The organism is Lelliottia sp. F153, from assembly GCF_002870005.1.
In the GTDB taxonomy this organism is placed as follows: Bacteria; Pseudomonadota; Gammaproteobacteria; order Enterobacterales; family Enterobacteriaceae; genus Enterobacter; species Enterobacter nimipressuralis.
In genome coordinates, this window is the sequence record NZ_PKFT01000012.1 from 1 (window position 1) to 57,671 (window position 57,671).

The 57,671-nt window shown below is 55.6% G+C and carries 49 protein-coding genes and 1 rRNA gene (1 of these 50 running past the window's edge); 34 read left to right on the forward strand and 16 right to left on the reverse strand.

Features of this window, described 5'->3' with window-relative positions:
- From rrf to aceK, 5 genes are all read left to right on the forward strand, one after another.
- Positions 1-113: ribosomal RNA gene (rrf, locus tag F153LOC_RS19480) — 5S ribosomal RNA — on the forward strand; the annotation flags it as partial.
- A 192-nt stretch (positions 114-305) separates the two neighbouring features.
- Positions 306-1,235 carry a homoserine O-succinyltransferase gene (gene metA, locus F153LOC_RS19485; RefSeq protein WP_100778090.1) on the forward strand — a complete coding sequence of 310 codons (930 nt, stop codon included), beginning with the start codon at positions 306-308 and terminating at the stop codon, positions 1,233-1,235.
- 271 nt (positions 1,236-1,506) lie between these two features.
- Positions 1,507-3,108, forward strand: a complete 1,602-nt coding sequence (gene aceB, locus F153LOC_RS19490; RefSeq protein ID WP_102105630.1) for a malate synthase A — start codon at positions 1,507-1,509, stop codon at positions 3,106-3,108.
- A gap of 135 nt (positions 3,109-3,243) precedes the next feature.
- Entirely contained in the window at positions 3,244-4,548 is a 1,305-nt protein-coding gene (aceA, locus tag F153LOC_RS19495; protein WP_100780782.1) for an isocitrate lyase, read from the forward strand.
- Between the two features lie 49 nt (positions 4,549-4,597).
- Positions 4,598-6,325 (forward strand): bifunctional isocitrate dehydrogenase kinase/phosphatase, encoded by a 1,728-nt coding sequence (gene aceK, locus F153LOC_RS19500; RefSeq protein ID WP_102105629.1) that lies wholly within the window; start codon positions 4,598-4,600, stop codon positions 6,323-6,325.
- 46 nt (positions 6,326-6,371) lie between these two features.
- On the opposite strand, the gene iclR is transcribed toward aceK, so the two are convergent.
- A complete protein-coding gene (gene iclR / locus F153LOC_RS19505; protein WP_123429852.1) occupies positions 6,372-7,196 on the reverse strand; it encodes a glyoxylate bypass operon transcriptional repressor IclR in 825 nt (274 codons plus the stop codon).
- Between the two features lie 194 nt (positions 7,197-7,390).
- Here iclR and metH point away from each other — a divergent pair, with 194 nt between their 5' ends.
- Together metH and F153LOC_RS19515 are read left to right on the forward strand one after the other, a co-directional pair.
- Positions 7,391-11,074, forward strand: a complete 3,684-nt coding sequence (metH, locus tag F153LOC_RS19510; protein WP_102105628.1) for a methionine synthase — start codon at positions 7,391-7,393, stop codon at positions 11,072-11,074.
- 175 nt (positions 11,075-11,249) lie between these two features.
- Positions 11,250-12,881, forward strand: coding sequence for a Na/Pi cotransporter family protein (locus F153LOC_RS19515; RefSeq protein ID WP_100778085.1), 1,632 nt, complete (start codon positions 11,250-11,252; stop codon positions 12,879-12,881).
- Here the strand turns inward: F153LOC_RS19515 and F153LOC_RS19520 are convergent.
- Both F153LOC_RS19520 and F153LOC_RS19525 read right to left on the reverse strand, forming a co-directional pair.
- Positions 12,878-13,165: an addiction module antidote protein gene (locus F153LOC_RS19520; protein ID WP_100778084.1), complete on the reverse strand. Its 288-nt coding sequence runs from the start codon at positions 13,163-13,165 to the stop codon at positions 12,878-12,880. The two genes, F153LOC_RS19515 and F153LOC_RS19520, sit on opposite strands and share 4 nt — an antisense overlap.
- On the reverse strand, positions 13,158-13,475 hold the full coding sequence (locus tag F153LOC_RS19525) for a type II toxin-antitoxin system RelE/ParE family toxin (RefSeq protein ID WP_102105627.1): 318 nt from the start codon (positions 13,473-13,475) through the stop codon (positions 13,158-13,160). The genes F153LOC_RS19520 and F153LOC_RS19525 overlap by 8 nt, the downstream gene beginning before the upstream one ends.
- 197 nt (positions 13,476-13,672) lie before the next feature.
- On the opposite strand from F153LOC_RS19525, the gene rluF reads away from it, so the two are divergent.
- Entirely contained in the window at positions 13,673-14,542 is an 870-nt protein-coding gene (gene rluF / locus F153LOC_RS19530; RefSeq protein WP_100778082.1) for a 23S rRNA pseudouridine(2604) synthase RluF, read from the forward strand.
- 1 nt (position 14,543) lies between these two features.
- Here rluF and F153LOC_RS19535 read toward each other — a convergent pair whose 3' ends face one another.
- From F153LOC_RS19535 to lysC, 3 genes are all read right to left on the reverse strand, one after another.
- Positions 14,544-14,816, reverse strand: coding sequence for a DUF3811 domain-containing protein (locus tag F153LOC_RS19535; protein ID WP_100778081.1), 273 nt, complete (start codon positions 14,814-14,816; stop codon positions 14,544-14,546).
- Positions 14,817-14,879: 63 nt separating this feature from the next.
- On the reverse strand, positions 14,880-15,824 hold the full coding sequence (gene panS, locus F153LOC_RS19540) for a ketopantoate/pantoate/pantothenate transporter PanS (protein WP_100778080.1): 945 nt from the start codon (positions 15,822-15,824) through the stop codon (positions 14,880-14,882).
- Between the two features lie 92 nt (positions 15,825-15,916).
- Positions 15,917-17,266: a lysine-sensitive aspartokinase 3 gene (gene lysC / locus F153LOC_RS19545; protein ID WP_100778079.1), complete on the reverse strand. Its 1,350-nt coding sequence runs from the start codon at positions 17,264-17,266 to the stop codon at positions 15,917-15,919.
- A gap of 372 nt (positions 17,267-17,638) precedes the next feature.
- Here lysC and pgi point away from each other — a divergent pair, with 372 nt between their 5' ends.
- The 6 genes from pgi to psiE all read left to right on the forward strand — a co-directional run bounded on the left by pgi (position 17,639) and on the right by psiE (position 24,010).
- Positions 17,639-19,288, forward strand: a complete 1,650-nt coding sequence (gene pgi / locus F153LOC_RS19550) for a glucose-6-phosphate isomerase (RefSeq protein ID WP_100778078.1) — start codon at positions 17,639-17,641, stop codon at positions 19,286-19,288.
- A gap of 365 nt (positions 19,289-19,653) precedes the next feature.
- Positions 19,654-19,896 carry an exopolysaccharide production protein YjbE gene (yjbE, locus tag F153LOC_RS19555; protein ID WP_100778077.1) on the forward strand — a complete coding sequence of 81 codons (243 nt, stop codon included), beginning with the start codon at positions 19,654-19,656 and terminating at the stop codon, positions 19,894-19,896.
- Positions 19,897-19,958: 62 nt separating this feature from the next.
- Positions 19,959-20,597, forward strand: coding sequence for a YjbF family lipoprotein (locus F153LOC_RS19560; RefSeq protein WP_102105626.1), 639 nt, complete (start codon positions 19,959-19,961; stop codon positions 20,595-20,597).
- Complete coding sequence (locus F153LOC_RS19565) at positions 20,594-21,331, forward strand: capsule biosynthesis GfcC D2 domain-containing protein (protein ID WP_102105625.1); 738 nt, start codon at positions 20,594-20,596, stop codon at positions 21,329-21,331. Before F153LOC_RS19560 ends, F153LOC_RS19565 begins: the two co-directional genes overlap by 4 nt.
- Entirely contained in the window at positions 21,331-23,427 is a 2,097-nt protein-coding gene (locus tag F153LOC_RS19570; RefSeq protein WP_102105624.1) for a YjbH domain-containing protein, read from the forward strand. Before F153LOC_RS19565 ends, F153LOC_RS19570 begins: the two co-directional genes overlap by 1 nt.
- A 172-nt stretch (positions 23,428-23,599) precedes the next feature.
- Positions 23,600-24,010, forward strand: a complete 411-nt coding sequence (psiE, locus tag F153LOC_RS19575; protein ID WP_095280319.1) for a phosphate-starvation-inducible protein PsiE — start codon at positions 23,600-23,602, stop codon at positions 24,008-24,010.
- Positions 24,011-24,231: 221 nt separating this feature from the next.
- Here the strand turns inward: psiE and malG are convergent, their stop codons facing one another.
- The 3 genes from malG to malE all read right to left on the reverse strand — a co-directional run bounded on the left by malG (position 24,232) and on the right by malE (position 27,988).
- Positions 24,232-25,122: a maltose ABC transporter permease MalG gene (gene malG / locus F153LOC_RS19585; protein WP_100778072.1), complete on the reverse strand. Its 891-nt coding sequence runs from the start codon at positions 25,120-25,122 to the stop codon at positions 24,232-24,234.
- A 14-nt stretch (positions 25,123-25,136) separates the two neighbouring features.
- Positions 25,137-26,681 carry a maltose ABC transporter permease MalF gene (gene malF, locus F153LOC_RS19590; protein ID WP_100778071.1) on the reverse strand — a complete coding sequence of 515 codons (1,545 nt, stop codon included), beginning with the start codon at positions 26,679-26,681 and terminating at the stop codon, positions 25,137-25,139.
- Between the two features lie 116 nt (positions 26,682-26,797).
- Positions 26,798-27,988, reverse strand: a complete 1,191-nt coding sequence (gene malE / locus F153LOC_RS19595) for a maltose/maltodextrin ABC transporter substrate-binding protein MalE (RefSeq protein WP_100778070.1) — start codon at positions 27,986-27,988, stop codon at positions 26,798-26,800.
- A gap of 371 nt (positions 27,989-28,359) precedes the next feature.
- Here malE and malK point away from each other — a divergent pair, with 371 nt between their 5' ends.
- From malK to ubiA, 5 genes are all read left to right on the forward strand, one after another.
- Complete coding sequence (gene malK, locus F153LOC_RS19605; protein ID WP_100778069.1) at positions 28,360-29,469, forward strand: maltose/maltodextrin ABC transporter ATP-binding protein MalK; 1,110 nt, start codon at positions 28,360-28,362, stop codon at positions 29,467-29,469.
- A gap of 102 nt (positions 29,470-29,571) precedes the next feature.
- Positions 29,572-30,924: a maltoporin gene (locus tag F153LOC_RS19610; RefSeq protein WP_100780781.1), complete on the forward strand. Its 1,353-nt coding sequence runs from the start codon at positions 29,572-29,574 to the stop codon at positions 30,922-30,924.
- 114 nt (positions 30,925-31,038) lie between these two features.
- Positions 31,039-31,992, forward strand: coding sequence for a maltose operon protein MalM (gene malM / locus F153LOC_RS19615; protein WP_102105622.1), 954 nt, complete (start codon positions 31,039-31,041; stop codon positions 31,990-31,992).
- Positions 31,993-32,173: 181 nt separating this feature from the next.
- Entirely contained in the window at positions 32,174-32,671 is a 498-nt protein-coding gene (gene ubiC, locus F153LOC_RS19620; protein ID WP_100778067.1) for a chorismate lyase, read from the forward strand.
- Positions 32,672-32,683: 12 nt separating this feature from the next.
- A complete protein-coding gene (gene ubiA, locus F153LOC_RS19625; protein ID WP_100778066.1) occupies positions 32,684-33,553 on the forward strand; it encodes a 4-hydroxybenzoate octaprenyltransferase in 870 nt (289 codons plus the stop codon).
- A 94-nt stretch (positions 33,554-33,647) separates the two neighbouring features.
- Here the strand turns inward: ubiA and plsB are convergent, their stop codons facing one another.
- Positions 33,648-36,068: a glycerol-3-phosphate 1-O-acyltransferase PlsB gene (gene plsB / locus F153LOC_RS19630; protein ID WP_100778065.1), complete on the reverse strand. Its 2,421-nt coding sequence runs from the start codon at positions 36,066-36,068 to the stop codon at positions 33,648-33,650.
- A 154-nt stretch (positions 36,069-36,222) separates the two neighbouring features.
- Between plsB and F153LOC_RS19635 the strand changes: the two genes are divergently transcribed.
- From F153LOC_RS19635 to F153LOC_RS19650, 4 genes are all read left to right on the forward strand, one after another.
- On the forward strand, positions 36,223-36,591 hold the full coding sequence (locus F153LOC_RS19635) for a diacylglycerol kinase (protein ID WP_100778064.1): 369 nt from the start codon (positions 36,223-36,225) through the stop codon (positions 36,589-36,591).
- Positions 36,592-36,700: 109 nt separating this feature from the next.
- Positions 36,701-37,309 carry a transcriptional repressor LexA gene (gene lexA, locus F153LOC_RS19640; protein WP_100778063.1) on the forward strand — a complete coding sequence of 203 codons (609 nt, stop codon included), beginning with the start codon at positions 36,701-36,703 and terminating at the stop codon, positions 37,307-37,309.
- A gap of 67 nt (positions 37,310-37,376) precedes the next feature.
- A complete protein-coding gene (gene dinF / locus F153LOC_RS19645; RefSeq protein ID WP_102105621.1) occupies positions 37,377-38,699 on the forward strand; it encodes an MATE family efflux transporter DinF in 1,323 nt (440 codons plus the stop codon).
- Positions 38,700-38,840: 141 nt separating this feature from the next.
- On the forward strand, positions 38,841-39,050 hold the full coding sequence (locus F153LOC_RS19650; protein WP_095280331.1) for a CsbD family protein: 210 nt from the start codon (positions 38,841-38,843) through the stop codon (positions 39,048-39,050).
- 68 nt (positions 39,051-39,118) lie between these two features.
- Here F153LOC_RS19650 and zur read toward each other — a convergent pair whose 3' ends face one another.
- Positions 39,119-39,634, reverse strand: a complete 516-nt coding sequence (zur, locus tag F153LOC_RS19655) for a zinc uptake transcriptional repressor Zur (RefSeq protein WP_100778061.1) — start codon at positions 39,632-39,634, stop codon at positions 39,119-39,121.
- 116 nt (positions 39,635-39,750) lie between these two features.
- On the opposite strand from zur, the gene F153LOC_RS19660 reads away from it, so the two are divergent.
- From F153LOC_RS19660 to pspG, 4 genes are all read left to right on the forward strand, one after another.
- A complete protein-coding gene (locus F153LOC_RS19660) occupies positions 39,751-40,239 on the forward strand; it encodes a cupin domain-containing protein (RefSeq protein ID WP_100778060.1) in 489 nt (162 codons plus the stop codon).
- Between the two features lie 222 nt (positions 40,240-40,461).
- Positions 40,462-41,721 carry a conjugal transfer protein TraF gene (traF, locus tag F153LOC_RS19665; RefSeq protein ID WP_228483554.1) on the forward strand — a complete coding sequence of 420 codons (1,260 nt, stop codon included), beginning with the start codon at positions 40,462-40,464 and terminating at the stop codon, positions 41,719-41,721.
- An 81-nt stretch (positions 41,722-41,802) separates the two neighbouring features.
- Positions 41,803-42,798, forward strand: a complete 996-nt coding sequence (gene dusA / locus F153LOC_RS19670; protein ID WP_102105619.1) for a tRNA dihydrouridine(20/20a) synthase DusA — start codon at positions 41,803-41,805, stop codon at positions 42,796-42,798.
- 138 nt (positions 42,799-42,936) lie between these two features.
- Positions 42,937-43,179 carry an envelope stress response protein PspG gene (gene pspG, locus F153LOC_RS19675; protein ID WP_100778057.1) on the forward strand — a complete coding sequence of 81 codons (243 nt, stop codon included), beginning with the start codon at positions 42,937-42,939 and terminating at the stop codon, positions 43,177-43,179.
- A 177-nt stretch (positions 43,180-43,356) separates the two neighbouring features.
- Here pspG and F153LOC_RS19680 read toward each other — a convergent pair whose 3' ends face one another.
- Positions 43,357-44,340 carry a quinone oxidoreductase gene (locus F153LOC_RS19680; protein WP_102105618.1) on the reverse strand — a complete coding sequence of 328 codons (984 nt, stop codon included), beginning with the start codon at positions 44,338-44,340 and terminating at the stop codon, positions 43,357-43,359.
- A 74-nt stretch (positions 44,341-44,414) separates the two neighbouring features.
- On the opposite strand from F153LOC_RS19680, the gene dnaB reads away from it, so the two are divergent.
- From dnaB to F153LOC_RS19705, 5 genes are all read left to right on the forward strand, one after another.
- Positions 44,415-45,827, forward strand: a complete 1,413-nt coding sequence (gene dnaB / locus F153LOC_RS19685; protein WP_100778055.1) for a replicative DNA helicase — start codon at positions 44,415-44,417, stop codon at positions 45,825-45,827.
- Positions 45,828-45,917: 90 nt separating this feature from the next.
- Complete coding sequence (gene alr / locus F153LOC_RS19690; RefSeq protein ID WP_102105617.1) at positions 45,918-46,997, forward strand: alanine racemase; 1,080 nt, start codon at positions 45,918-45,920, stop codon at positions 46,995-46,997.
- Between the two features lie 131 nt (positions 46,998-47,128).
- A complete protein-coding gene (gene tyrB, locus F153LOC_RS19695) occupies positions 47,129-48,322 on the forward strand; it encodes an aromatic amino acid transaminase (protein ID WP_102105616.1) in 1,194 nt (397 codons plus the stop codon).
- A 275-nt stretch (positions 48,323-48,597) separates the two neighbouring features.
- Positions 48,598-49,311, forward strand: a complete 714-nt coding sequence (gene aphA / locus F153LOC_RS19700; protein WP_102105615.1) for an acid phosphatase AphA — start codon at positions 48,598-48,600, stop codon at positions 49,309-49,311.
- A 117-nt stretch (positions 49,312-49,428) separates the two neighbouring features.
- Positions 49,429-49,782 carry an MmcQ/YjbR family DNA-binding protein gene (locus tag F153LOC_RS19705; RefSeq protein ID WP_100778051.1) on the forward strand — a complete coding sequence of 118 codons (354 nt, stop codon included), beginning with the start codon at positions 49,429-49,431 and terminating at the stop codon, positions 49,780-49,782.
- Positions 49,783-49,785: 3 nt separating this feature from the next.
- On the opposite strand, the gene uvrA is transcribed toward F153LOC_RS19705, so the two are convergent.
- Entirely contained in the window at positions 49,786-52,608 is a 2,823-nt protein-coding gene (gene uvrA / locus F153LOC_RS19710) for an excinuclease ABC subunit UvrA (RefSeq protein ID WP_100778050.1), read from the reverse strand.
- A 246-nt stretch (positions 52,609-52,854) separates the two neighbouring features.
- Between uvrA and ssb1 the strand changes: the two genes are divergently transcribed.
- Positions 52,855-53,382 (forward strand): single-stranded DNA-binding protein SSB1, encoded by a 528-nt coding sequence (ssb1, locus tag F153LOC_RS19720; protein ID WP_100778048.1) that lies wholly within the window; start codon positions 52,855-52,857, stop codon positions 53,380-53,382.
- A 149-nt stretch (positions 53,383-53,531) separates the two neighbouring features.
- Here ssb1 and F153LOC_RS19725 read toward each other — a convergent pair whose 3' ends face one another.
- Positions 53,532-54,293, reverse strand: a complete 762-nt coding sequence (locus F153LOC_RS19725; protein ID WP_102105614.1) for an EAL domain-containing protein — start codon at positions 54,291-54,293, stop codon at positions 53,532-53,534.
- 227 nt (positions 54,294-54,520) lie between these two features.
- The gene (locus F153LOC_RS19730) at positions 54,521-54,769 is read right to left on the reverse strand and encodes a hypothetical protein (protein ID WP_100778046.1); all 249 of its coding nucleotides are present in this window, start codon (positions 54,767-54,769) and stop codon (positions 54,521-54,523) included.
- Positions 54,770-54,997: 228 nt separating this feature from the next.
- Here F153LOC_RS19730 and F153LOC_RS19735 point away from each other — a divergent pair, with 228 nt between their 5' ends.
- On the forward strand, positions 54,998-55,930 hold the full coding sequence (locus F153LOC_RS19735) for a lysozyme inhibitor LprI family protein (RefSeq protein ID WP_232730997.1): 933 nt from the start codon (positions 54,998-55,000) through the stop codon (positions 55,928-55,930).
- A gap of 81 nt (positions 55,931-56,011) precedes the next feature.
- Here the strand turns inward: F153LOC_RS19735 and F153LOC_RS19740 are convergent, their stop codons facing one another.
- Positions 56,012-57,671, reverse strand: partial view of a flagellar biosynthesis protein FlhA gene (locus F153LOC_RS19740; RefSeq protein WP_100778044.1) — the 3' portion only. Its footprint extends 437 nt past the window's final position; the window shows 1,660 of its 2,097 coding nt (coding positions 438-2,097); its start codon lies beyond the right edge, outside the window — the gene reads right to left on this strand; it ends in the stop codon at positions 56,012-56,014.

The window sequence follows — 57,671 nt, forward strand, 5'->3', positions numbered from 1 at the left end:
GGCGGCTTTAGCGCGGTGGTCCCACCTGACCCCATGCCGAACTCAGAAGTGAAACGCCGTAGCGCCGATGGTAGTGTGGGGTCTCCCCATGTGAGAGTAGGGAACTGCCAGGCATCAATTAAGTGAAAAGGCCATCCGCAAGGATGGCCTTTTTGCGTTTTTGTCCTTTCTTATTTGTTCCTCTGCTTCCCTCCGTGAAACTTTCTCACCTTCCTCTTACAGACTCGACATTCGCACGATTCCTGGGTATTGTCAGCTATCTGGATGTCTAAACGTTTATACGTATGCTGTGAGGATATAAGGTTATGCCGATTAGGGTGCAGGACGAGCTGCCAGCCGTTAATTTCTTGCGTGAAGAGAATGTCTTCGTGATGAAGGCCTCGCGCGCGACAGGTCAGGAAATTCGTCCACTTAAGGTTCTCATCCTGAACCTGATGCCCAAAAAGATTGAGACGGAAAACCAGTTCCTGCGCCTGCTCTCCAACTCCCCGCTGCAGGTGGACATCCAGCTGCTGCGCGTCGATGCCCGTGAATCGCGCAACACACCGTCCGAGCATCTGAATAACTTCTACTGCAACTTCGAAGATATCCGTAACGACAACTTCGATGGTCTGATCGTCACGGGTGCACCGCTGGGCCTGGTTGAGTTCAACGACGTGGCCTACTGGCCGCAGATCAAACAGGTACTTGAGTGGGCCAAAGATCACGTCACTTCAACGCTCTTTGTCTGTTGGGCGGTACAAGCGGCACTGAATATTCTCTACGGCATCCCGAAGCAAACCCGCACGGAAAAGCTGTCTGGCGTTTACGAACACCACATTCTCCATCCTCATGCGTTGCTGACGCGTGGTTTTGACGACTCTTTCCTCGCACCTCACTCGCGCTACGCAGATTTCCCGGCCGCGCTGATTCGTGATTACACGGATCTCGAGATCCTGGCCGAAACGGAAGATGGCGACGCCTATCTGTTCGCCAGTAAAGACAAACGTATCGCCTTTGTGACGGGACATCCGGAATACGATGCGCATACCCTGGCCAGCGAGTTTTTCCGCGATGTGGAAGCGGGGTTAACCCCGGAAGTGCCGTACAACTATTTCCCGAAAAACGATCCGCAAAACACGCCAAGAGCAACCTGGCGCAGCCATGGCAATTTGCTGTTTACTAACTGGCTCAACTATTACGTCTATCAGATCACGCCATACGATCTGCGCCACATGAATCCGACGTTAGATTAATCCTCTGCGCAGAACGATCCTAAAGCGTTTCAGCATTCCAGATCAGGCACCTTCGGGTGCCTTTTTTATTTCCGAAAAACCCTTCATCCGTTAAATAATTTTTAATCTCTTCATAATCAACAAGATAAGAACAATGTTTAATTAAAATGGAAATTGTTTTTGATTTTAGAAAAATAATGGATAGTCTTAAATCTGCTGAGCGAAAACCACACAACGATCTTTCGCTCGCAGTGGGGGACGTTTTTTTGGATCTTTGATGAGGAGCAGAGAAATGAATCAACAGGCAACGACTACCGATGAACTGACGTTTAACCAGCCCTATGGTGAGCTGGAACAGCAGGTTCTGACGCCAGACGCCGTCGAGTTTCTGACTGAGCTGGTGACGCGCTTTGCACCGAAGCGCAATAAACTGCTGGCGGCTCGTATTCAGCAACAGCAGGACATCGATAACGGTAAGCTTCCAGACTTCATTTCGGAAACTGCTTCCATTCGTAACTCAGCCTGGAAAATCCGTGGTATTCCGCAGGATTTACAGGATCGTCGCGTCGAAATCACCGGCCCGGTTGAGCGTAAAATGGTGATTAACGCTATGAATGCTAATGTAAAAGTGTTCATGGCAGACTTCGAAGATTCACTGGCGCCAGACTGGCGTAAAGTGATCGAGGGGCAAATCAACCTGCGCGATGCGGTCAATGGCACTATCAGCTACACCAATGAAGCCGGAAAAATCTATCAGCTGAAACCCAATCCGGCCGTGCTGATTTGCCGTGTGCGCGGCCTGCATTTGCCTGAAAAGCACGTCACGTGGCGCAACGAAGCCATTCCCGGCAGCCTGTTTGATTTTGCGCTCTACTTCTTCCACAACCATAAAAGCCTGCTGGCAAAAGGGAGTGGCCCTTATTTTTACCTGCCAAAAACGCAGTCATGGCAGGAAGCGGCCTGGTGGAGCGAGGTATTTAGCTACGCGGAAGATCGCTTCAATCTGCCGCGCGGCACCATCAAAGCCACCCTGCTGATCGAAACGCTGCCGGCAGTGTTCCAGATGGATGAAATCCTGCACGCCCTGCGCGACCACATCGTCGGCCTGAATTGTGGGCGCTGGGATTACATCTTCAGCTACATCAAAACCCTGAAAAATTATCCAGACCGTGTGCTACCCGATCGCCAGGCGGTCACTATGGACAAGCCTTTCCTGAGTGCCTACTCACGCCTGCTGATCAAGACCTGCCATAAACGCGGTGCGTTCGCGATGGGGGGGATGGCGGCCTTTATTCCGAGTAAAGATGCCGAGCGCAATAATCAGGTGCTGACCAAAGTGAAGGCGGATAAAGAGCTTGAAGCCCGCAACGGCCACGATGGCACCTGGGTTGCCCATCCGGGCCTGGCGGATACGGCGATGGAGGTTTTCAACAGCGTACTGGGTGAGAACAAAAATCAGCTTTTCGTTACCCGCGAAGACGACGCACCTGTCTCAGCTGAAGAACTGCTGATGCCGTGCGAGGGCGAGCGAACTGAAGCAGGCATGCGCGCCAATATTCGCGTTGCGGTCCAGTACATCGAAGCATGGATCTCGGGCAATGGCTGCGTCCCGATTTACGGCCTGATGGAAGATGCCGCCACGGCGGAGATCTCCCGTACCTCCATCTGGCAGTGGATCCACCACCAGAAAACGCTCAATAACGGCACACCGGTCACTAAATCCCTGTTCCGCCAGATGCTTGCCGAGGAGATGCGGGTGATTCAGGACGAGCTGGGCGAACACCGCTTCAGCAGTGGCCGTTTTGACGATGCCGCGCGTCTGATGGAGCAAATCACGACGTCTGAAGAATTAATCGACTTCCTTACTTTGCCCGGCTATCGCCTGCTGGCCTAACTACCCAGGCTATTTTGTTCGCCATTTTGGCCCAGGCAGTGCTCAGAATCCCTTTGGTTCTAGCGCTGGCCGTGACCAAACTGCCTTCACCAATAACGCCTGGGAAGCCAGGACGATAATATGGAGCATCTGCACATGAAAACCCGTACCCAACAAATCGAAGAATTACAAAAAGAGTGGACTCAACCGCGCTGGGAAGGCATCAACCGCCCGTACAGCGCAGAGGAAGTGGTGAAACTGCGCGGTTCGGTCAACCCGGAATGCACGCTGGCGCAGCTCGGTGCCGCAAAAATGTGGCGTCTGCTGCACGGCGAATCGAAAAAAGGGTATATCAACAGCCTCGGTGCGTTGACCGGTGGCCAGGCGTTGCAGCAGGCGAAAGCGGGGATTGAAGCGGTCTATCTCTCCGGCTGGCAGGTGGCGGCCGACGCCAACCTGGCCTCCAGTATGTATCCGGATCAGTCGCTCTATCCGGCCAACTCCGTACCCTCGGTGGTCGATCGGATCAACAACACTTTTCGTCGTGCGGATCAGATCCAGTGGGCATCCGGCATTGAGCCAAACGATCCGCGTTTCGTGGACTACTTCCTGCCTATCGTGGCGGATGCCGAAGCAGGTTTTGGCGGCGTACTGAATGCGTTTGAGCTGATGAAATCAATGATTGAAGCCGGTGCAGCGGCGGTTCACTTTGAAGATCAGCTCGCGTCCGTGAAGAAGTGCGGCCATATGGGCGGCAAAGTGCTGGTGCCGACGCAAGAAGCGATCCAGAAACTGGTCGCCGCGCGTCTGGCGGCGGATGTTCTGGGCGTGCCGACCCTGGTTATCGCCCGTACCGATGCGGATGCGGCGGATCTGATTACCTCTGACTGCGACCCTTACGACAGCGAATTCATTACCGGTGAGCGCACCAGCGAAGGGTTCTACCGTACGCATGCGGGTATCGAGCAGGCTATCAGCCGCGGTCTGGCCTACGCCCCGTATGCCGACCTGGTGTGGTGCGAAACCTCCACGCCGGACCTGGCGCTGGCAAAACGCTTTGCCGATGCGATCCATGCTAAATATCCAGGCAAACTGCTGGCGTACAACTGCTCGCCGTCATTCAACTGGCAGAAGAATCTGGATGATAAAACCATTGCCAGCTTCCAGCAGCAACTCTCTGAGATGGGCTACAAATACCAGTTCATCACCCTCGCGGGTATCCACAGCATGTGGTTCAACATGTTCGATTTGGCCCACGCCTACGCGCAGGGTGAGGGCATGAAGCACTACGTGGAAAAAGTGCAGCAGCCAGAGTTTGCAGCCAGCAAAGAGGGCTACACCTTTGCCTCTCACCAGCAGGAAGTGGGCACAGGCTATTTCGACAACGTCACGACGATCATTCAGGGTGGCGCCTCATCGGTTACGGCGTTGACCGGTTCGACTGAAGAATCACAGTTCTGATGTTTTCCCCCTCTCCCCGCTGGGGAGAGGGCCGGGATGAGGGGAGCCTATGTCGCGTGGCCTGGAGTTACTGATTGCACAAACCATCCTGCAGGGCTTCGACGCGCAGTATGGCCGTTTTCTGGAAGTGACTTCAGGCGCGCAGCAGCGCTTCGAACACGCCGACTGGCACGCCGTACAGCAGGCGATGAAACAGCGTATCCATCTTTACGATCATCACGTGGGTCTGGTGGTCGAGCAGTTGCGCTGCATCACCGATGGCAAAAGCCCCGACGCCGATTTTCTGCTCCGCGTAAAAGAGCACTACACCCATCTGTTGCCGGATTACCCGCGCTTCGAGATTGCGGAGAGCTTTTTCAACTCCGTCTATTGCCGGTTATTTGACCACCGCTCGTTATCTCCTGAGCGGTTATTTATTTTCAGCTCTCAGCCTGAGCGTCGCTTTCGCACCATCCCGCGCCCGCTGGCGAAGGATTTCTTCCCCGAACACGGCTGGGAAAGTCTGTTGAGCAAAATGCTCTCGGATTTACCGCTGCGTTTGCCATGGCAAAACAAAACGCGCGACGTGGGCTATATCATCGCGCATCTGACGGACGCTTTCGGCACCGACGTTTTACAACGCAGCCATTTACAGGTGGCTAACGAACTGTTTTTCCGCAATAAAGCCGCCTGGCTGGTCGGGAAGTTGCTCACCCCCACGGCCACCATTCCCTTTCTGTTGCCGATCCATCGTACGGATGACGGCGAGCTTTTTGTCGATACCTGTCTGACAACCAGCGCCGAGGCGAGCATTGTCTTCGGCTTCGCCCGCTCCTATTTCATGGTTTATGCGCCACACCCCGCCGCGTTGGTGGAGTGGCTGCGCGAGCTGCTGCCGGTCAAAACCACCGCTGAGCTGTATATGGCGATTGGCTGCCAGAAGCACGCGAAAACTGAGAGCTATCGCGAATACCTGCACTACATCAGCAGTAGCGACGAGCAGTTCATCGAAGCGCCCGGAATCCGCGGGATGGTGATGCTGGTCTTCACGCTGCCGGGTTTTGATCGTGTGTTTAAGGTCATCAAAGATAAATTCGCGCCGCAGAAAGAGATGACGGCGGCGCACGTTCGCGCCTGCTATCAGCTGGTCAAAGAGCACGACCGCGTGGGGCGCATGGCCGACACTCAGGAGTTCGAAAACTTTGTGCTGGATAAACGGCAGATCGCGCCTGCGCTAATGACCCTGCTGATGCAGGAAGCGCCGGGCAAAATCACCGATCTGGGCGATAAGATTGCCATCAGCCATCTTTACATCGAACGCCGAATGGTTCCGCTTAATATCTGGCTGGAGCAGGTGGACGGCCAGGCGCTGCGTGATGCGATTGAAGAGTACGGCAACGCGATCCGCCAGCTCGCAGCGGCCAATATTTTTCCCGGCGATATGCTGTTTAAAAACTTTGGCGTGACGCGCCACGGGCGGGTGGTGTTCTACGATTACGATGAAATCTGCTACATGACCGAGGTGAATTTCCGCGATATCCCGGCTGCGCGCTATCCGGAAGATGAGCTGGCCAGCGAGCCGTGGTACAGCGTCTCGCCGGGCGATGTCTTCCCGGAGGAGTTTCGCCACTGGCTCTGTGCCGACCCGCGCATCGGGCCGTTATTTGCAGAGATGCACGAAGATCTGTTCCACGCCGACTACTGGCGCGGTCTGCAAACGCGCATCAAAAATGGTTACGTTGAAGATGTATACGCCTACCGCAGGCGGCAGCGTTTTAGCGTGCGGTGGTCAATGTAGTGTTTCCCCTCTCTGTTTAGGAGAGGGTATCAGGCCGCATTCAACCTTAGCGAATCCCACCATACGCCAGCGTCACTTCCTTCGCCGCTTTGATGACCAGCGCGCCCAGCTCGGTGACGCGGTCATCGGTCACGCGCGAGATCGGCCCAGAAATGGAGATCGCGGCGAAGGGTTCGCGGTGCTCATCAAAAATACACGCCGCGATACAGCGCAGACCCAGCGCATGTTCTTCATCATCAAACGAATAGCCGCGCTTGCGCGTCTGGGCCAAATCATCTTTCAGATGCAGCGGGGAAACCAGCGTGGCATGCGTATAGGCATGCAGCCCTTTGCGGTGCAGCAGGCCAGTGACTTGCTCCTCGCTGAGCTGCGACAGAAAGGCTTTCCCCGCCCCCGACGCATGCATCGGCAGCTTACCGCCAATGGGTGCGGACATCCGCATCAGCTGCGTACACTGCACCTGGTCAATAATAATCGCCTGATGGTCGCTCTGATCGAGCACCGCCAGGTTGACCGTCTCGCCAGAATCTTCCATCAGTTTGCGCAGGATCGGATGCACAATCGCCAGCAGATTACGGCTTTGCAAAAAGCTGCTGCCGACGATAAACGCATGGGCACCGACGGACCAGTGGCCCAGTTCACCCACCTGACGGACAAAGCCCAACTGCTGCATGGTGCTTAACAGACGGTGCGTGGTGGAGTTCGGCAGGCCTGCCTGCTGCGCCAGCTCGGTCAGGGCCACGCTGCTGTGGGATTCCGCGATCCATTCCAGCAGCTTTAATCCGCGTGTGAGCGACTGAACTTGTCCGCCTGGCGGCGCGGTGGTGGCAGCAGGTTTTCTGCCGCGTTTTGCGGGAACGGTAGCGACCATGACGGAATCCTTTTTCTGTATCGTGGAAATCATTTTCGTTTTATTTGGTGAATTTGCAACCGTTATCCTGACTGATCGGAGGAGTGATAGTGAACATGTCTCATGTTAACGCTACGTGACTTCTCCACCCTGCGAGATTATGCCAGTATGGACTGCTGGCCTTTTGGCCTTGTTGAGCGTTGTCGGGAGCGAGTGTGAGCAGCAAAGTAGATCAACTGCGTGCGCAGTTAAATGAACGAATTCTGGTGCTGGACGGCGGCATGGGCACCATGATCCAGAGCTATCGTCTGAGTGAGGACGATTTTCGCGGCGAGCGTTTCGCCGACTGGCCTTGCGACCTGAAAGGGAATAATGACCTGCTGGTGCTGAGTAAACCGGATGTCATCGCGGCCATTCATAACGCCTATTTTGAGGCGGGCGCGGACATCGTCGAAACCAATACCTTCAACTCGACAACCATCGCCATGGCGGATTACCAGATGGAATCCCTGTCGGCAGAAATCAATTTTGAGGCCGCCAGGCTGGCGCGCGCCTGCGCCGATGCATGGACGGCCCGCACGCCCGACAAACCGCGCTACGTCGCCGGGGTGCTTGGCCCCACCAACCGTACCGCCTCTATTTCACCGGACGTGAACGATCCGGCCTTCCGTAACGTGACCTTTGATCAGCTGGTCGAGGCCTATCGTGAATCCACCAAGGCGCTGGTGGAAGGGGGCTGCGATCTGATCATGATCGAAACGGTGTTCGACACCCTCAACGCGAAAGCTGCGATCTTTGCGGTGAAGGAAGAGATGGAAGCGCTGGGCGTCGATCTGCCGATTATGGTCTCGGGCACCATTACGGATGCCTCCGGGCGCACCCTTTCCGGTCAGACGACGGAAGCGTTTTACAACTCCCTGCGCCACGCGGATGCCCTCACATTTGGCCTCAACTGCGCCCTCGGCCCGGATGAACTGCGCCAGTACGTGCAGGAACTCTCCCGCATCGCCGAGTGCTACGTCACGGCGCACCCGAACGCCGGCCTGCCAAACGCCTTTGGCGAATACGATCTCGATGCAACGACGATGGCCGCGCAAATTCGGGAGTGGGCAGAATCGGGTTTCCTGAACATCGTCGGCGGCTGCTGCGGCACCACGCCGGAACATATCGCAGCCATGAGCAATGCCGTCGCAGGCTTGCCGCCGCGCCCGTTACCGACGCTGCCGGTGGCTTGTCGTCTGGCGGGCCTTGAGCCGCTGACCATCGCCGATGACAGCCTGTTTGTGAACGTCGGTGAACGAACTAACGTCACTGGTTCCGCTAAGTTCAAGCGGTTAATCAAAGAAGAAAAATACAGCGAAGCGCTGGACGTTGCCCGCCAGCAGGTGGAAAGCGGTGCGCAGATCATCGATATCAACATGGATGAAGGGATGCTCGACGCCGAAGCGGCGATGGTGCGTTTCCTGAATCTGATTGCCGGTGAGCCGGACATCGCCCGCGTGCCGATCATGATTGACTCCTCAAAGTGGGACGTCATCGAAAAAGGGCTGAAGTGCATTCAGGGCAAAGGCATCGTCAATTCTATCTCGATGAAAGAGGGGGTGGAGCCGTTCATTCATCACGCAAAACGGGTGCGCCGCTATGGCGCGGCCGTGGTGGTGATGGCGTTTGACGAAGTCGGCCAGGCCGATACCCGCGAACGCAAGATTGAGATATGCCGCCGCGCGTACAAGATCCTGACGGAAGAGGTCGGTTTCCCGCCAGAAGACATCATTTTCGACCCCAATATCTTTGCCGTCGCGACGGGTATCGAAGAGCACAACAACTACGCGCAGGACTTTATCGGCGCCTGCGAGGATATCAAACGCGAGCTGCCGCATGCGCTGATCTCCGGCGGTGTCTCCAACGTTTCATTCTCGTTCCGCGGTAACGATCCGGTTCGTGAAGCCATTCACGCCGTGTTCCTCTACTACGCTATCCGTAACGGCATGGATATGGGGATCGTCAACGCCGGACAGCTGGCGATTTATGACGACCTGCCCGCCGAGCTGCGCGACGCCGTGGAAGACGTGATCCTCAACCGCCGCGACGACTCCACTGAACGGATGCTGGAGCTGGCGGAGAAATATCGCGGCAGTAAAAGCGACGAAAGCGCCCAGGTTCAGCAGGCCGAGTGGCGCTCGTGGGACGTGAAAAAGCGTCTGGAATACTCGCTGGTCAAAGGCATTACCGAATTTATCGAACTCGATACCGAAGAGGCCCGCCAGCTCTCCGCTCGCCCGATTGAGGTGATCGAAGGGCCGCTGATGGACGGAATGAACGTGGTCGGCGACCTGTTTGGCGAGGGCAAAATGTTCCTGCCACAGGTGGTCAAATCCGCGCGCGTCATGAAACAGGCGGTGGCCTATCTCGAACCCTACATTGAAGCCAGCAAAGAAAAAGGGCAGACCAACGGCAAGATGGTAATCGCCACCGTCAAAGGCGACGTCCACGATATCGGCAAAAATATCGTCGGCGTGGTGCTGCAGTGCAATAACTACGAAATCATCGACCTCGGCGTGATGGTTCCGGCAGACAAAATTCTCAAAACCGCGCGCGAAGTGAATGCGGATTTGATCGGCCTTTCCGGGCTTATCACGCCGTCGCTGGACGAAATGGTCAACGTGGCGAAGGAGATGGAGCGCCAGGGCTTTACCATTCCGCTGCTGATTGGTGGTGCGACGACTTCAAAAGCGCACACTGCGGTGAAAATCGAGCAGAACTACAGCGGGCCGACGGTCTACGTACAGAACGCCTCACGCACCGTGGGGGTGGTGTCGGCCTTGCTCTCTGCGACCCAGCGCGATGAATTTGTCGCGAAAACCCGCAAAGAGTACGACACCGTTCGTATCCAGCATGGCCGTAAAAAACCGCGCACTCCGCCAGTGACACTGGCCGCCGCGCGGGAAAACGATCTGGCCTTCGACTGGGCAAGTTACACGCCGCCGGTGGCGCATCGCCTGGGCGTACAGGCGGTCACGGCGAACATCGAAACCCTGCGTAATTACATCGACTGGACGCCGTTCTTCATGACCTGGTCGCTGGCGGGAAAATACCCGCGCATTCTTGAAGATGAGGTGGTCGGTGAAGAGGCGCAGCGCCTGTTTAAAGACGCCAACGATCTGCTCGACCAGCTCAGCGCTGAAAAGAGCCTCAATCCGCGCGGCGTCGTGGGGCTGTTCCCGGCGAACCGCGTCGGGGATGACATCGAAATTTATCGCGATGAAACCCGCACTAACGTGCTGGCGGTGAGCCGTCATCTGCGCCAGCAAACCGAGAAAGTCGGGTTTGCCAACTACTGCCTGGCCGATTTCGTTGCACCAAAACTCAGCGGCAAAGCGGACTACATCGGCGCGTTCGCCGTTACCGGCGGGCTGGAAGAGGATGCTCTCGCCGAGGCTTACGAAGCACAGCACGATGACTACAACAAAATCATGGTGAAAGCGATTGCTGACCGCCTGGCAGAAGCCTTCGCTGAATACCTGCATGAGCGGGTGCGTAAAGTCCATTGGGGTTACGCGGCAAATGAAAACCTCAGCAACGAGGAGCTGATTCGCGAGAACTACCAGGGGATTCGCCCGGCACCGGGCTATCCGGCCTGTCCGGAGCACACGGAAAAGGGCACCATCTGGCAGTTGCTGGATGTGGAAACCCATACGGGCATGAAGCTTACCGAATCCTACGCCATGTGGCCGGGCGCGTCCGTCTCGGGCTGGTATTTCAGCCATCCTGACAGCAAATACTACGCGGTGGCGCAAATCCAGCGCGATCAGGTGGAAGACTATGCCCTGCGCAAAGGGATGAGTGTCTCAGAAGTAGAGCGCTGGCTGGCCCCGAATCTGGGCTACGACGCTGATTAACGTCACTTTTCCTTACAACTAACAGGGCGCTCATCGGGCGCCCTGTCTCTTTATTGCGTTTAAACCCTTATACTTAAGCAAGCTCAGGCTCATCGTAGGCTGGATAAGCTACGCGCTATCCGGCGTTTCAGGCATGGGCTTCAGGAATCGATAACAATAAGGAGAACCCACTTCCGTGCTGACGTTGTTACACCTGCTATCGGCCGTCGCCCTGTTGGTCTGGGGCACGCACATTGTTCGTACCGGCGTGATGCGCGTCTTTGGCGCACGCTTACGTACCGTCCTCAGCCGCAGCGTTGAGAAGAAGCCGCTCGCCTTCTGCGCGGGGATCGGCGTCACCGCCCTCGTGCAAAGCAGTAACGCCACCACCATGCTCGTCACATCGTTTGTGGCGCAAGATCTGGTGGCGCTGACGCCGGCGCTGGTGATTGTACTGGGTGCCGACGTCGGGACCGCGCTGATGGCGCGTATCCTGACCTTCGATCTCTCCTGGCTGTCACCGCTGCTGATTTTCATCGGCGTCATCTTCTTCCTTGGCCGCAAACAGACCCGCGAAGGACAGCTCGGGCGCGTGGGGATTGGTCTCGGGCTGATTCTACTGGCGCTGGAGCTGATCGTGCAGGCGGTTACGCCGATCACCCAGGCCAACGGTGTGCAGGTGATTTTCGCCTCGCTGACGGGCGACATCATGCTCGACGCGCTGATTGGCGCGGTGTTTGCCATCATCAGTTACTCCAGTCTGGCGGCCGTGCTGTTGACCGCCACCCTGACCACCGCAGGGGCGATCTCCTTCCCGGTGGCGCTGTGCCTGGTGATCGGCGCGAACCTTGGCTCGGGTCTGCTGGCGATGCTCAACAACAGCGGCGCAAATGCTGCGGCCCGTCGCGTGGCGCTGGGGAGTTTGCTCTTTAAGCTGGTGGGCAGCCTGATAATCCTGCCGTTTGTTCACCCGCTGGCGAATCTGATGGATAACCTGCCGCTGCCGAAAGCTGAGCTGGTGATCTACTTCCACGTCTTCTACAACCTGGTGCGCTGTCTGGCGATGGTGCCGTTCGCCGGGCCAATGGCGCGGTTTTGCAAGCGCATGATCCGCGATGAGCCCGAGCTGGACGCCCGACTGAAGCCGAAGCATCTCGACACCTCAGCGCTGGATACCCCGGCGCTGGCGCTGGCCAATGCCGCCCGCGAAACCCTGCGTATGGGCGACGCGATGGAAACCATGCTGGATGGACTGAAGAAAGTGATGCACGGCGAGCCTCGCGAGGAGAAAGAGCTGCGCAAACTGGCCGATGATATCAACGTGCTCTACACCGCGATCAAACTCTATCTCGCGCGTATGCCGCAAGACGAGCTGGCGGAAGAGGAATCCCGCCGCTGGGCCGAGATCATCGAGATGTCCCTCAACCTTGAGCAGGCATCCGATATCGTCGAGCGTATGGGCAGTGAGATCGCCGACAAATCGCTGGCCGCCCGTCGGGCGTTTTCGCTGGAAGGGGTTGCTGAACTGGATGCGCTGCACGATCAATTACTCAGTAACCTGCAGCTGGCCATGTCGGTCTTCTTCTCTGGCGACGTGCCCAGCGCCCGCCGTTTGCGCCGCAACAAGCATCGCTTCCGCATCCTCAACCGCCGATACTCCCACGCGCACGTTGACCGTCTGCATCAGCAAAACGTGCAAAGTATCGAAACCAGCTCCCTGCACCTGGGGCTGCTTGGCGACATGAAACGTCTCAACTCCCTGTTCTGCTCGGTGGCCTACAGCGTGATGGAACAGCCGGATGAAGATGATGAAAGGGATGAGTATTAATCGTGCGCACTTTTAATCGTTAAAGAGAGACCCAGCGCTTGCATGACCGTTAACGTGGTTTTAAGCGTTGGGTTACCTTTCTCGCTGAATGAACGATAGAGTTGTTCACGAGATAAACCCGTCTGAGCGGCTATTTGGCTCATCCCCTTTGCCCGGGCAATGACACCCAACGCTTTTGCTATATAAGCGGCGTCACCGGTTTCAAATGCATCAGCCATAAACACAGCGATTTCATCATCATCGACAAGCGCACTGGCGGGATCGTACAGCGTAAATTTATTCATAGCTTATAAACTCATTGGGTTCAAGCGATCTGGCAAACGTCTTAGCCAGTTGTATGTCTCTGTCCTGACTGCTTTTGTTTCCGCCGCTCAGCAATACGAGCAAAATCTCGTCATAGTGTTTGAAATAGATGCGGTAACCAGGACCATAGTGAATTCGCAACTCGCTGACCCCTTCCCCGACAGGCTTCACATCCCCTGGCAAACCGTTGGCTAAACGAAAAAGGCGTGCGGCAATGAGCGTCTTGAGCCTTTTATCTTTTAGGTTTTGCTCCCAGCAGCGGAAAGAGGGTGTCTGAACGATTTCCTTCATACTACTCCATGTATTTTTTAAACTACATCCCGAATGAACTCATGGCGTGAAATTAGAAGAAAATCGTCATCCGATAAATGGGCGAAACGCAGATCCTGAAGCCGCCTCGCAAGGCGGAAAAGGGAAAGTCAGTTTTTACCGGCTAATCTTTTTACCAGCCCAAACCTAAGGTATATTTCGCCCATTAAGGAGAAATTATGCTGCCCACCCAATCAACCCGATTAAACAAATACATTAGCGAGAGCGGAATCTGCTCGCGTCGCGAGGCTGATCGTTACATCGAGCAAGGTAACGTTTTCCTGAACGGTAAACGCGCCACCATTGGCGATCAGGTGGTGCCTGGCGACGTGGTAAAAGTGAATGGTCAGCTGATCGAACCAAGAGACGAAGAAGATCTGGTCTTTATCGCGTTGAACAAACCGGTGGGTATTGTCAGCACCACGGAAGACGGTGAGCGGGATAATATTGTTGATTTCGTCAACCACAGCAGCCGCATCTTCCCGATTGGGCGTCTGGACAAAGACTCGCAGGGGCTGATTTTTCTCACCAACCATGGCGATCTGGTGAACAAAATCCTGCGCGCCGGTAACGATCATGAGAAAGAGTATCTGGTCACGGTCAACAAGCCGGTTACGGATGATTTTATTCGCGGTATGGGCGCGGGCGTGCCGATTCTCGGTACCGTCACGAAGAAGTGCAAAGTCAAAAAAGAGGCACCGTTCACCTTCCGCATTACCCTGGTGCAGGGGCTAAACCGTCAAATCCGTCGTATGTGTGAGCACTTTGGTTTTGAGGTCACGAAACTGGAGCGAACGCGCATCATGAACGTCAGCCTCTCCGGAATTCCGCAGGGCGAATGGCGCGATCTGACAGGCGATGAGCTGATTGAGCTGTTTAAGCTGATAGAAGGGTCGTCGTCCGAGGCGAAGCCGAAAGCCAAAGCCAAACCGAAAACGCAGGGGATTAAACGGCCTGTCGTCAGTGCGCCAAAATCAGCAGAAAAAGAGCGCAACAAGCCTGCCGGGAAGCGTTTCGTGCAGCCGGGCCGTAAAAAGAAAGGGCGCTAAATTAGCGCCTTCCACGGGGTGAGGTGTTTGCAGACCACGAGAACGTGGATTCCGTATCCGGTTTATAAGCCTGCGCTTTTTTAAGTTTGCGGGCTTTTTTTGCTTCAACTTCACGCTGGGCCATCAGTTTATCGATGTACTCTTTTTTCACCTGATTGGTTTCAGCGTTTGTCAGAGTACGACCATGTGCAATCCGTGCGCGATCGAGCAGGGTTTTCAGCTCGCGCTGCTCGCTTTCCGTCATGTCTTTCTGGGTCAATCTCGGTGTGGACATACCTGAAGCCTCTTGAGAGTAGAGGCTTCAGTGTAAAGCAAGCCGGGGTTTGCGCGAAGTGAATTAGTTTTCTTTTACCACTTCTTTTTTCGCTGGCTCTGCAATCGGTTTTCCTGACCAGTAGCCCGCCAGCAGCGAGCCGGACAGGTTGTGCCATACGGAGAACAGTGCGCCAGGCAGGGCCGCGAGCGGAGAGAAGTAGATCTTACCGAGCGCTGCCGCGAGGCCTGAGTTCTGCATCCCCACTTCAATCGCCAGCGTGCGGCAGGTCGATTCATCAAAGCCAAACAGTTTCCCGCCCCAGTATCCGCCCAGCAGACCAATGGTGTTATGCAGGATCACCGCGATAATCACCACAAAACCAACCGAGGCGATATGCGAGGCAGAACCTGCGACCACAGCGCTGATGATCGCCAGGATGCAGACCATCGAAAAAGCAGGCAGGTAAGGTTCTACGGCTTTGACGACGCGTGGGAACAGGTGGTGAATGACAAGACCGAGCGCAATCGGAATCACCACGATTTGCAGGATGGAGAGCAGCATCCCCATCACATCCACCTGAATATGCGCATCCACGTACAGACGCGTCAGCAGCGGTGTGGCGATAACGCCCACCAGCGTTGAGACGGATGAGATGGTCACCGACAGCGCCACGTCGCCTTTGGCCAGATAGATCATCACATTCGAAGCCGTACCGCTGGCGACACTTCCCACCAGCACCATACCGGCGGACAAATCCGGTGGCATCTTGAAAGCCAGCGCCAGCAGCCAGGCGGCCAGCGGCATCACCAGATAGTGCAGGAAAATCCCCGCTGCGACCGGTGCCGGGCGCGACAGCACGCGCTTAAAGTCGTCGATTTTCAGATGCACACCCATGCCGAGCATGATCAGCATCAGCAGCGTGGTGACCCACGGGCCGACAGGCGTAAAAGTCGATGGCGTGTAATAGGCGAGAACAGAGAGCAGCAGTGCCCATAACGGGAACAGCCGCGTGATAGCGGATAACATAGTGAATTCCTTGCGATGACGTTGTGTTATTTAGTTATAAAAAAGCCGGGTTCGAGCCCGGCTATAGGTAATGTTTATCGTGCTAAGGAATTTTATTCAAACAAATTATGATGAAGTTTCTGCACGACCTGCTCGGCTTCATGACCTGGTACCAGGAAGCACAGGTTATAGCTCGATGCGCCGTAGCAAATCATGCGGATATTGAATGGATCCAGCACGCCAAAGACCTCTTTGCCCACGCCGCAGGCGCGTGACAGCTGGTTGCCGATAATCGCGACCAGCGCCAGATCTTCTTCGACTTCAACGCGGCACAGGGCGGAAAGCTCCATCAGCAGCGATTGCGTCAGCAGAGTATCGCCCGTCGACGTCGAGCCGGTCGTGTCCAGCGTCAGCGCAATGCTCACTTCGGAAGTGGTGATCAGATCCACCGAGATATTGTGGCGCGCCAGAATCCCAAACACTTCCGCCAGGAAACCGCGAGAGTGCAGCATATTGAGGCTATGCAGCGTTACCAGCGTTTGCTTGCGGCGCAGCGCCAGGGCGCGGAACAGCGGTGGATTCTCTGTGCTTTTACACACCAGCGTCCCGCCAGCTTTAGGATCTTTGCTCGACCCGACAAACACCGGAATATCGCTGCGTACGGCAGGCAGCAGGGTGGCCGGGTGCAGCACTTTCGCGCCGAAGGTCGCCATTTCGGCAGCCTCTTCAAAGGCGATAACATCAATACGCTTTGCGGCAGGCACCACGCGCGGGTCGGTGGTATAGATGCCTGGGACGTCGGTCCAGATATCCACGCGGGAAGCGTACAGCGCTTCGCCGAGCAGCGCAGCCGTGTAGTCGCTGCCGCCACGGCCCAGAGTGGTGGTGCGGCCTTTGGCTTCGCTCCCGATAAAGCCCTGGGTAATGACAATTCCTTCGGCCAGTCGCGGTGCCAGCTGCTGTTTAGACAGCTCGGAAAGGGTCGCGACGTCCGGTTCGGCACGACCGAAGCGGTCACTGGTACGCATCACTTTGCGCACGTCAAACCACTGCGCCAGCACATCGCGCTCACGCAAGATCTCAACGAACAGCAGGGTGGACATCAGCTCGCCGTGGCTCACCAGTTCGTCGGTCAGCGCCGTCGACGTTGCCAGGGAAGCGGCTTCCGCCAGAGTGGTGATATTTTCGAGCAGGCGTTCGACTTCCTCGCGAATCACCTGAGGGTTCTTCATACGTTCGAGAATATCGAACTGAATTTTGCGCAGCGCATCGAGCTTCACAAAGCGCTCGGTTGCTTCCAGTCCTTCTGACAGGGCCACCAGCAGATTCGTCACGCCAGCCGATGCAGAAAGCACCACCAGGCGGGTCGTCGGATCGGCCAGCACCACGTCGGCGCTGCGGTTCATGGCGTCGTAATCGGCCACACTGGTACCGCCAAATTTGGCGACAACAAAACTCGTCATAACATCCTCGTGTCAGGGAAAGAATAAAGCGACCATGGCACAAGAACGAAACGATGACAGGTGCAGGCGCAAATACCGCCCTATAAATAAAATGTGGGGAGAGTCCTGTCAACGCTGGGATTATGCGGATTTTTCATGGGGGGGTACCCCTCAGTAACAGGACTAATAACAAGCCATTATTTTATCCCTCGTTTTACGGCGATCCGAAGGACATTCCACCGCGATAGGGCTGGCTATAGCGACTATACTTTTGGGACTTTTCACGCCCGTTTGATGCAGACCAGGGCAATGGCATAAAAACCATCACAATTTCCGCGCGCAGGCGCTACAATCGACCGCAGTCACAATTCTCAAATCACAAGAGTATTGCTAATGAAAAATATCAATCCAACGCAGACAACTGCCTGGCAGGCACTACAAAAACACTTCGACGAAATGAAAGACGTCACCATCGCGGACCTGTTCGCGAAAGACGGCGACCGTTTCAGCAAATTCTCCGCAACCTTCGACGATCTGATGCTGGTGGACTTCTCCAAAAACCGCATCACCGAAGAGACGCTGGCAAAACTGCAGGATCTGGCGAAAGAGACCGATCTGGCAGGGGCGATCAAGTCCATGTTCTCCGGCGAGAAGATTAACCGCACCGAAGACCGTGCTGTTCTGCATGTTGCCCTGCGCAACCGTAGCAATACTCCGATTATCGTTGACGGCAAAGATGTGATGCCGGAAGTGAACGCCGTGCTTGAGAAGATGAAAACCTTCTCTGAAGCCATTATCTCTGGCAGCTGGAAAGGCTATACCGGCAAAGCGATCACCGACGTGGTCAACATCGGTATCGGCGGCTCTGACCTCGGCCCCTTCATGGTGACCGAAGCGCTGCGCCCGTACAAAAACCATCTGAACATGCACTTCGTCTCCAACGTCGATGGTACCCACATCGCCGAAGTGCTGAAAAAAGTGAATCCAGAAACCACCCTGTTCCTGGTTGCGTCTAAAACCTTCACCACGCAAGAAACCATGACCAACGCCCACAGCGCGCGCGACTGGTTCCTGGCAACGGCTGGCGATAACAAACACGTGGCGAAACACTTCGCGGCGCTCTCTACCAACGGCAAAGCCGTGGGCGAGTTCGGCATCGATACCGCGAACATGTTTGAATTCTGGGACTGGGTCGGCGGCCGTTACTCCCTGTGGTCAGCGATTGGTCTGTCGATCATCCTGTCCGTGGGCTACGACAACTTTGTTGAGCTGCTCTCCGGCGCCCACGCGATGGACAAGCACTTCTCCACCACCCCGGCTGAGAAAAACCTGCCGGTGTTGCTGGCGCTGATCGGCATCTGGTACAACAACTTCTTCGGCGCTGAAACCGAAGCGATCCTGCCGTACGACCAGTACATGCACCGCTTCGCGGCGTACTTCCAGCAGGGCAACATGGAATCCAACGGCAAATACGTTGACCGTAACGGCAACGCCGTGGATTACCAGACTGGCCCAATCATCTGGGGTGAGCCGGGCACTAACGGTCAGCATGCGTTCTACCAGCTGATTCACCAGGGCACCAAAATGGTCCCATGTGATTTCATCGCGCCAGCGGTGACCCACAACGCGCTGTCCGACCATCATCAGAAGCTGCTGTCTAACTTCTTCGCCCAGACCGAAGCGCTGGCGTTTGGTAAAGCGCGCGACGTGGTTGAGCAGGAATATCGCGATCAGGGTAAAGATCCGGCGACGCTGGACCACGTGGTGCCGTTCAAAGTCTTCGAAGGCAACCGCCCAACCAACTCCATCCTGCTGCGCGAAATCACTCCGTTCAGCCTGGGTGCGTTGATTGCGCTGTATGAGCACAAAATCTTCACGCAGGGCGCGATCCTGAATATCTTCACCTTCGATCAGTGGGGCGTAGAGCTGGGCAAACAGCTGGCTAACCGCATTCTGCCAGAGCTGGGTGATGACAAAGATATTAACAGCCATGATAGTTCAACGAATGGTCTGATTAATCGCTATAAATCCTGGCGCGGATAATTAATATTCCCATATCAATGCCGGCGGAATGCCGGCATTTTTTTATCGGATAATTCCGGTTGTCCGTTACCTGGCGCAAATTTCTATTCTGAGTTTAATCCGAAAAGGTCGATTACCCTGCTAATCACTGGGTGTTATTTTAGGAATATACGGAGCCTTTGCGTTTTCGTGTATATTATAAATTGTTGATTTAATATGGTTTTATAAATGGTAAATAGCCGATGCTATTTACTTTCATCCATTTATCCTAAAACCATCCCCCTATTTCCCCGTTCGGCAATCCCTCTGCTTTAGTTGTGTATACTCGAATCCGCCTGAATTTCTTTTTGGGCAAATCTCCATTCATTCATTGAAGGGAAATTGTTATGAAGAAAGTACTGTATGGCATTTTTGCCATATCTGCGCTTGCGGCGACGTCTGCCTATGCAGCTCCGGTTCAGGTCGGGGAAGCAGCAGGTTCGGCGGCAACGTCTGCGTCTGCGGGGAGTTCTACCGCAACCGCGACCAGCACCGTAGGCTCGGCCGTGGGTGTCGCTCTGGCGGCAACCGGTGGCGGTGATGGCTCCAATACCGGAACCACGACCACCACGACAACAAGCACTCAGTAATAACGGGTGTATTACCATAACCACACTTCGGTGTGGTTATTTCACCCCTTCGGAGAAGAGTCGTGAAGCGACCTGCAATCATTCTGATTTGCCTGCTGTTGCAGGCGTGCTCAGCCACCACCAAAGGGCTGGGAAACTCACTGTGGGACAGCCTGTTCGGCACGCCAGGCGTGCATCTGACGGATGACGATATCCAGAATATGCCTTACGCCAGCCAGTACATGCAGTTAAACGACGGGCCACAGCTGTTTGTGGTGCTCGCTTTCGCCGAAAACGGGCAGCAGAAATGGGTGACGCAGGACCAGGCCACACTCGTGACGCAACATGGGCGTCTGGTGAAAACCTTGCTCGGCGGCGACAACCTGCTTGAAGTGAATAACCTCGCAGAAGACCCGCTTATCAAACCGAATCAGATCGTCGACGGCGCAAGCTGGACGCGCACCATGGGCTGGACGGAGCACAAACAGGTGCGCTACGCCACGGCGCGATCCCTGTTCCGCTGGGATGGCACCGACACCGTGACCGTGGGCAGTGACCAAACTCAGGTGCGTATCCTTGATGAAGAGGTCACGACCGACCAGGCTCGCTGGCACAACCGCTTCTGGGTGGATGACGAAGGGCAGATTCGCCAGTCTCTGCAATACCTTGGCGCGAATTTCTTCCCGGTGAAAGCCACCCTGATCAAGGCGGCGAAACAATGAAAATCATCACATCTGCTGCGCTGCTCCTGACACTGACCGCACCGCTGGCGTGGTCGGCGGGCACCGTCAAGGTCTATACCCCCGGGAGTAAAGAGCCGAAAACACTTTCTAACGCTGAACATCTGATTGATCTCGTCGGCCAGCCGCGTCTGGCGAATAGCTGGTGGCCGGGGGCGGTGATCAGCGAGCGTCAGGCCAGCGCGGTTGCCGATCAACAACACAAGGCGCTGCTGGCCCGACTGACGGGTCTGGCAGGGCAAGAAACGGGCGACACGGCTGCCGCGATTAACGCCGTGCGCCAGCAGCTGCAGGCGATAAGCGTAACGGGGCGTCAGCTGATTAATCTTGATCCCGACGAAGTGCGCGTGGCGGAGAAAGGCAATCCGACCCTGGAAGGAGAATACACCCTGTGGATCACACCGCAGCCGACCACCGTGACGGTGATGGGGCTGGTCAGCGCTCCTGGGAAAAAGCCGTTTACGCCGGGGCGCGATCTCGCGAGTTACCTGGATGACCAGAGCCTGCTGGAAGGCGCGGATCGCAGCTATGCGTGGGTGGTTTATCCCGATGGTCGCACGCAAAAAGCCCCGGTAGCGTACTGGAACAAACGCCATATCGAACCGATGCCGGGCAGCGTGATTTTTGTCGGCTTTGCCGATCACTTCTGGACGAAGGCGTATGACGGGCTGAACACCGACATCCTTCACTCCCTGACGCATCGGATACCGGATTAATGAAAAGAACTTATCTCTACAGCATGCTGGCGCTTTGCGTCAGCGCCGCCTGCCACGCCGAAACCTTTCCCGCGCCCGTCGGGCCGTCGCAGTCAGATTTCGGCGGCGTCGGCTTGATGCAAACGCCAACGGCACGCATGGCGCGCGAGGGCGAAATCAGCCTTAACTACCGCGATAACGATCAGTACCGCTACTATTCCGCGTCGGTACAGCTCTTCCCGTGGCTCGAAACCACCCTGCGTTACACCGATGTGCGTACCAAACAGTACAGCAGCGTCGAGGCGTTCTCAGGTAATCAGACCTACAAAGACAAAGCCTTCGACGTCAAACTGCGCCTGTGGGAAGAGAGCTACTGGATGCCGCAGGTCTCCGTCGGCGCGCGCGATATCGGCGGTACGGGTCTGTTTGATGCGGAGTATATCGTCGCCAACAAAGCCTGGGGACCGTTCGATTTTTCCCTCGGGATGGGCTGGGGATACCTTGGCACCAGCGGCAACGTGAAAAACCCGTTCTGCTCCTACAGCGACAAATATTGCTATCGCGACAACAGCTATCAGAAAGCCGGTTCGGTCAACGGCGATCAGATGTTCCACGGCCCGGCGTCGCTGTTTGGCGGCGTGGAATATCAGACGCCATGGCAGCCGCTGCGCCTGAAGCTGGAGTACGAAGGCAACAACTACACGGAAGATTTTGCAGGCAAGATCGAGCAGAAGAGCAAGTTTAACGTCGGCGCCATTTACCGTGTTACCGATTGGGCCGACGTTAACCTCAGCTACGAGCGCGGCAACACCTTCATGTTTGGTGTCACGCTGCGAACCAACTTTAACGATATGCGTCCGTCCTACAACGACAACTCCCGCCCGGCCTATCGACCGCAGCCGCAGGATGCGATCATGCAGCACTCGGTGGTGGCGAATCAGCTGACCCTGCTGAAATACAACGCGGGTCTGGCCGATCCGAAAATCCAGACCAAAGGTGACACGCTGTATGTCACGGGCGAGCAGGTGAAGTATCGCGACTCCCACGAAGGGATCGAACGGGCGAACCGCATCGTGATGAACGATCTGCCGGATGGGATCCGCACGATCCGCGTGACGGAAAACCGACTCAACATGCCGCAGGTGACCACGGAAACGGACGTCGCCAGCCTGAAGCGTCATCTCGAAGGCGAACCGCTGGGCCATGAAACGGAGCTGGTGCAAAAACGTATCGAACCGGTCGTGCCAGAAACCACCGAGCAGGGCTGGTATATCGACAAATCGCGCTTCGATTTCCATATCGACCCGATCCTCAACCAGTCCGTCGGCGGCCCGGAAAACTTCTACATGTATCAGCTGGGCGTGATGGCCACGGCGGATCTGTGGATGACGGATCACCTGCTGACCACCGGCAGCGTGTTTGGCAACATCGCCAACAACTACGACAAATTTAACTACACCAACCCGCCGAGCGACTCGAAGCTGCCGCGCGTGCGTACCCGCGTGCGTGAATATGTGCAGAACGATGTGTATGTGAATAACCTGCAGGCCAACTATTTCCAGTATCTCGGAAATGGCTTCTACGGCCAGGTGTATGGCGGTTATCTGGAAACCATGTACGGCGGCGCGGGGGCAGAAGTGCTCTACCGTCCGGTAGACAGCAACTGGGCGTTCGGCCTGGATGCCAACTACGTGAAACAGCGTGACTGGCGCAGTGCGCAGGACATGATGAAATTCACCGACTACAGCGTCAAAACCGGTCATTTGACCGCCTACTGGACGCCGTCGTTTGCCCAGGACGTACTGGTGAAAGCCAGCGTCGGGCAATATCTGGCGGGGGATAAGGGCGGTACGCTGGAGATTGCGAAGCGCTTCGACAGCGGCGTGGTTGTGGGCGGTTACGCGACGATCACCAACGTGTCGCCGGACGAGTACGGGGAAGGGGACTTCACCAAAGGGGTATATGTTTCCATCCCGCTGGATCTCTTCTCGTCAGGCCCGACCCGCAGCCGCGCAGCCATTGGCTGGACGCCGCTGACGCGTGACGGTGGACAGCAGCTTGGACGTAAGTTCCAGCTGTACGACATGACCAGCGACCGTTCCGTTAACTTCCGTTAATGCTGTTTTGCCTGATGGCGCTGCGCGTTTCCGGCCAACGATTTTGTCGGCCCGGTAAGCGTCGCGCCACCGGGCGATTCCTCTGGTTTGCTCCAAACATAAACAAAAAATATAGATCTCTGTCACATTTTTGAGTTATACAGGATCTTCGCTCCAGAGAATGAGGTGCTGTATGACATCCCTGACTCGTCCGCGCGTTGAGTTTATCTCAATGGTCCTCCAGACCGTGCTGAGCCTCGGTCTGTTGAGCCTTGGCCTGATACTGGTCGTCTTTCTCGGCAAAGAGACGGTGCATCTGGCGGATGTGCTGTTCGCCCCTGAACAAACCAGCAAATATGAGCTGGTTGAAGGACTGGTGGTCTACTTTCTCTACTTCGAATTTATCGCCCTGATTGTGAAATACTTTCAGTCTGGCTTTCACTTCCCGCTGCGTTACTTTGTCTATATCGGGATCACCGCGATTGTGCGGCTGATCATCGTCGATCATAAATCCCCCCTTGATGTGCTGATCTACTCGGCGGCGATCCTGCTGTTAGTGATTACCCTCTGGCTGTGCAACTCTAAGCGGCTGAAACGCGAATAAAAAAATGGCGGCCTGAAGGCCGCCAAACAACAGTCACAAGTTTACTCTTCATATTTTACGCTGCTGATGCGTTGGCTGCGTTCGCTCGCCCCAGTCACTTACTTTAGTAAGCTCCTGGGATTCACTCACTTGCCGCCTTCCAGCACCGCAAAATATTTTGAGTATTGGGTCAATACAATACGTCTAAAGTTGAGGGTTGCAGTGGCATAACACAATGAAGCTTAACCTTTCACACCGCCCGCCGTGAGGCCATTGACCAGCCAGCGTTGAGCCAGCAGGAACACCACGGTAATCGGGATGGCGGAGAGCACAGCGGCTGCGGCAAAGTCGCCCCACAGGTAGTTTTGCGGGTTGAGGTATTGCTGCATACCTACGGCCAGCGTGTAGCTATTCACATCACGCAGCAGCAGCGACGCGACCGGGACTTCGGTAATGGCCGCGATGAACGACAGAATAAAGACCACCGCCAGAATCGGCACCGACAGCGGCAGCAGCACGAGGCGGAAAGCCTGCCACGGTGTTGCCCCATCCAGCGCCGCCGCTTCTTCAAGCGATCCGTCGATGGTTTCGAAATAGCCCTTAATCGTCCAGACGTGCAGCGCGATACCGCCCATGTAGGCGAAAATCACGCCGCCGTGAGTGTTCAGACCGATAAAGGGCACGTACTGACCGAGACGGTCAAACAACGCGTACAACGCCACCAGCGACAGCACTGCCGGGAACATCTGGAAAATCAGCATGCTTTTCAGCAGCGTCGCTTTACCCGGGAAACGCATACGGGCAAAGGCGTAAGCGCAGGTGGTGGAGAGCGCTACAATCCCGATGGCGGTAATACCGGCCACTTTGATGGAGTTCCACAGCCACAGCAGCACCGGGAACGGCGGCGGCGTCACGCGGCCATCGGCGTGTTCGACGCTGAAGCCCAGAGCCAGCTTCCAGTGCTCCCAGGAGATCTGATCCGGGATCAGGCTGCCGGTGGCAAAGTTCCCTTCACGCAGGGAGATGGCGATAACCATCAGCAGCGGGAACATGATTGCTGCGATAAAAATCAGTAGCCCTAAGTGCGTCGCCAGGAGGCGCAGTTTCTGAGATTTGGGTTGTACCATAGCCATAATGTGTGCCCTCCTTAGTCGAATTTCATGCGTGTGGCTTTCAGATTCACAATCGCCAGTGCGCCTACCAGCAGGAAGATCAGGGTGGCGATGGCGGCTGCCAGCCCGAAGTCCTGACCGCCGCCGCCTTCGAAGGCGATGCGGTAGGTGTAGCTCACTAACAGGTCCGTATAGCCTGCTGGCGTGGTGGTTCCGAGCCTGTCCGGGCTGCCGTTGGTCAGAAGCTGAATCAGTACGAAGTTGTTAAAGTTAAAGGCGAAGCTGGCAATCATCAGCGGCGTCAGCGGCTTGATCAGCAGCGGGAACGTAATCTTAAAGAAGTTCTGGAACGGGCCCGCGCCGTCCATCGCCGAGGCTTCGTACAGATCGTCCGGAATCGCTTTCAGCAGCCCCATGCACAGGATCATCATGTACGGATAACCGAGCCAGGTGTTGACGATGATAATCATGCTGCGGGCGGTGGTCGGGTCGCTGAACCAGGCCGGTTTGATGCCGAAGAGCGCGCCCAGCATCATGTTGATTTCACCGAAGCTCTGGTTGAACAGCCCTTTGAAAATCAGAATCGAGATAAACGACGGAACCGCATACGGCAGAATCAGCAGCACGCGATAGATGGCTTTGCCCTTGAGGGACTCCCACTGCACCACGCACGCCAGCACCATGCCGACCGCCACGGTCAGGATCACCGTCAGGACCGAGAAGACGACTGTCCAGACGAAGATGGCGAAGAACGGCTTCTGAATGCCTTCGTCGGTGAAGACGCGGGTAAAGTTGTCCCAGCCGATGGTGACGGTATAGCCCGGGCTGAGTTTTTCGTCGCCCCAGTTGCCGTCGGCATTCACCGACTGATAGAAACCGATCTCGTTGTTCGGACGGTATTTCACGCCGCTCTGGTTGTTGGTCAGCGTACCGTCATCGGCTTTGGTATAGAGCGGCTGCGTGCCGGAGAACTGGCGCAGCGAGCTCATGATCACTTTGCTTTCGTCTGGCAGGATGGCCGTCAGCTGGGTCAGGGCCTGGCGGTTCTGGGTGATGACACGCAGATTCGCGCGCTCGCCTTCCGGCAGGGCGTCGGCTTCTTTCAGGGTGAGTTTCTGTTCGCCGCCAAATTTAAAGGCGTCGGAGACATAGTTTTTACCGGTCCCTTCGTCGGTCAGGGCCAGCTTCCATTCGTCACCCGCCGGGTATAAACCAAAGTTAAAGGTCTTTCCGGCCTGATAAGAACGGTCCATCAGCACCTGCTGGGCGCGTTCCTGCGCGAGCTGGTTGGTGCTGCTGTAGTTAGTGAATGCGATAGCGATGGTACAGATCAGCGGGAACAGGACGAAAAGCCCCATCCCGGCCACGCCCGGATAGACATAACGCCAGGCATAGGCTTTACGATTGGCGAAAATATACAGGCCAACAGAGCTTAAAATCAGCGTCATGATGGCGAACAGGTACTCCCCCTGCACATACATTAAAACAACAAGGTAACCCACCAGTAAGCCCAGCAGACCTATCACTGACCATTTCAGCGTGTCGCTTTGCCACCAGTGTTTCTTTTTAATGATATCCATGGGGAATCTTCCTCTACAGCGATGAAAACTTATTGTCAGGCGGCGCATCGCTGACCTGACCTACGGTTTGAGCCGTAGTAGTAGGGCGGGATCGCTACGCTCACCCGCCATAGTGCTTACTTGGTGATACGACCTTGCGCGTCTTTCAGCGCGGCATCGACAGTCTGACGACCGCTAGCTGCGTTGATCACCGCCGTACGAGTGGCATACCAGAACGCCGCCATTTGCGGGATGTTCGGCATGATTTCACCTTTCTGGGCGTTATCCATCGTGGCCGCAATGCGTGGGTCTTTCGCGAGGGTATCCTGGAAGGACTTCAGCGCGACGGCACCCAGCGGTTTGTCCTTGTTCACTTCGTCCAGACCCTGATCGGTCAGCAGATAGTTTTCGAGGAACTCTTTCGCCAGCTCTTTGTTCGGGCTGGCGGCGTTGATGCCTGCGCTCAACACGCCTACGAACGGTTTAGACGGTTTGCCTTTGAAGGTTGGCAGCAGCGTGACGCCGTAGTTGATTTTGCTCTTGTCGATGTTAGACCAGGCCCACGGACCGTTGATGGTCATCGCGGTTTCGCCCTTGTTGAACGCAGCTTCCGCGATGGAGTAATCGGTATCCGCGTTCATGTGTTTGTTCTTGATCAGATCAACCAGGAAAGTCAGACCGGCTTTCGCGCCAGCGCTGTCCACACCCACGTCTTTCACGTCGTATTTGCCGTTTTCAAACTTGAAGGCATACCCGCCGTCGGCAGCGATCAGCGGCCAGGTGAAGTACGGTTCTTGCAGGTTGAACATCAGCGCGCTCTTACCCTTCGCCTTCAGCTCTTTATCCAGAGCCGGGATCTCTTCCCAGGATTTTGGCGGGTTCGGTACGAGGTCTTTGTTGTAAATCAGGGAGAGGGCTTCAACCGCCACCGGATAGGCGATCAGCTTGCCGTTGTAACGCACGGCGTCCCAGGTGAACGGGAACAGTTTGTCCTGGAATGCTTTATCAGGAGAGACTTCAGCCAGCAGGCCAGACTGTGCGTAGCCACCGAAACGGTCATGCGCCCAGAAGATGATGTCAGGGCCATCGCCCGTTGCCGCGACCTGCGGGAATTTCTCTTCCAGTTTGTCAGGGTGTTCAACGGTGACTTTGATGCCGGTGTCTTTTTCGAATTTCTTACCCACTTCGGCCAGGCCGTTATAGCCTTTGTCGCCGTTAATCCAGATAACCAGCTTACCTTCTTCAATTTTGGCGAGAGCCGGTGCGGAAATCATCATTGCTGCCAGGGCGGACAATGCGAAAACGCGTGCGCCAGTCTTGATCTTCATATCTGCCATCCTTTTTGGTGATGTGCTCGTGGATACACTGAGGTGGTTCAACGTGAGCCAGTTTCCTTATATGACATCCTCTTTCCATCCTCCTTAGGTCTACGCCCCACCCCCGCTTTGTGTGATCTGCGTTGCATAAATTTAAGTTATGAGTCATGGCGCACATAAAAACCCACTGAATTTTGCCGCCTGCATCACGAATTTACCCAGACCACGCCCGGCGCGGTGGCAGAACCGGTTCTCTCATCCTCCCGCCTCCTCCCCCATGAAAAAGGCAGGGGGTGGAGGATTTGCAGAACTTATGGATACCCCATAGTGAACTTATGTTGAATGTTTCTGTCGGTGACAGGTTGTAACGAAGGGAGAAGGGCATGGCGAGCGTACAGCTGCGGAATGTAACGAAAGCCTGGGGCGACGTAGTGGTGTCAAAAGACATCAATCTCGACATCCACGAAGGTGAATTCGTGGTGTTTGTTGGCCCATCAGGCTGCGGTAAGTCAACACTGCTGCGTATGATTGCTGGACTTGAAACGATCACCAGTGGCGATCTGTTTATCGGTGAAACCCGCATGAACGATATCCCACCCGCCGAACGCGGTGTCGGCATGGTTTTCCAGTCTTATGCGCTTTATCCCCATCTCTCCGTTGCTGAAAACATGTCCTTTGGCCTGAAGCTGGCCGGGGCGAAAAAAGATGTCATCAATCAGCGCGTCACCCAGGTGGCGGAAGTGCTGCAGCTGGCACACCTGCTGGAGCGTAAACCGAAAGCGCTCTCCGGCGGACAACGTCAGCGCGTGGCGATTGGCCGTACGCTGGTGGCGGAACCGCGCGTGTTCCTGCTTGATGAACCCCTTTCTAACCTGGACGCCGCCCTGCGCGTTCAGATGCGTATTGAAATTTCCCGCCTGCACAAACGCCTTGGCCGCACGATGGTGTACGTCACCCACGATCAGGTCGAAGCGATGACGCTCGCCGACAAAATCGTGGTGCTGGACGCCGGTCGCGTCGCGCAAGTAGGGAAACCGCTGGAGCTGTATCACTACCCGGCAGATCGCTTCGTTGCGGGCTTTATTGGCTCGCCGAAGATGAACTTCCTGCCGGTCAAAGTGACCGCAACGGCGATCGAACAGGTACAGGTGGAACTGCCGAACCGTCAGCAGATTTGGCTGCCAGTGGACAGCGCTAACGTACAGGTCGGGGCAAACATGTCCCTGGGTATTCGTCCTGAACATTTACTGCCAAGTCAGATCGCCGATGTGACGCTGGAAGGGGAAGTTCAGGTCGTCGAACAACTTGGTCACGAAACACAGATTCATATCCAGATCCCCGCCATCCGTCAGAACCTGGTTTACCGCCAGAACGACGTGGTGTTGGTAGAAGAGGGTGCCACATTCGCTATCGGTTTGCCGCCAGAGCGTTGCCATCTGTTCCGAGAGGATGGCACTGCATGTCGTCGGCTGCATAAAGAGCCAGGCGTTTAAGCATTCCAACAAAACTACACGTCATCCTTCGCGCTGCAGCCAACGAAGAGGCAGCCCGAAGAGTGAAGTGTAATAAGAAAAGCAATGATCTCAGGAGATAGAATAATGATTACTCTGCGCAAACTTCCACTGGCAATCGCCGTGACTGCAGGCATTTTGTCTGCTCACGCGGGCGCCGTCGATTTTAAAGGTTACGCCCGTTCGGGTATCGGCTGGACCGGTAGCGGCGGCGCGCAACAGTGCTTCCAGGCAACGGGTGCACAAAGTAAATATCGTCTTGGTAACGAATGTGAAACTTACGCTGAGCTGAAACTGGGCCAGGAAGTGTGGAAAGAAGGCGATAAGAGCTTCTACTTCGACACCAACGTCGCGTACTCCGTTGCACAGCAGAACGACTGGGAAGCTACTGATCCCGCGTTCCGTGAAGCCAACGTGCAGGGTAAAAACCTGATTGAATGGCTGCCAGGTTCCACCATGTGGGCGGGTAAGCGCTTCTATCAGCGTCATGACGTTCACATGATCGACTTCTACTACTGGGATATCTCCGGCCCGGGTGCAGGTCTGGAAAACGTGGATCTCGGCTTTGGTAAACTCTCCATGGCTGTGACCCGTTCGACTGAAGCGGGCGGCTCCTCAACCTTCGCCAGCAACAACATTCGTGATTACACCACCGATACCGCTAACGACGTCTTCGACGTGCGTTTAGCGCAGATGGAAATCAACCCAGGCGGTACCCTGGAACTGGGCGTTGACTACGGTCACACCAACGTAAATGACGATTACTATCTGCAGCCGAACGCCTCCAAAGATGGCTGGATGTTCACCGCAGAACATACCCAAAGCATGCTGAAAGGCTTTAACAAGTTCGTCGTTCAGTACGCAACAGACTCCATGACCTCTCAGGGTAAAGGCCTGAACCAGGGTGCTGGCATCGGTCTGGGTAATGACGATTCCGATGGCAAACTGTATGCCTACGGCATCAACAACAACGGCCATCTGCTGCGCGTTCTCGACCACGGTGCAATCTCCCTGGGCGACAGCTGGGACCTGATGTACGTCGGTATGTACCAGGACATCGACTGGGATAACGGCAACGGCACCAAATGGTACACCGTGGGTGTGCGCCCAATGTACAAATGGACGCCAATCATGAGTACCTTGCTGGAAGTGGGCTACGACAACGTCAAATCCCAGAACACCGGCGACAAAAACAACCAGTACAAAGTCACCCTGGCGCAACAATGGCAGGCTGGCGACAGCATCTGGTCCCGTCCGGCAATCCGCGTCTTCGCAACCTATGCGAAGTGGGATGAGAAATGGGGTTACGACACGTCGGGTAGCCCGATCACTACCAGCGGTAACTACAACTCCAACTTCGGTATGCAGACTGCTGGCCTTGGCCGCGGTGATAACGACGAGTGGAGCTTCGGTGCCCAGATGGAAATCTGGTGGTAATCCGCAGTTAATCTCACGTAATGGCTAAACAAAGGAGGGGCGCAAGCCCCTCTGATTTAAGCGTCGCGCGCTATTGCCTGGCCACCGCTGCGCTGAATATCTGAGGTGATAACAATGAAAATGAACAAAAGTCTCGTCGCCCTCTGCCTTTCCGCTGGCCTGCTGGCAAGCGTTCCGGCAGTCAGTATTGCCGAGGTTAATTTCGTTCCGCAGAACACCACGGCGGCTCCCGCCATCCCGGCTTCTGCGCTGCAACAACTGGTCTGGACGCCTGTCGACCAGTCTAAAACCCAAAGCACCGATCTTGCGAGCGGCGGCCAGCAACTGAATGTGCCTGGTATTTCCGGCCCGGTCGCGGCCTGGAGCGTCCCGGCAAACATTGGTGAGCTGAACCTGACGCTGACCAGTATTGTCGACAAGCAAACACACGTCTTTGCGCCGAACGTGCTGATTCTGGATCAGAACATGACGCCATCGGCGTTCTTCCCGAGCAGCTATTTTACCTATCAGGAACCGGGCGTGATGAGCGCCGATCGCCTGGAAGGGGTGATGCGCCTGACGCCTGCGCTGGGTCAGCAGAAAATTTATGTGCTGGTCTTCACGACGCCGCAGGATCTCGCCCAGACAACTACTCTGGTTGACCCGGCCAAAGCCTACGCCAAAGGCACGGGCAATGCGGTCCCGGATATTCCGGATCCAAAAGCGCGCCACACCACCGACGGCACGCTGAAACTGAAAGTCAGCACCTCTTCCGCCTCCAGCGTGCTGGTTGGCCCACTGTTTGGCTCCGCCGGCCCTGGCCCTGTGACCGTGGGTAACACCGCCGCACCGGCTTATGCCGCGCCTGTCGCCGCTGCCCCTGCCGCTGCGCCGACACCAGCACCAGCTCCGGCGAAGAAAGCCGAGCCGATGCTGAATGACACTGAAAGTTACTTCAATCGCGCCATCAAAGAAGCAGTTGATCGCGGCGATGTAGACAAAGCGCTGAAGCTGCTGGATGAAGCTGAGCGTTTAGGTTCGACCACTGCCCGTTCCACCTTTATCAGCAGTGTAAAAGGCAAGGGGTGACCGTCTCCCCACAGTGCTGATGTTGTCAGTAGTTTAGTGCGCCTGAGTGGGCGCACTTTTTTTTGGGCGGCGCAGGCTGTTGCACTCCTGTTGCGATAATGATCGTTAAACCGCGTTTGGCCGCCCCCAATCTGCTTTTCTGCGATACAATAGCCAGACGTTATGTATCGGAGAGTCTGGCATGTCACACCCTGCGCTAACGCAACTGCGTGCGCTGCGCTATTTTGAAAACATTCCCGCGCTTGACCCGGAGCAACTGGACTGGTTGCTGCTGGAAGATTCCATGACGAAACGCTTTGAGCAACAGGGGAAAAAAGTCACGGTAACGCTGATTCAGGAAGGGTTCGTCTCGCCTGATGACGTCGCCAGTGAACTGCCGCTGCTGCCAAAAGAAGATCGTTACTGGCTGCGTGAAATTTTACTCTGCGCCGATGGTGAACCCTGGCTTGCCGGGCGGACCGTGGTCCCTGAATCTACCCTGTGCGGCCCGGAGCTGGCGCTGCAACAGCTGGGTAAAACCCCGCTGGGACGCTATCTTTTTACGTCGTCTGAGCTTACCCGTGATTTTATTGAAATTGGTCGCAATGCAGACCTGTGGGGACGCCGTTCCCGCCTGCGCTTAAGCGGCAAGCCGCTCATGCTGACAGAACTCTTTTTGCCTGCATCGCCGTTGTACTAAGAGGATATGAAAATGGAGTGGAGTCTGACGCAGGATAAGCTGCTGGCTTTTCACCGCTTGATGCGTACCGATAAACCCATCGGCACCTTTTTGTTGCTGTGGCCGACGCTATGGGCGCTGTGGGTTGCCACCCCTGGTTTACCGCCGCTGTGGATCCTGGCAGTGTTTGTCGCAGGCGTCTGGCTGATGCGTGCCGCGGGCTGCGTGGTTAACGATTATGCCGACCGCAAGTTTGACGGCCACGTGAAACGCACCGCCAACCGCCCGATGCCGAGCGGTCAGGTGTCGGAAAAAGAGGCCCGCACCCTGTTTGTGGTGCTGGTGCTCCTCGCGTTTCTGCTGGTTTTAACGCTCAACACCATGACGATTTTACTCTCAGTCGCAGCACTGGCGCTGGCGTGGGTGTATCCGTTTATGAAGCGCTATACCCATCTGCCGCAGGTGGTGCTGGGCGCGGCCTTTGGCTGGTCAATTCCGATGGCGTTTGCCGCCGTCAGTGAATCTGTGCCCCTGAGCTGCTGGCTGATGTTCCTCGCTAACATTCTATGGGCGGTGGCGTACGACACCCAGTATGCGATGGTCGACCGCGATGACGATCTGAAAATTGGCATCAAATCGACGGCGATTCTGTTTGGCCGCCACGACAAGCTGATCATCGGGATATTGCAGGTCGCGGTGTTAGGGCTGATGGTACTGATTGGTTATCTGAACGCTCTGAACTGGGAATTTTACTGGTCCGTGCTGGTGGCGGGGATGCTATTTGCATATCAGCAAAAGCTAATTGCGAATCGCGAGCGTGAAGCCTGTTTCAAAGCGTTTTTGAACAACAACTATGTTGGGCTGGTGCTGTTTTTAGGGCTGGCGATGAGCTATTTTTCCTGAAAAAAATGCCCGGCAGCGCTAACGCTCACCGGGCATATATCTGATGCATATGTGTAAGCCGGGAAAGGCGAAACCGCCTCCCGGCTTTTTTATGTCACTCGTCCTGCGTTGCGCTTTCAATGGTCAAACGCACGTCCGACGTAATCAGCTCGGCCAGCATCTGATAAACCTTCATCGTCTCTTCAGGTTCCGCATCGCCGGTATCGCTGATATAGCCTTCATCGCGCAGCGTCAGTACCAGTGAGCTAAACACCGCTTTATCGAAGAACTCTGGTGCGTTAATGCCGTGCAGCACGGATAAACGCTGAGCCAGCGTGCGGCTCTCTTTTTCCAGGGTACCACGGTTGATGGACGGGTTCGCGCTCAACAGCCAGAAGGTGATCGCGTAGCGCTGCAATGTTTCACGTGCACCGGCTGCCAGCAGCTGCAGCGTGCGGGAACGTGACGGGTTGATATGCAGCTCGTCATCTTTGACGGTCAACAGACCCTGACGCAACAGCTCAGCAGTCAGTTTTTCCAGCTCAACGGCCACTTCATCTTTGCTCCAGCTCAGGAACAGCTCTTCTTTCAGCATCGGATAAAGCGTCTCAACATGGCGCAGCAGTTCCTGACGGGAAATGCGGCGATGCTGAGTGATGATGGCTGCCATCAGCGACGGCAACATCAGCATATGCGTGATGTTGTTACGATAGTAGGTCATCAGCACTGCCTGCTCGCGCGGCAGAATGATGATGTCCCCGATGGTGTCCTTCTCAACTTCGAACTTGTTCATCTGCAGCGCGTGGTCGATCAACTGACTGGCGGTGGCAGACGGAACGGTGGAATCCGCTGAGTACGGGACATTACGCATAATATCCAGATAGCAATCGAGCTGTTCGGTCAGCTGTTCGCGCGTCAGCGAACGCTGGCGTGAGGCTAACAGTGCCGTGACGCACAGGTTCATGGCGTTGGCCGCCCCGGCGTTGTTAATACGCACCATCAGATCGGCCGCGATATTATTCACTGTTGGCGTCAGCCACGCAGGGCGAATCGCTTCGATTGGGTCGATAGATTCGCGCCACTCCGGCACGTGCTGGTTCAGATAGGTCATCAGCGGCAGCGGTTCGCCAAAGTTCACGTAACCCTGGCCGAGATTGCGCAGCTTGCTCAGGCCTTTCAGCATCTGAGGCAGGCTCTCTTTCTCTTTGGTCGCACCGCGCAGCTCTTTGGCGTAAGTGCCCACTTCCATGACGTGCTCGTAACCGATGTAGATCGGCACCAGCGTAATCGGACGCGTACCGCCGCGCAGCATCGCCTGAATGGTCATCGACAGAGTACCGGTTTTCGGGTCCAGAAGACGGCCCGTACGGGAACGCCCCCCTTCGACGAAATACTCAACGGAATAGCCACGGCTAAACAGCTCGCCCAGATATTCGCGGAACACCGTGGAGTAGAGCTTGTTGCCTTTGAAGGTACGACGAATAAAGAACGCACCCAGACGGCGGAAAATCGGGCCGGCTGGCCAGAAATTCAGGTTGATACCGGCCGCGATATGCGGTGGTACCAGCCCCTGGTGATACAGCACGTATGACAGCAGCAGGTAGTCCATGTGGCTGCGGTGGCAAGGCACATAGACGATTTCGTGGCCGTCGTGGGCAAGCTGACGCACGCGCTCGGCGTTATGGACATTAATCCCCTGATACAGACGGTTCCAGGTGAAGCTCAGGATACGGTCGGAGAGACGGATCATCTCGTAGGAGAAGTTGGCCGCAATCTCCTCCATCAGGGCGATGGCGTTTTGCTGGGCTTTCTCGTGAGAGATTTTCTTGCTGCGCGCTTCGTCTTCAACCGCGCGGGCAATGGCTTTAGATGCCAGCAATTTGTTGAACAGGTCCTGGCGTGCAGGCAGGCGCGGGCCAACGGCAGCCAGACGCTGACGGGCAAAGTGCATACGCGCGACGCGAGCCAGTTTCTGGGCGATGATTTTATCCGTCCCGTGCTCATCCGCCATGCGGCGCAGGGAGACGGAAGGGGAGAAACGCACAAAGCTGTCGCGGCCTAACCATGAGACGGCAAAGAACTTCTGGATGCCGTTCAGCATACGCAGTGGTGGGTTTTCCTCGCCTTTCTGACGGCCAGGACGACGACCAAACATCACCGACACCGGCACCATCTGGACATCCAGACTTGGGTTGCTGCGGTGCAGATCGAGGTAGTCGTGGAACAGCTTGATGGACTCTTCTTTTGGCGTGTAATAGGTGAACACGCGCGGCCCGCCGTGAATAAACACGTAGCGCGGCAGCAGAGTTCCGTCGACCTCAAGGGGTTCGAGCGGATCGGGCAAGTCATGCGCCAGACATTGGGCGCGGAGCGTCAGTAAGTCTGCCTTCGAGTTGTAAGGCAAAACGTACATAATAGGGCGCGAGGTATCGAGCCCTAATTCCAGCGCAGGTTCCGCCGGGATAGACTTACTTTTTACCAGGACGCTTAATGGTAAATTAAGTAATTTGTAGTAAATTCGTGGCCAGCCGGACATAAACGATGTAAAGCCTCTGGTTAATAATGCAATTGCGGCGCAAGGATAACAGAAAGCGCGCAAAATTTCTGTTGTTACCGGTCATACTTCAGGCTGTATTGCTACGTGCTACAGCTATAGTTACTGACGCTAAATCTAAGAAAAGGTTCTTTTAATGGCCAATAATACCACTGGGTTAACCCGAATCATCAAAGCTGCCGGATATTCATGGAAAGGTTTCCGCGCCGCATGGATCAATGAGGCCGCTTTCCGCCAGGAAGGGGTTGCTGCGGTTGTTGCGGTGATCATCGCCTGTTTTCTGGATGTCGACCCGATAACCCGCGTATTGCTCATTGGTTCAGTCCTTCTGGTGATGATAGTGGAAATTCTCAACAGCGCTATTGAAGCGGTGGTGGATCGCATCGGTTCTGATTTCCATGAGCTGTCGGGCCGTGCGAAGGACATGGGTTCTGCCGCTGTGCTGCTGGCGATTATCATCGCAGCCATCACCTGGGGCACGCTTCTTTGGTCACATTTTCGATAAGGCTTCAGGAATCCAATAAGTCTCTGGTTTTTTGTGCAGTTTTTGATTCCAAAATCACCTTTGACTGTATATACTCACAGCATAACTGTATATACACCCAGGGGGCGGAATGAAAGCGTTAACGGCCAGACAGCAAGAGGTGTTTGATCTCATTCGAGATCATATCAGCCAGACGGGAATGCCACCGACGCGTGCGGAAATCGCGCAGCGCCTGGGCTTCCGTTCTCCAAATGCCGCTGAAGAGCATCTCAAAGCGCTGGCGCGTAAAGGCGTTCTTGAGATTGTCTCTGGTGCGTCACGCGGAATTCGCCTGCTGGTGGAAGAAGAAGAAGGTCTGCCACTTGTGGGGCGCGTCGCGGCGGGTGAGCCTTTGCTGGCACAGCAACATATTGAAGGTCACTATCAGGTCGATCCGGCCATGTTCAAGCCAAGTGCCGATTTCCTGCTGCGCGTCAGTGGGATGTCCATGAAAGACATCGGTATTCTGGACGGCGATCTGCTGGCGGTTCATAAAACGCAGGATGTGCGTAACGGGCAGGTTGTGGTTGCGCGTATCGACGACGAAGTGACCGTTAAGCGCCTGAAAAAACAGGGCAACACGGTTCAGCTGTTGCCAGAAAACAGCGAGTTTTCCCCGATTGTGGTGGATCTCCGCGAACAGGCTTTCTCTATTGAAGGTCTGGCTGTTGGTGTTATCCGCAACGGCGAATGGCTGTAATCTCTTACTGACAGGCTGTGGTCGCACCGCAGCCTGACTGTCTACTCTCAATTCCCGGTACTTTCTCATGTCTCTGCTGACAACCTCAGACAAGGCATTGTGGCGTCTTGCGCTGCCGATGATTTTCTCCAATATCACCGTTCCCCTGTTAGGGCTGGTGGATACGGCGGTGATTGGTCATTTGGATTCCCCTGTTTACCTCGGCGGCGTGGCCATTGGCGCGACGGCGACTAGTTTCCTCTTTATGCTGCTGCTCTTTTTACGCATGAGCACTACCGGGCTGACTGCCCAGGCGTTTGGTGCCAAAGATCCCATTCGACTTGCCCGTGCGCTGGTGCAGCCGCTGATCCTCGCCCTTGGCGCAGGGCTGCTGATTGTTTTGCTGCGCACGCCGCTCATCGATTTGGCTCTGCATGTCGTGGGCGGTAGTGAGGCGGTGCTGGAACAGGCGCGGCGCTTCCTCGAAATCCGCTGGCTCAGCGCACCGGCATCGCTGGCAAATCTGGTTCTGCTCGGCTGGTTGCTGGGTGTGCAGTACGCGCGTGCGCCGGTGATCCTGCTGGTGGTGGGCAATTTACTCAACATCGTGCTCGATCTGTGGCTGGTGATGGGTCTGCACATGAACGTGCAGGGGGCGGCGCTTGCAACGGTGGTCGCAGAGTACGGCACTTTCTTCATTGGCCTATGGATGGTGAAACGCGTGCTGGCCATGCGGGGAATCTCTCTCGCGATGCTCAAAACAGCGTGGCACGGCAACATCCGTAAACTGCTGGCGCTTAACCGCGACATCATGCTTCGCTCGCTGCTGCTGCAACTTTGCTTTGGCGCCTTAACGGTGTTCGGCGCGCGCCTGGGGCCAGAGATCGTGGCCGTAAACGCGGTGCTGATGACGCTACTGACATTTACCGCTTATGCGCTGGACGGTTTTGCCTATGCGGTGGAAGCCCATTCAGGCCAGGCTTATGGCGCTCGCGAGGCGGGGCAGTTGCAGGAGGTCTGGCGCGCGGCCTGCCGTCAGTCTGGGCTGGTGGCGCTGGTCTTCGCACTGATCTATGCCTTATTTGGCGGGCAGATTGTGGCGCTATTGACCTCGCTGCCTGAACTGAGAGAACTGGCTAATCACTACATCATCTGGCAGGTCGTGTTACCGGTGGTGGGGGTGTGGTGTTATCTGCTGGACGGTATGTTTATCGGCGCAACGCGCGGGGCGGAAATGCGCAACAGCATGGCAGTCGCGGCGGCCGGTTTCGCCCTGACGCTCTTCACGCTGCCCTGGCTCGGCAACCACGGTTTGTGGCTGGCGCTGGCGGTGTTCCTCGCCTTGCGTGGCCTGTCATTAGCGCTGATTTGGCGGCGCCACTGGCGCAATAACAGCTGGTTTAGCGGATAGCGTGATTTGACGAAACGGTTAAAGATTCTGAATCTCAACACGCATGCCGAATCCTTATCTACAATTATTATCACGTCCAGCAGAAATGAACGTAACGGACGACTCGAATTTACGTGATAACCGAACGATGAGGAATTGATTATGAATAAAGACGAAATCGGCGGTAACTGGAAACAGTTCAAAGGTAAAGCGAAAGAACAATGGGGTAAACTGACCGACGATGATGTGACCGTCATTGAAGGTAAACGCGAACAGCTGGTAGGTAAGATTCAGGAACGCTACGGCTACGCGAAAGATCAGGCGGAAAAAGAGGTTGTTGACTGGGAAAAACGCAACGACTACCGCTGGTAACAGAGTTCTACCCGTTGTACACGGAAGTACAATCCCTGAGGGCGGCCTAATGGCCGCCCGCTTCGTTTTTAGCGCGGTTTTTTCTTCACCAGAATGGAGTGATCGTGCTGACATTCACCCTGATGACGACAGGCTTCCACTTCGACACAGGCTGAACACAACCCGTGTGCTTCAATTACGTTATGGCGCAGGGCAAAGCCCATTTTAGCCGCCAGTGAATGCATAATATCTTCCACACCTTCCGCCCCCTCTTCTTTGACCGCGCCGCAGCGATCGCAGATAAACATGGCCGAGGTATGTGTTGGCTGATCGAACAGATGGCACAGCACATAGCTGTTAGTCGACTCAACCTTATGCACAAAGCCTTGCTCCAGCAGGAAATCCAGCGCGCGATAAACGGTTGGCGGTTTCGCCTGCGGCTCGCTTTCGCGAAGCAGATCGAGCAGATCGTAGGCGCTGATGGCACCGCGTTGCAGGCTCATCAGACGTAACACTTCAAGGCGCTGCGGGGTCAGGCGCACATTGCGTTGCGCACAGAGCTTTTCAGCTTGCGCTAGCAGATCTTGCATCGTGGTCTTATCCATATCGCACCTCGAATTATGGAGTCTGGAAAACCCTCACTTTACCATGTTCTGCTGAAAACGCCGAGATCCGCCACAGTTGTGCTATACCTGACCCATCGCCACACGGGAAAAATACAATGAAAAGACCTGATTGCATCCGGCACTGGCGCGACGTCGAAGGTGCCGACGACTCCACTTATCCAGACAGTGACGAACTTTTTGCTATCGGCGCACCGCTGGCCCGCAAACTGGGGCTTGGGCGGATCGGTATCCACCATGAACGCCTGCCGCCGGGCCGTCGCACCTCTTATCCGCACGCTGAAAGTGACGAAGAGGAGTTTATCTTTGTTATTGAGGGGTATCCCCAGGCGTGGATTAACGGATATTTATGGAAACTAGAGCCGGGCGACAGCGTCGGTTTTCCGGCCGGAACCGGCGTGTGCCACACCTTTATTAATAACACCGACGAAGAGGTGCGGCTGCTGGTGGTGGGCGAGGCAAACAAAAAACACAACCGCATCTATTACCCGCTCAACCCGGTCTACGCCGCCACCCGCGAGGACCGCTGGGTGGACCATCCGCCGCAATTTTTTGGCCCTCACGACGGAAAACCTGGGCGAAAATAATATCCTCTTCTATAAATATTGAGGGCCGTCACAAATTACAACAGGCCTCGCGGAAGATTTAACTTAGGGAACAGGCGTGTCTTTTTGATGTTATTCACAGCAATAGTTCGTCCCTGTATGGGTGATAACTGACAGGGGTTGTTTAATAACAGACTATAAAACGAGCATACTGTGAAAAAACATTTTAAATTTTCGGTGGTTAGCATCGCTGTCTCCCTGTTTATGGCAAACGAGGCGGGAGCAGCCAATACCTGGACAGAAGCGCGTAGCGACGCGATGGGCGGTACTGGCGTTGCATCAGGCAATTACGGTAGCGGAGCGTTTATTAACCCGGCACTGCTGGCAAAAGCAAAACCGGATGACGACATTACCGTTATTTTGCCTTCGGTCGGCGCACAGATTACCGACAAAGATAATCTGCAGGATCAGATCGACGATATTAGCGATAAAGTCGATTACTACGACGATGTGGTTAACAGCCTGACAGCGGCTGAGATCATCGCCAATCCTTTGGGATCTGTGAACCAGTTTCAGAGTGCCGCGAAAGATCTCGCTGACGAGCTGGACGATCTGAAAGGTAAAACCGCTCGCGCCACCGCCGGTGCCGGGATTGCGGTCAGCATTCCAAATAACGTGCTGGCGGTCGCCTTTGTGGCGAAAGGCAACGCTCACGCACGCGTAAGCTCCTCTATTGACCAGCAGGATATCGATTATCTGCGCAGCATCCAGAACAGCAAACTGGTGGCGGGCAGCGTCGCGCTTGATGCCGCTCTTAACGGTTCGGATGAAATCACCAAAAACCTCAACTCCACGGCCTCAGGCCGGGCGGCGATTGTCTCTGACTATGGCGTCGCGGTGGCCCGTCAGTTTGATATTGGCGATGTGCCGGTCTCGGTCGGTATCACGCCAAAACTGCAAAAAACCTGGCTCTACAACTACACCACCTCCATTTATACCTATGACAGCAGCGACTGGAACAGTAGCCGCTATCGCACGGATGATACTGGCTTTAACGTGGATGCCGGCGTGGCCGCCGATTTTGGCGAGAACTGGACGGTGGGCTTGAGCGGGCAGAACCTGATGTCGCGCGATATCGATACCAAAGATATCCGTATCCGCAACGGCCGCACGGGTGACGTGGTGAGCTACAAAGATACCTACCAGATCCGTCCGCTGGTGACTGCGGGCGTGGCCTGGCATAACGATCTGGTAACCCTGACCGCCGATGGCGATCTGACTGAAACCAAAGGCTTCAAGAGCGAAGATAACTCTCAGTACGTCGGCGTCGGCGCCGAGGTCACTCCGCTCAGCTGGCTGGCGGTGCGCGCCGGTTATCGCGCGGACGTGAAGGACAACGACAGCAACGTCTTCACCGGCGGTGTTGGCTTTGCGCCGTTCAACGCGGTCCATGTGGATCTGATGGGTCTGTACGGCGAGGACAAAACCTGGGGGGCAGGCGCGCAGCTGAGCGTCACCTTCTAAGACGACCGGAGGCCATGCGCCTCCGGCTTTTCTTTGTGCTATAGTAGCGCCCCTTTTCCACCACATGCTTAAAACTTCGCCATGTCGTCAGAACTACAGTCCGATTTCCCTGCACACCGTTTTTCCATCGCGCCGATGCTCGACTGGACCGACAGACACTGCCGCTATTTCCTGCGTCAGCTCTCTCGCCACACGCTGCTGTACACCGAAATGGTCACCACCGGGGCGATCATTCACGGAAAGGGCGACTATCTGGCCTATAGCGAAGAAGAGCATCCGGTAGCGTTGCAGCTTGGTGGCAGCGATCCGGCGGCGCTGGCGCATTGTGCAAAACTGGCGCAAGAGCGTGGGTACAACGAAATTAACCTCAACGTCGGTTGCCCGTCCGATCGCGTGCAGAACGGCATGTTCGGCGCGTGCCTGATGGGGAATGCCCAACTGGTGGCAGATTGCGTCAAAGCGATGCGCGATGTGGTGTCGATTCCGGTGACGGTCAAAACCCGTATCGGCATCGACGATCAGGACAGCTACGAATTCCTGTGCGATTTCATCGACACTGTATCCGGGAAGGGCGAGTGCGAGATGTTTATTATCCACGCGCGTAAAGCCTGGTTGTCCGGTCTTAGTCCAAAAGAGAACCGTGAAATTCCGCCGCTGGACTACCCGCGCGTGTATCAGCTGAAGCGTGATTTCCCGCATCTGACAATGTCGATTAACGGCGGTATCAAGTCTCTCGACGAAGCCAAAGCCCATTTAGAACATATGGATGGCGTTATGGTCGGCCGCGAGGCGTATCAAAATCCGGGCATTCTGGCCTCGGTGGATCGCGAGATCTTTGGCATTGAGCGCGCCGATAACGATCCGGTGGCCGTGGTGCGTGCCATGTACCCGTACATCGAACGTGAGCTGAGCAATGGCACCTATCTGGGCCATGTGACGCGTCATATGCTCGGGTTGTTCCAGGGCATTCCAGGGGCGCGTCAGTGGCGTCGCTACCTGAGTGAAAACGCGCATAAAGCCGGGGCGGATATCGAAGTCCTTGAGCAGGCCCTGCGTCTGGTCGCTGACAAGCGATAATTATCACTAAAAGTTCGTCAAATTCACCACGCCCTGCGAATGTTCGCGGGGCGTTTTGTTTTAAATTCAATAAGTTAAATTTGGCACGTTTCTTGTAATAGTCACTACATCTTTATGGTATTGACGTGGGAGAGAGCCATGCTGGAATTGCTGTTTGTGATTGGATTTTTTGTCATGCTGATGGCGACCGGAATTTCGCTGCTTGGCATTCTGGCGGCACTGGTTGTGGCGACGGTGGTGATGTTTATCGGTGGGCTGTTTGCACTGATGCTAAAACTGCTGCCGTGGTTGCTGTTGGCGGTCGCCGTGGTGTGGGTGATTCGGGCGATAAAAGCGCCAAAAGTCCCACAGTATCAGCGCAATAACCGCTTTCGTTACTAAGGTATTGAGGTCTTCGTCACATACCTGCAACTTTTCCGGCAGCGATGCTTAGAACAGAATAGGATTTACTTATCGAATCTGTCACTATTGCCGCCGTTAAAGAATTCATCGAGCTGTACCCTACATACAGCCGAACTAAAAAAAGAAAGGGCTTCCTACGGGAAGCCCTAATTCTTTTTAAGGGATCAGCAAACTCGATCCCTGCGTCACACGACTCTCCAGCACTTCATGCGCACGCTGTGCATCATTCAGCGGGTATTTCTGCGCCTCAGCCACGTCCACTTTAATCACGCCGCTGGCGATCAGCGAAAATAGCTCATTGCTGGCTTCTGTCAGTTCGTCACGGGTGGTGATGTAACCTTGCAGGGAAGGGCGCGTCACGTACAGCGAGCCTTTCTGATTCAGAATACCCAAATTCACCCCGGTGACCGCGCCCGAGGCGTTGCCAAAGCTCACCATCAAACCCCGACGCTGCAGGCAGTCCAGCGACGCTTCCCAGGTGTCTTTCCCCACGGAGTCATACACCACGCGCAGTTTCTTGCCGCCGGTGATCTCTTTCACCCGCTCGGCGATGCTCTCTTCGCGATAGTTAATCACCTGCCACGCGCCAGCCTGTAACGCCCGCTGCGCTTTTTGCGCGCTGCCGACGGTACCGATCAGTTTTGCGCCCAGCGCTTTTGCCCACTGGCAGGCGATAAGCCCAACGCCACCCGCTGCGGCGTGGAACAGGAACTGCTCGTCAGGTTTGATTTCGTAGGTTTTGCGCAGCAGATAATAGACCGTCAGCCCTTTCAGGAAGGAGGCGGCGGCCTGTTCGAATGAGATCGCGTTCGGCAGAATGGCGGCCTTATCGGCGGGCACGTTGTGAATCGAACTGTACGCGCCCAACGGCGACTGGGCGTACACCACGCGATCGCCCTCTTTAATATGCTTCACGCCGCTGCCGATTTTAACCACGACACCCGCAGCCTCGGTCCCCAGACCGCTCGGCAGGGCTGGCGGTGGATAAAGCCCGCCACGAATATAGGTGTCGATATAGTTGATACCGATGGCCTTGTTTTCGACCTGGATTTCATTTTCCCCAGGCGGCGTGGGGGTAAACTCCACGGCCTTGAGGACTTCCGGACCACCATGCTTGTGAAATTCGATACGAGTTGCCACGTTGAACTCCTTTGTCGATTCATTTGCAGACGGTTATACTTCCCCGTCTCTCAATTTATGGTAATCCATTCACTATGGCAGGAAATAAACCCTTCAACAAACAGACTGAGCCTCGCGAGCGCGATTTGCAGGTCGCCGGACTCAAAGTCCCGCCGCACTCGATTGAAGCGGAACAGTCGGTGTTGGGCGGTTTAATGCTGGACAACGAGCGCTGGGACGATGTCGCCGAGCGCGTGGTATCCGACGATTTTTATACCCGTCCACACCGCCATATCTTTACCGAAATGGCGCGCCTGCAGGAAGCCGGTAGCCCGATTGACCTGATTACACTGGCGGAATCGCTGGAGCGTCAGGGGCAGCTGGATTCGGTCGGTGGATTTGCCTATCTGGCAGAGTTATCGAAAAACACGCCAAGTGCGGCGAACATCAGCGCTTATGCGGATATCGTGCGCGAACGCGCCGTTGTGCGCGAGATGATCGCCGTTGCGAACGAGATCGCCGAAGCGGGCTTTGATCCGCAGGGCCGCACCAGCGAAGATTTGCTGGACCTCGCCGAATCCCGCGTCTTCAAGATCGCCGAAAGCCGCGCCAACAAAGACGAAGGTCCGCGAAATATCGCCGACGTGCTCGACTCCACCGTCGCGCGTATCGAACAGCTTTTCCAGCAACCGCATGACGGCGTGACCGGCGTAAATACCGGTTACGACGATCTGAACAAAAAAACCGCCGGTTTGCAGCCGTCGGATCTGATTATCGTCGCGGCGCGTCCGTCGATGGGTAAAACCACATTTGCGATGAACCTCGTCGAAAACGCGGCGATGTTGCAGGATAAACCGGTGCTTATCTTCAGTCTTGAGATGCCATCGGACCAGATTATGATGCGTTCCCTGGCGTCCCTGTCGCGCGTGGATCAGACCCGTATTCGTACCGGTCAGCTTGACGATGAAGACTGGGCGCGCATTTCAGGCACCATGGGCATTCTGCTGGAAAAAAGGAACATCTATATCGATGACTCCTCCGGCCTGACGCCGACGGAAGTGCGCTCCCGTGCGCGCCGTATTGCCCGCGAACACGGCGGCATCGGCCTTATCATGATCGACTACCTGCAGCTGATGCGCGTGCCGTCGCTCTCCGATAACCGTACTCTGGAAATCGCAGAAATTTCTCGCTCACTCAAGGCGTTAGCCAAAGAGTTGCAGGTGCCCGTCGTGGCGCTGTCACAGCTTAACCGCTCCCTGGAACAACGTGCCGATAAGCGCCCGGTCAACTCCGACCTGCGTGAATCAGGCTCCATCGAGCAGGATGCCGACTTGATCATGTTCATCTACCGTGACGAGGTTTATCACGAGAACAGCGACATGAAAGGCATCGCGGAAATTATTATTGGTAAGCAGCGTAACGGCCCGATCGGGACGGTGCGTCTGACGTTTAACGGTCAGTGGTCGCGTTTTGATAATTATGCGGGGCCGCAGTACGACGACGAATAAATCCTCGCCATCCTTCGCGTCACAGCCACCGCCGCTGTAACGCAAATGATTTAGAGGATTGGATTTATTTCATTAAGGCAAGGAATTCGAATGCAAGCGGCAACTGTAGTCATTAACCGCCGCGCTCTGCGACACAACCTGCAACGTCTGCGTGAACTGGCGCCCGCCAGTAAGCTCGTTGCAGTCGTGAAAGCGAACGCTTACGGACACGGTCTTCTTGAGACCGCGCGAACGCTCCCTGATGCCGATGCCTTTGGCGTCGCCCGTCTCGAAGAAGCCCTGCACCTGCGCGCGGGCGGCATCACCCAGCCGATTCTGTTACTCGAAGGCTTTTTCGAAGCCGACGATCTGACGACGATTGCCGATCAGCATCTCCATACCGCCGTGCATAACGAAGAGCAGCTGGCCGCACTAGAAGCTGCGACCCTCAGCGAGCCGGTCACCGTGTGGATGAAACTCGACACTGGCATGCATCGTCTGGGCGTGCGCCCGGAGCAGGCAGAGGCGTTTTATCAGCGCCTGAGCCAGTGCAAAAACGTGCGTCAGCCGGTGAATATCGTCAGCCACTTTGCCCGTGCCGATGAGCCTGAATGCGGCGCCACGGAGCAGCAGCTCGACATCTTTAACACCTTCTGCGAAGGCAAACCGGGAATGCGCTCTATCGCGGCGTCCGGCGGTATTTTGCTCTGGCCGCAGTCGCACTTCGACTGGGCGCGTCCGGGCATTATTCTCTACGGGGTTTCGCCGCTGGAGAGCAAACCCTGGGGGCCTGATTTTGGCTTCCAGCCGGTGATGTCGCTGGTCTCCAGCCTGATTGCCGTGCGTGAGCATCAGGCGGGTGAACCGGTTGGCTACGGCGGCACCTGGGTGAGCGAGCGCGATACGCGTCTCGGCGTGGTGGCGATGGGCTACGGCGACGGTTATCCGCGCGCGGCACCGTCCGGTACGCCCGTGCTGGTGAATGGCCGTCAGGTGAAACTTGTCGGGCGTGTCGCGATGGACATGATTTGCGTCGATCTCGGGCCTGATGCCGCCGACAAAGCGGGCGATCCGGTCGTAATGTGGGGCGAAGGTTTACCCGTTGAGCGCATTGCTGAAATTACGAAAGTGAGTGCTTACGAACTTATCACGCGCCTCACGTCGCGGGTGGCGATGAAGTACGTCGATTAACGCCCATTGAGTGCCGGGTGGCGGCTTCGCCTCACCCGGCATGCACCTTGTGATGAACATCCCCTCGATCTTCTCGCGCTTCCGGTTTATTGTTGAAATCCCTGCCTGACAGATATCCGGAGATACATCGCGTGTTCCAGAAAGTTGACGCCTACGCCGGCGACCCCATTCTCTCCTTAATGGAGCGTTTCAAAGAAGATTCACGCAGCGACAAAGTGAACCTCAGCATCGGTCTTTACTACAACGAAGACGGCATCATTCCTCAGCTGCAGGCGGTGGCCGAAGCCGAAGCGCGTCTCAACGCGGTGCCGCACGGCGCCTCGCTCTATCTGCCGATGGAAGGGCTGAATACCTACCGCAACACCATTGCGCCGCTGCTGTTTGGTGCCGATCATGCGGTATTAACGCAAAAACGCGTCGCAACTATTCAGACGCTGGGCGGTTCCGGTGCGCTGAAAGTGGGCGCCGATTTTTTGAAAAAATACTTCCCCGATTCAGGCGTATGGGTCAGCGATCCGACCTGGGAAAACCACGTCGCGATTTTTGAAGGCGCGGGCTTTGCCGTCAGCACCTATCCGTGGTTCGACAACGACACCAAAGGTGTACGCGTTGAAGCGCTGCTGGAAAAACTGCACACCTTGCCGGAGCGCAGCATCGTCCTGCTGCACCCATGCTGCCACAACCCAACCGGTTCGGATCTGACCAACAGCCAGTGGGATGCGGTCATTGAGGTGCTGAAAGCGCGCAATCTGATCCCGTTCCTCGACATCGCCTATCAGGGCTTTGGCGCAGGCATGGAAGAGGACGCCTACGCGATCCGCGCAATTGCCAGCGCCGGGCTGCCAGCACTGGTGAGCAACTCCTTCTCGAAGATTTTCTCCCTGTACGGCGAGCGCGTCGGCGGGTTGTCGGTGGTCTGCGAAGACGAACAGGCAGCAGGCCGCGTGCTCGGCCAGCTCAAAGCCACCGTGCGTCGTATCTACTCCAGCCCGCCGGCTTTCGGTGCGCAGGTCGTGGCGACGGTTCTGGGCGATGAGGGCCTGAAAGCGACCTGGCTTGCTGAAGTGGAAGCGATGCGTACGCGTATTCTGGCGATGCGTCAGGCGCTGGTTAACGCCCTGAAAAGCGCGTTACCGGAGCATAACTTCGATTATCTGCTCAAGCAGCGCGGGATGTTCAGCTACACCGGGCTGAGCGCGCAGCAGGTCGATCGTCTGCGTGAAGAGTTTGGCGTCTATCTGATTGCCAGCGGCCGCATGTGTGTCGCAGGCCTGAATGCGCATAACGTTCAGCGCGTTGCACAGGCGTTTGCGGCTGTGATGTAAGCACTCACTTACTCTTTTGGGTTCGTCCCCTTTAACGCCCGGTGGCGCTGTGCGTACCGGGCCAACAACGGCGACCACGACCTGAATCGCAGGCCGGGTAAGGCGCAATGGCCACCCGGCTTTTTTGTTTTTCCCGCTTTGTGATATCCCTCCCTTTACCAGGGACAATCTGAAAAATTTCCTTTCCTTCGCCTGGCTCAGGGGTTAAGGTCTGATAGATTTTTGACCATTCGCTCAATTTAAAACGATAACAAACTGAATATTCAGGGGAATACATGCGCAAGATCACACTGGCGCTCAGCGCCGCCTGCTTATTGTTCTCGCTTAATAGTGCAGTCGGTGCCCGAGCCTCCGCACCAACGCCGCTTTACACCGGAACCACCGCCGCCATTCTGGCTGAACAAGCCCCCATTCACTGGGTCTCCGTGGCGCAAATTGAAAATAGCCTGATGGGCCGCGCGCCAATGGCTGTCGGTTTTGACATCGACGATACCGTCCTCTTTTCCAGCCCTGGCTTCTGGCGAGGCAAAAAAACCTACTCGCCTGAGAGCGAGGAGTATCTGAAGAACCCGGAATTCTGGGAAAAAATGAACAACGGCTGGGATGAATTCAGTATCCCGAAAGAGGTGGGTCGCGCACTGATTGCGATGCACGTAAAACGCGGCGACAGCATCTATTTCATCACCGGTCGCAGCCAGACCAAAACGGAAACCGTCACCAAAACCCTGCAGGGCGATTTTTCCATTCCGCCAGCGAATATGAATCCGGTAATTTTTGCCGGGGACAAGCACGGGCAAAACACCAAGACCCAGTGGCTGGAACAGAAAAATATCAAAGTGTTCTACGGCGATTCGGATAACGATATCTCTGCTGCGCGCGATGTCGGTGCCCGTGGCATCCGCGTTCTGCGCGCCTCTAACTCGACGTACCGCCCGCTGCCCATGGCTGGCTCTTTTGGCGAAGAGGTGATTGTTAATTCTGAATACTGATAATCGATGATTATTTGTACAAATCGGGCCTGCCCGGGTTTACCTTTTGTCGTCTTGCTGCACACTTAAAGAGGCAAGTCCTCAGGTCGCACTCAACCCACTCACAGGGGAGCAAAGATGACAATTTCGGAGATACTGCAATATTGCATGAATAAACCGGGCGCCGGGCAAAGTGTCCACAGCGACTGGAAAGCCACGCAGATCAAAGTGGCTGACGTGCTGTTTGCGATGGTAAAAGAGGTAGAAGGGCGTCCGGCGGCATCGTTAAAAACCAGCCCGGAACTGGCGGACTTGTTGCGTCAGCAGCACAGCGATGTGCGCCCGAGCAAGCATCTGAATAAAGCGCACTGGAGCACTGTCTATCTCGACGGCTCGCTGCCCGATTCGCAGATTTACTATTTGGTGGATGCCTCTTACAAGCAGGCCTTTGAGCTGCTGCCGGAAAATACCCGACAGCAGCTTTCAGACTGAGGATTACAGAAGAGGTTTAAGGAAGCGCGCGGTGTGCGAGGCTTCGCACTCGGCAACTGTCTCTGGCGTACCGGAGACGAGGATTTCACCGCCGCCGCTGCCGCCTTCCGGACCGAGATCCACAATCCAGTCGGCGGTTTTGATGACATCCAGATTGTGCTCAATGACCACAATGGTGTTGCCCTGATCGCGCAGCTGATGCAGCACTTCAAGCAACTGCTGGATATCGGCAAAGTGCAGGCCGGTGGTTGGCTCATCCAGGATATACAGCGTCTGGCCCGTGCCGCGTTTCGACAGTTCACGCGCCAGCTTCACGCGCTGGGCTTCACCGCCGGAGAGCGTTGTCGCTGACTGCCCGAGACGAATGTAGGTCAGCCCCACGTCCATCAGCGTTTGCAGCTTACGCGCCAGCGCAGGCACCGCATCGAAGAACTCACGCGCCTCTTCAATGGTCATATCCAGCACTTCGTGGATCGTTTTGCCTTTGTACTTAATCTCCAGCGTTTCGCGGTTATAGCGCTTGCCTTTGCACTGATCGCACGGCACGTAGATATCCGGCAGGAAGTGCATTTCAACTTTGATCACACCGTCGCCCTGACAGGCTTCACAGCGGCCACCGCGCACGTTAAAGCTGAAACGTCCTGGCGTATACCCGCGCGAGCGTGATTCAGGAACACCGGCAAACAGTTCACGTACAGGCGTAAAGACGCCAGTATACGTAGCCGGGTTTGAACGCGGCGTACGGCCAATCGGGCTTTGGTCGATATCGATCACTTTATCGAAATGTTCCAGGCCCTGAATGTCGCGATACGGTGCTGGCTCGGCGAGCGTTGCGCCGTTCAGCTGAGTCTGTGCAATCGGGAACAAGGTATCGTTAATCAGCGTCGATTTACCGGAACCCGACACCCCGGTGACACAGGTGAACAGCCCGACCGGCAGCGTCAGCGTGACGTCTTTCAGGTTGTTGCCGCGCGCGCCAGTCAGCTTCAGCACTTTCTCTGGGTTGGCCGCAACGCGCTGCTTCGGCACGTCGATTTTGCGTTTGCCGCTCATGAACTGCCCGGTCAATGACTCCGGAACGGCCATGATGTCGGCCAGCGTCCCTTCGGCTACCACCTGGCCGCCATGCACACCCGCGCCAGGGCCGATATCGATGACGTGGTCTGCGGCGCGGATTGCGTCTTCGTCGTGCTCGACCACAATCACCGTGTTACCCAAATTACGCAGGTGGATCAGCGTGCCGAGCAGGCGTTCGTTATCGCGCTGGTGCAGGCCGATGGACGGCTCATCCAGCACGTACATCACCCCGACTAAACCTGCACCAATCTGGCTTGCCAGACGGATACGCTGCGCTTCGCCGCCGGAGAGGGTCTCCGCTGAGCGAGAAAGTGACAGATAGTTCAGGCCGACGTTCACGAGGAACTTCAGGCGATCGCCAATCTCTTTCAGCACTTTCTCCGCAATCTGCGCGCGCTGGCCGGAGAGCTTAAGATTGGTGAAGAAGTCCATCGCATGGCCGATGCTCATGTCTGAGATGGTCGGCAGCGCCGTGTTCTCGACAAAGACATGGCGAGCCTCGCGGCGCAGACGCGTCCCTTCACAGGTGGTGCAGGAGCGGTTGCTGATAAATTTCGCCAGCTCCTCGCGCACTGCGCTGGACTCGGTCTCTTTGTAGCGGCGTTCCATGTTATGCAACACGCCTTCGAACGGATGGCGGCGCACGGAAGTATCGCCGCGATCGTTCATGTACTTGAACTCGATGTTCTCTTTGCCGGAACCTGACAGCACCACTTTATGAACATTCGGGCTTAAGCTCGCCCACGGCGCTTCGATGTCGAACTTATAGTGTTCGGCCAGGGATTTCAGCATCTGGAAGTAGTAGAAATTACGGCGATCCCAGCCGCGAATCGCGCCACCCGCCAGCGAAAGCTCCGGATTCTGAATGATGCGATCCGGATCGAAATATTGCTGCACGCCCAGACCATCACAGGTAGGGCACGCGCCAGCCGGGTTGTTAAACGAGAACAGACGCGGTTCCAGTTCGCGCATGCTGTAGCCGCAAATCGGACAGGCAAAGTTCGCGGAGAAGAGCAGCTCTTCGGCTTTCGCATCGTCCATATCCGCGACGATAGCGGACCCACCCGACAGCTCCAGCGCCGTTTCGAACGATTCGGCCAGACGCTGCGTGAGATCGTCGCGCACTTTAAAGCGGTCAATCACCACTTCAATGGTGTGTTTCTTTTGCAGTTCCAGCTTCGGCGGATCGGAAAGGTCACACACTTCCCCGTCGATACGCGCGCGGATGTAGCCCTGGCTTGCCAGGTTTTCCAGCGTTTTGGTGTGCTCGCCTTTTCTGTCTTTAATGATAGGCGCCAGCAGCATCAGGCGTTTGCCTTCAGGCTGCGCCAGCACGTTATCCACCATCTGACTGACGGTTTGCGCGGCCAGCGGCACGTCATGATCCGGGCAGCGCGGCTCGCCCACGCGGGCAAACAGCAGACGCAGATAGTCATGAATTTCAGTAATCGTACCGACCGTAGAACGCGGGTTGTGGGACGTTGATTTCTGCTCAATGGAAATGGCAGGCGACAACCCTTCGATATGGTCGACGTCCGGCTTTTCCATCAGTGACAGGAACTGACGCGCATAGGCGGAGAGCGATTCAACGTAACGACGCTGTCCTTCGGCATACAAGGTGTCGAAAGCCAGAGATGACTTGCCAGAACCCGATAGCCCGGTCACGACAATCAGCTTGTCGCGAGGGATTATGAGGTTGATATTCTTGAGATTATGGGTGCGGGCGCCCCGTACTTCGATCTTATCCATTCACCTTTCCCGGTAGAGACTCGGATGCCTGGTTTGTTTGAAGGACAAACGGCAGAAACGGCTAATTATGACACAATCTGACCTGTTTTAATATACAGTATTGGAAAGCAGGTTCCGATTTAATGTGCAACAATGTTTAGGTAGCGTGAGTTCTGTGGAATCGCGGTCGCAGCTATCAAATTGCACCGTGGAAATGGTACACTCGCGCGTTTACACTATTAAGAAACGTATTCAGGAGACACAATCATGGCCAGCAGAGGCGTAAACAAGGTGATTCTCGTCGGTAATCTGGGCCAGGACCCGGAAGTACGCTACATGCCGAGTGGTGGCGCAGTTGCCAACATTACGCTGGCTACTTCCGAATCCTGGCGTGATAAAGCGACCGGTGAGATGAAAGAGCAGACTGAATGGCACCGCGTTGTGCTGTTCGGCAAACTGGCAGAAGTGGCTGGTGAATATCTGCGTAAAGGTTCTCAGGTGTATATCGAAGGTCAGCTTCGTACCCGTAAATGGACCGATCAGTCCGGTGCAGAAAAGTACACCACTGAAGTTGTGGTAAACGTCGGCGGCACCATGCAGATGCTGGGTGGCCGTCAGGGCGGTGGCGCACCTGCAGGCGGCGGCCAGCAGCAGCAGGGTAGCTGGGGTCAGCCTCAGCAGCCACAGGGCGGCAATCAGTTCAGCGGCGGCGCGCAGTCTCGTCCGCAGCAGCAGTCTGCTCCAGCACCGTCTAATGAACCACCAATGGATTTCGACGACGATATCCCGTTCTAAGACTCAGAACGTGCTGTCGCCTGGCGGCACGCTGTTTGCACTGGCCTGCTCATCATTTTGCAGGCCAGAGAAGCGCTGCACCGCCCGGTGATAAAACGCAAAAGCTCCTTTTTGGGGCTTTTTGTTTTTTATCTCTCCAGGGAAAATGGCTAGCGTTCGGGCTGCATATACTCCTGGTGAAAATGCTCTTTACTGATCGGGCGGGAGAAGAGAAAACCCTGTCCGTATTTCACACCGTGGCGCAGCATTGCGGAGACGTGCGTGTAATTTTCCACGCCTTCAATAATGACATCGATATCAATCTCATTGATATAATCCAGCATTAAAAACGTCTTTTCGATATTTCCGGCAGTCAGACAACTTCTGTCGAGCTTAATATAGTCTGTCGTCCAGATAGCGAGCCGTGATTTCAATGTTTCCAGGCTATCAATACCATCCCAGGCGAGCTGAATGCCGGCTTCGCTCAGCTGGTCGAGATTTTGGCAGACAGATTCTTCCGGCGTATCGATGATATCCGTAATTTCAAAAATAAAGTTTCGCGGTGACAGATTATTTTGCTGCATCATGTCTAACGCGCGCGCCGAAAATTCGGCATCGTTCAACTGTACCTGAGAAATATTCAGGGTAAAAAGCGGATTTTCCCGCAACGCCTGCGGCTGTCTGGCGATAAATTTAAATGCCTGGGCCATAACATAATCACCCATCGGCAAAATTCCGCCCGTCTCTTCCAGCTGGCTGATAAAACAATTCGGTGGCACGATATTGCGCCGATGGGTGCCGCGCACCAGAACTTCACCGCCTATACAGGCGAAGCGCGAAAGATCGAAAATGGGTTGAATAACAAAATCGATACCAGCATCGAGCTTGTTTTTTTCGACACACTGAACAACAAAATGTGTACTTTTTTCCATGCCAGCCTCATCACCATAACGTTACCCGTTCAAAGCGACACACTCTGCGCCAGACTTAAACAGGAAGGGCAACAATGTGGCGCTGCGGTATGAGCCAGTGTATTACTGCATTCTGAAGGAAGTATAAATACGGAAAAACGTTTGAAACGGGAAAGAATAATATTATGGGAAATTTTATTGTTTTACATCTGGAAATGAAATTTCCCATAGGGTGAATAACAATAACGTCATTCGTTCTTTAAATCGTATTCGATAAGTTTCCAGGTGACGGGGTAGCCATTTTGCCAGGGCATCGTGTCACCCTTTATAACATTTACCACATTGGTCACCGCAGGATTATCTATTCGCCAGTAACCGCTTTGCGGACATGCATTTCCACTGGAGCGTTTTATACCTAAGGGGCTGCGCGAGGATTCTGTTTGCGATCCGTAGGCGGCTACGGTTGCCATGGTCAAATTACTACTGTCAATTTTCATTATTAAGTATCCATAATTTAATCATCCCATTTTTAATATTGCGACAAAATAACAACAAAACTTAACACCTCATTCTCATTAATTATAAATATAGATACCCTGAATGGGTTTATATTGCAAAGTGGGGAGGCATTCGCCACAATAGAGCTATTATTGGATGAAAGTTGAGCAATTATGATCTCTCGCCGCATTCTGTTTTGCCTCATGCTAATGTTGAGCAGCAGCGCCATGGCGGTGAACTGCCAAAGAGCCGTCACGCCGCTGGAAAATACGATTTGTAATAACGACAACTTGCACTGGCTCGACAGCACCCTGTCGGTGGTTTATCAGCAGGCGATTCATCAGGATGGTCTGGCGGCAAACGATAAAGAGTATCTCCACTGGGAAAAGCTGCTGGAAAAATGCACAACTGCCGTCTGCATTGAACGTGCGTACTACGCCGGGATCAGTGGGATTTCCAACGTTAACCGCGATTTTAAGTGGGAAGGCAAATGGTGGAACATGCTGGCACCCAATATGAGCGGCGGGGTGATCCAGTTCAGTCGCAGTGCACAGTGGAGCGAGACGCTGGATATTCGTGCCTGGGCGGGGCTAAACAAAGATGAATTCACCGCCGAGGCGCGCAAACTCTACGGGATGCTGGTGGTCGAGAAGGTGGTGGACACCAACAACTGCAAACTGCTGCTTATCCCCAAACACGACGGTTCCCTCCAGGTTTACAGTAACTCCGACTGGGGCTGCCGCATGTCGATGCCAGCCGGAGTATTCCTCGATGGCGCTTATCAGATGGCGGAACACGATCCGCGCCCCAAAGCGACGCTGCTCACCCTCGGGATCTTCCAGGATGCCGCCCTCGACGACAAATTCCGCACGCTGGTCGGCGACGATTACCAGAACTTCGTCAACAGCGCGAACGTCTATATTTATCAGAATGATATCGACAACATCGGTGCCCGCGTGATCTCCATGTGGGTGCAAGGCGCGGCAAACAAACACACGGCTATCGTGATGTACACGCCGAAAGGGGAAATCTGGGCCGGGCTGATTTCGCCAGCGAAAGGGGGTGGCCTGATGTTCAGCTATTACAGCACCGACGGTAGCGATCAGCGTCATATGCCGCGCACCCTCGCCGGATGGAAACTGCGTTTTTTGGATGATTAACTGGCAGGAAATGCCGGGTAACGCAGCGCTTGCCCGGCTGACAACACCACTCACGCAGTGCCGCCGGGCATTCATCACGGACTACGATAACGTCCCCACAATCGTCAAATCACTGTCATCCGGCACCTCGTTATACGACAGCACATTCAAATTGCTGGCAAACAGACGTCCATAGCGTGAAATCAATGGTCGCAGCTGCGGCGTCACCAGCAGCAGCGGTGGCATCCCTTTCGCTTTCATCTGCTCCTGAATAATCGGCATCGTGTTCTGCAACTGCGTCAGAATGTTCGGGTCGACCGGGAAGCTATCCAGCGCCACTTTTCCACTCTGTTGAGACTGATTTAGCGCGCCCAGCAGCATATTCTCCAGCGCGTTATCAATGGTGTAGGCCGCCAGCTTCTGCCGGTCACCATTGATATTATGAATAATGGCGCGACGCAGGGCGTAACGCACGTCGGAGGTCAGCAGGATCGGATCTTTAGTCACTGCCGAGCTTTCCAGCAGCGTCGAGGCAATGGTGACGATATCTTTCAGTGACACCTGCTCCAGCAGCAGCTGGCGGTAAATCCGCAGCAGCAGACTAAAGTTGAGGGCGTTCGACAAATCCTCCGCCAGCTTCGGTGCCTGTTGCGCCAGACGGGCGTGCAGATGGGTAATATCGTCGTAATTAAACAGCTCCGGCAGATGCTCACGGGCGACTTTATTGACATGCGTCGCGACCACGCTGGCGCAGTCCACTACCTGATAACCCAGATTCAGCGCATTGGCTTTCTGTTCCGGATCGATCCAGACGATCGCCATGCCGTACGCCGGATCTGTATCCAGCACGCCGTCGATTTCGCCGTACAGCTCCGCCCCTGGAATCGCCATCAGTTTTTCAGCGTACACCTCCGCCAGCGCAGTGCGGATGCCGTTGATATGAATCGCATATTGCGCAGGCTTGAGGCGGAAATTCTCCCGGATGCGAATCTCCGGCAGCAGCACGCCACACTGCTCAGACACCACCTGGCGCACCCCGCGAATACGCTGCGACAGCGGGCTGCCCTTTGCCGAGTCAATCAGCGTCACCAGTTTGTACCCCAGATTCAGGCCAATCGGCTCCACCAGCGGAATGCTTTCCCAGTTGATGGCAGGCGCGACATCCTGGCCCAGTGCATCGGTAATCGCCTCGTAATCCGTCTCTTCTTCGGCGGGTTTAACCACTTTGCTCTGCCGCCAGGCGGCAAACAGCAGTAAACCGGTGAAGCACAGAAACGCGATGTGTGGCATACCCGGGACAATCGCCAGAATAAACATGACGAAGGCGGCGGTGTAGAGCACATGCGGTTTGGCCAGCAGCTGGGTTTTGATCTCATCGCTGACGTCATCGCCGTCGCTGACGCGCGTCACGATAATCGCTGCGGCGGTCGCCAGCAGCAGGGAAGGGATCTGCGCCGCCAGGCCGTCACCAATGGTCAGCAGAACGTACTGCTGGAACGCGTGGCTGGCATCAAGATCGTATTTGAAGATACCGATACAGATCCCGCCGATGACGTTAATCACCAGCACCATGATCCCGGCGATGGCGTCACCACGGACAAACTTCGAGGCCCCGTCCATCGCGCCGTAGAAGTCGGCCTCTTTCGACACCTCTTTACGCCGATCGCGCGCCTGTTTCTGGTTAATCAGTCCCGCATTCAGGTCGGCGTCGATCGCCATCTGTTTACCGGGCAGGGCATCAAGGGTAAAACGCGCCGATACT

Excerpts from the sequence above, each read along its gene's own strand:
- metA (WP_100778090.1), top strand. The coding sequence starts at position 306 with ATGCCGATTAGGGTGCAGGACGAGCTGCCAGCCGTTAATTTCTTGCGT.
- aceB (WP_102105630.1), top strand. The coding sequence starts at position 1,507 with ATGAATCAACAGGCAACGACTACCGATGAACTGACGTTTAACCAGCCC.
- aceA (WP_100780782.1), top strand. The coding sequence starts at position 3,244 with ATGAAAACCCGTACCCAACAAATCGAAGAATTACAAAAAGAGTGGACT.
- aceK (WP_102105629.1), top strand. The coding sequence starts at position 4,598 with ATGTCGCGTGGCCTGGAGTTACTGATTGCACAAACCATCCTGCAGGGC.
- iclR (WP_123429852.1), bottom strand. The coding sequence starts at position 7,196 with ATGGTCGCTACCGTTCCCGCAAAACGCGGCAGAAAACCTGCTGCCACC.
- F153LOC_RS19520 (WP_100778084.1), bottom strand. The coding sequence starts at position 13,165 with ATGAATAAATTTACGCTGTACGATCCCGCCAGTGCGCTTGTCGATGAT.
- F153LOC_RS19525 (WP_102105627.1), bottom strand. The coding sequence starts at position 13,475 with ATGAAGGAAATCGTTCAGACACCCTCTTTCCGCTGCTGGGAGCAAAAC.
- rluF (WP_100778082.1), top strand. The coding sequence starts at position 13,673 with ATGCTGCCCACCCAATCAACCCGATTAAACAAATACATTAGCGAGAGC.
- F153LOC_RS19535 (WP_100778081.1), bottom strand. The coding sequence starts at position 14,816 with ATGTCCACACCGAGATTGACCCAGAAAGACATGACGGAAAGCGAGCAG.
- panS (WP_100778080.1), bottom strand. The coding sequence starts at position 15,824 with ATGTTATCCGCTATCACGCGGCTGTTCCCGTTATGGGCACTGCTGCTC.
- lysC (WP_100778079.1), bottom strand. The coding sequence starts at position 17,266 with ATGACGAGTTTTGTTGTCGCCAAATTTGGCGGTACCAGTGTGGCCGAT.
- pgi (WP_100778078.1), top strand. The coding sequence starts at position 17,639 with ATGAAAAATATCAATCCAACGCAGACAACTGCCTGGCAGGCACTACAA.
- yjbE (WP_100778077.1), top strand. The coding sequence starts at position 19,654 with ATGAAGAAAGTACTGTATGGCATTTTTGCCATATCTGCGCTTGCGGCG.
- F153LOC_RS19565 (WP_102105625.1), top strand. The coding sequence starts at position 20,594 with ATGAAAATCATCACATCTGCTGCGCTGCTCCTGACACTGACCGCACCG.
- F153LOC_RS19570 (WP_102105624.1), top strand. The coding sequence starts at position 21,331 with ATGAAAAGAACTTATCTCTACAGCATGCTGGCGCTTTGCGTCAGCGCC.
- psiE (WP_095280319.1), top strand. The coding sequence starts at position 23,600 with ATGACATCCCTGACTCGTCCGCGCGTTGAGTTTATCTCAATGGTCCTC.
- malG (WP_100778072.1), bottom strand. The coding sequence starts at position 25,122 with ATGGCTATGGTACAACCCAAATCTCAGAAACTGCGCCTCCTGGCGACG.
- malF (WP_100778071.1), bottom strand. The coding sequence starts at position 26,681 with ATGGATATCATTAAAAAGAAACACTGGTGGCAAAGCGACACGCTGAAA.
- malE (WP_100778070.1), bottom strand. The coding sequence starts at position 27,988 with ATGAAGATCAAGACTGGCGCACGCGTTTTCGCATTGTCCGCCCTGGCA.
- malK (WP_100778069.1), top strand. The coding sequence starts at position 28,360 with ATGGCGAGCGTACAGCTGCGGAATGTAACGAAAGCCTGGGGCGACGTA.
- malM (WP_102105622.1), top strand. The coding sequence starts at position 31,039 with ATGAAAATGAACAAAAGTCTCGTCGCCCTCTGCCTTTCCGCTGGCCTG.
- ubiC (WP_100778067.1), top strand. The coding sequence starts at position 32,174 with ATGTCACACCCTGCGCTAACGCAACTGCGTGCGCTGCGCTATTTTGAA.
- ubiA (WP_100778066.1), top strand. The coding sequence starts at position 32,684 with ATGGAGTGGAGTCTGACGCAGGATAAGCTGCTGGCTTTTCACCGCTTG.
- plsB (WP_100778065.1), bottom strand. The coding sequence starts at position 36,068 with ATGTCCGGCTGGCCACGAATTTACTACAAATTACTTAATTTACCATTA.
- F153LOC_RS19635 (WP_100778064.1), top strand. The coding sequence starts at position 36,223 with ATGGCCAATAATACCACTGGGTTAACCCGAATCATCAAAGCTGCCGGA.
- lexA (WP_100778063.1), top strand. The coding sequence starts at position 36,701 with ATGAAAGCGTTAACGGCCAGACAGCAAGAGGTGTTTGATCTCATTCGA.
- dinF (WP_102105621.1), top strand. The coding sequence starts at position 37,377 with ATGTCTCTGCTGACAACCTCAGACAAGGCATTGTGGCGTCTTGCGCTG.
- F153LOC_RS19650 (WP_095280331.1), top strand. The coding sequence starts at position 38,841 with ATGAATAAAGACGAAATCGGCGGTAACTGGAAACAGTTCAAAGGTAAA.
- zur (WP_100778061.1), bottom strand. The coding sequence starts at position 39,634 with ATGGATAAGACCACGATGCAAGATCTGCTAGCGCAAGCTGAAAAGCTC.
- F153LOC_RS19660 (WP_100778060.1), top strand. The coding sequence starts at position 39,751 with ATGAAAAGACCTGATTGCATCCGGCACTGGCGCGACGTCGAAGGTGCC.
- traF (WP_228483554.1), top strand. The coding sequence starts at position 40,462 with ATGGCAAACGAGGCGGGAGCAGCCAATACCTGGACAGAAGCGCGTAGC.
- dusA (WP_102105619.1), top strand. The coding sequence starts at position 41,803 with ATGTCGTCAGAACTACAGTCCGATTTCCCTGCACACCGTTTTTCCATC.
- pspG (WP_100778057.1), top strand. The coding sequence starts at position 42,937 with ATGCTGGAATTGCTGTTTGTGATTGGATTTTTTGTCATGCTGATGGCG.
- dnaB (WP_100778055.1), top strand. The coding sequence starts at position 44,415 with ATGGCAGGAAATAAACCCTTCAACAAACAGACTGAGCCTCGCGAGCGC.
- alr (WP_102105617.1), top strand. The coding sequence starts at position 45,918 with ATGCAAGCGGCAACTGTAGTCATTAACCGCCGCGCTCTGCGACACAAC.
- aphA (WP_102105615.1), top strand. The coding sequence starts at position 48,598 with ATGCGCAAGATCACACTGGCGCTCAGCGCCGCCTGCTTATTGTTCTCG.
- F153LOC_RS19705 (WP_100778051.1), top strand. The coding sequence starts at position 49,429 with ATGACAATTTCGGAGATACTGCAATATTGCATGAATAAACCGGGCGCC.
- uvrA (WP_100778050.1), bottom strand. The coding sequence starts at position 52,608 with ATGGATAAGATCGAAGTACGGGGCGCCCGCACCCATAATCTCAAGAAT.
- ssb1 (WP_100778048.1), top strand. The coding sequence starts at position 52,855 with ATGGCCAGCAGAGGCGTAAACAAGGTGATTCTCGTCGGTAATCTGGGC.
- F153LOC_RS19725 (WP_102105614.1), bottom strand. The coding sequence starts at position 54,293 with ATGGAAAAAAGTACACATTTTGTTGTTCAGTGTGTCGAAAAAAACAAG.
- F153LOC_RS19730 (WP_100778046.1), bottom strand. The coding sequence starts at position 54,769 with ATGAAAATTGACAGTAGTAATTTGACCATGGCAACCGTAGCCGCCTAC.
- F153LOC_RS19735 (WP_232730997.1), top strand. The coding sequence starts at position 54,998 with ATGGCGGTGAACTGCCAAAGAGCCGTCACGCCGCTGGAAAATACGATT.